We start from the raw sequence: 50,627 nt of genomic DNA, 5'->3' as shown, positions 1-50,627 counted from the left end.
AGTGGCAGATTCGTGGGGACGTCCCCACGATCGTGCCACTCCCCGGCGCTTTTGGGGTCCAGGTGGGAGGCGCGAGGTGGAATAGCCCCTTCGAGAGAGAGGTTGCACCGAACATGACTACGTCGGAAGCTCCAAAGATCTACGCCCTGCACGAGAACCCCGAGTGGTTTCCTCCGTTTGCCCGTGCCTTCGAGCAGGAGGGGCTCCAGTTCGAGGAGTGGCTGCTGACCGACGGCGTGCTGGACCTCGACTCGACGCCCCCGGAAGGTATTTTCTGGTCGCGCATCAGCGCTTCAGCGCATACGCGGAACCATGATTTGTCCAAGGACTATGCGCGGGCAGTGCTGTCCTGGCTCGAAGCTCACGGCCGGCGGACCATCAATGGCAGGCGGGTCCTTGAGCTTGAGATGAGCAAGGTAGACCAGTTGACGGCGTTGAAAGCGGCGGGCATCGACACGCCCCGGACGGTCGCGGCCATTGGACGCGATCGAATCCTGGACGCGGCGGAGGGTTTCCAGGCCCCCTTCATCACCAAACACAATCAGGGCGGGAAGGGCCTGGGAGTCCGCAAATTCGAGAGCCACGCCGAACTGGCCGAGTATGTGGTGTCGGATGAATTCGAGGAGCCGCAGGACGGCATCACGCTGATCCAGGAATTCATCCAGGCAGCCGAACCGATCATCACGCGTGTGGAGATTGTGGGCGGCGAGTTCATCTACGCGATTCAGGCGGATACAGCCCGCGGCGGTTTCCAGCTCTGCCCGGCGGACGCCTGCGCCATTGATCCCGCCACGGGAAAGCCGATCATGCCACCGGGGGCCACCATTGAACCTGTTGCCGGCCAGCAGCTCTTCAGCCTCCGCCGTGACTTCGACCATCCGATCATAGAGAAGTACGTCGAATTTGCCCGACGGAACAACATCGAAGTGTGCGGAATCGAATTCATGGAAACCGCAGACGGGCGCGTACTGACCTATGACGTGAACACCAACACCAACTACAACGCACTGGTGGAGGCCGAAGCGCCGCGCTCAGCGCCAGATGCGCTCGCCAAGTACCTGGCGGAGGTAGCAGCCGGGCCGGCAGGGTCGTTCGTGTAAAAGCGCGCGCTCAGCGGTAGCCTCGAAAGTGCGAGCCCCACCCGCCATGGAAGGAGCGAAAAGCAATGCCGAAGGTAACGAAGTCAGGCAAGGTCAAGACAAACGAGCTGCCCAGCACTCTGCAGCGGTCGGACAAGTTGGCACAGGAAACCTATGCCCGGACGCTCGATTCCGCGGAGGAACAGTACGGTGACGGCGAACGGGCGCACCGCACTGCGTACAGCGCCCTGAAACACACCCATGAGAAGGTTGGCGACCACTGGGAGCAGAAGGACGCCAAGGGACCCTCCGATGAGCAGGCGGAAGGCGGTCGCGGAACGGCGAAGGAAACCGCCGGCGGGGTGAACGCCAATGCCACCAAGGAGCACCTCTACGAGGTTGCGAAAAAGCTTGAGATTCCCAAGCGCTCAACCATGACCAAGAATGAACTGGTCGACGCCATCCAGAAGGCCAATGAGCGGGAGACCCGTAAAGCCCGGAACTAAGGGCCAGGCGCCTATTACGCAACACAAACATTTCGTAATAGCACCAAGCGTAGGCTAGCCTTACTTTCGTAACCATTCCGACGGTCCTTCACGCCGTCTCGAAAGTCAAGGAGCCCTCATGGCCCCCACCCGTGTGCGCGGTCTGATAGCCGCAGCAGCCATCGCGGTACTGTCCCTCTCCGCATGCTCAACCGGTCCGGCAGGCGGCGGCTCGGAAGCAGCCGGAGCCAATGAGGCCGGCTCTGCTGATGCCTTCCCCGTCACCATCGGGCACGCTTTTGGTGAGACCGTTCTCGAGGAAAAGCCTGAACGCGTTGCAACGGTGTCCTGGGTCAATGATGATATTGCGTTGGCGCTCGGCGTGGTGCCCGTTGGAATGCCGGTCAATGAGTACGGCGGAAACGAGCAGGGCTCCGTCCCGTGGAAGGATGCCAAGCTGGAAGAGCTCGGCGCTGCCATCGGTACCGAGAGCGCGCCCGTCCAGTACTCCGAGGCTGATGGAATTGCGTTCGACGAGATCGCTGCCACCAACCCCGATGTCATCCTGGCGGCCTATTCCGGTCTCACCGAAGAGGATTACAACACCCTGAGCGAGATTGCCCCCGTTGTTGCCTACCCCGAGGTTGCCTACGGCACCGCGTGGCAGGATTCCACCGCAATGATCGGTAAGGCGCTTGGCCTGACTGAAGAGGCTGAACAGCTGGTCAGCGAGACCGAAGACAAGATCGCCGAGGCCGCGGCCGAGTACCCAGCCATCGCCGGCAAGACGTTCATCTTCGGCAATCTGGAGCCGGCCAACTCCGAGGGCGTGAATATTTACACGGCCAGCGACAACCGCCCCCGTTTCCTCACCCAGATTGGAATGGAGATGGCCAGCGTCGTTGAAGAGAACGCCACCGGAGAGGAATTCTTCATTCCCTGGTCAGCCGAGCGTGCCGATGAGCTTGAGTCCGACATCTTCGTGACCTGGGTTCCGGACGAGGCCACCAAGGAAGCAATCTTCGCAGACCCGCTGCTGAGCCAGATTCCGGCTGTGGAGTCAGGCGCGCTCGTCGCGGATGCCGACAACACCCTCACCCTGTCCATCTCCGCCGCCAGCCCACTGTCCCTGGTCTGGGCGCTGGACAAGTGGCTTCCGATGATCAACGAAGCAGCAGAAGCCGCCGAAGCAGCCTAACGCTCAAGGCAACACCAGTAGGGCAGGCAACACCAGTACGACGCCGGCACGCGCCGGCGGAAGGGCGTTCCACTTCGGTGGGGCGCCCTTTCCGTAGGTCCAGCGAGAGCTCCATCGTTGCCTTTCTGAGCCTCATGCACTGGAATGGTCAGGGTACTTCTCATCGAAGCTCGGAGGCATCATGGACAACCTGGAACTGGAAGAACTGCAGGCCGCCACGGCATGGGATGCCAGCGGAGAAAAACTCGGGAACGTCACCCAGGTGCATCTCGACGGGCTCTCGAACGAGCCGGCCTGGGTGACTGTTGGTCTCGGTCTTTTGAACACGCGGGAGCACTTCGTGCCGCTCGCAGGCGCCCGGATTGATGGCGAGAACCTTTATGTCGCGGTGTCCAAGGATGCCATCAAGGATTCACCGGATTTCACGGTAGAGGAAGGCCTGACCGCTGACCAGGAGGCTTCCCTGCGGGACTACTACCGGGTCTGAGATTGCAACAGTGAAGCGGCCGTCCCCCATGGGTTTCGGCCGCTTCGCTGTGGAATAGAGCGCCTGACCGAACAGGCCTAGTCAAACAGCCCGACGATATAACCGACAAAGAACAGCAGGCCGAGCAAAACGAAGATACCGATCAGCACCAGCCAGATGCGGGACGCGGCCTTCCCGGGTGCACCTTCCTCGTGACCCTGCGGCCCACCGGTGCTCGCCTCTGCCGGAGGAGTCTCACCCGGCGGAACGCCGCCGCCCGGCTCCAGTCCGGTGACCTTGTCTTTCTCCGGATCCGGATTCTGGCTGCTCATCCGAGCTCCTGCCCGGGCTGTTCCGGCGATGCGGATGATGCCGACGCCCTTGGGGTCCAGGACATCGTGATGTTTGCACCCTCCTCGGTTTCACTGAGGTACAGGTGCAGGTCTTCCCCGTAGAGGTTCTCGTCTTCTACGACATCCCCGGCCTCGTGGGCCAACTCCACCAGACGGCTGATTGCCACGGCCATGGCCCGGCCCCAGTCCTGTGGGTGCTTGCTGTCCGACTCCTCGGTAACTGAAAACTTCTTCTCCGCGCTGCCCATGGCTACTCCTGACTGCCCTCGTGACGATGCTGCGGCTTTCTGCCGGTGCCCGTTGATAAGCAAGCTTTGTAGTGATGCTCGTCCCACAGTAGCAGTCGGGTCACCAGGAGTCTTTCCCTGCTCCCCGCACCGCCTTGCGTGCAGCGTGGCCAATGATTGAGCTGTAGGTAGGGTAGGCGAACTTCACGCGGGCCAGCGTGGCGACATCAGTACCGGCCGCCATTGCGGATGCAACGGCCTGAATGACCTCTACCGCATTCTCGCCCACCGCGTGCGCACCAAGGATCAGCTCGCGGTGCCTGTCGGTGACCAGTTTCAGGAACCCCTGCTCCCGGTCATCAATGATGGGACGCTCCACGGAGCCATAGGGAACAACGACGACGGCGCACTGGGCGTCCCGCTCCCGGGCCATCGCCTCGGTGAGTCCCACCCCCGCGTAATCCGGATCCGTGAAACCTCCCTCAGGGAGCAGATGGTGCGGTGTGGTGCGGTGTGCGCCCAGGACCGCGTTCTCCGCAGCTGTTTCACCCTCGAAGACTGCCGCCTGCACCAGCATGGAGGTTCCGTTAGCGTCACCGGCAACAAAGACGTGCGGCACATTTGACCGAAGGTAGTTGTCCACCGGTATGGCTCCCCGGGCGGTGGCGACGCCCGCAGCCTCCAGCCCGAGACCAGAGATGTTCGCGGGCCAGCCGGCTGCCATGATGACCGCTCCCACGCGTGCTGACTGCGCGCCGCCGGTTCCCTGCCAGCGGATTTCCAGGGCACCGTCGACATGCTTTTTGATGCCGTCCACACCGCCGATGCCGACATCCACGGTGACGCCGCGGGAACGGAAGCCGTCTGTGACGGCGGTGGAGACGTCGTGGTCCTCGGTGGTGAGGATGCGCGGCGCAAGGTCCAGCAGGGTGACCCTTGAGCCGAGGGCATCAAAGATGGTGGCCAATTGCGCGCCGGTATGACCGCCGCCGATGATCGCGACTGAGTCCGGCAGTTCGGGAAGGTCGAGAACGTCGGAGGGAAGCACCGCGTGCTCAGCCCCCGGGATGGGAAGTCGTCGTGCACTTCCGCCCACGCACAGGATGACAGAGGCGGCGCTGACCGGGCGCCCGTCAATCGACACCTCATGCGGTGAGGTGAAGGACGCCTCACCCTTCAGCAGCGTGATGTCCAGCTGCTGCATGGCCTCGCCGTAGCCCTTGGCATCCAGAACGCGGTCCACGGTGGTTCGGACCCGGCGAATCAGTTGCTGCCAGTCCACGGCGGGCTCATGCACCACAATCCCGTAGTCCCGCGCAGTGCGTACTTCCCGGTACAGGCGGGCGGTTTTCGCGAGCACCCGCGTGGGCACGCAGCCCGAGTTCACGCAGGTTCCGCCCAGCCGCGCACGCTCGACGACGGCGGTACGTGCTCCCAGCTCTGCCGCCCGTGTTGCTGCCGCCATGCCCGCGGGGCCGGCCCCGATCACCAGTACATCGAAATCCATAACGACCTCTTCCTGACCGCAACTTTTCGCGCAGACAATCCCTCAGGTGGACGGAACGCCCGGAATGCGGTTTTCCCGGAACGCATCGACGAAGAGCGCGTGATCATCACGGACCGTCCGCGCATAGTCGAGGGAGAACGTCAGGATGTCCTCGATAAACTCCTCACGGCGCCCCTCGATTACCTGCATGATGGCCCGTTCCGTCTGGAAGTCCACCAGGTCCTGGTCGCTGTCCTCGTCCGAGGCGCAGTGCACCTTGGCGGTGGCCCTGCCCAAATCCACGAGCACTGGCTCAATCTCGTCCGGCTCGGTGAGGTTATCCCAACGCAGGTCCGCCTTGTAGGGGGAGAGCTCATCAACCACAAACCCGACGCCGTCCACGGTGGTATAGCCGAGGAACGTGTCGGTGTGGACCTGTAGGGCCCGCTGGCTGATGACAGTGCGGTGGCCGTCATGCTCGAAGTACGAGCGTACCCGATCATCCGTGACGATGCGGCTGGGCGCGGCCTTGTTTCCCTGTTTCATCGAGATGATGATGTCGTTTTCCAAGGCCTCGTTGAAACCCTCGATGAGTACGTTGTACGCAGGCAAACCTGCGCTGCCGATGCCGAAACCCGAGCTGCCGACGATGTCCTTGACGTTGTAGAAGATTTCCCTGTGGGACCGCTTGTCTTCGGGAATGGTGCTGAGGTATTCCTCGAACGCCTTCGCCACCATGGCGTGCTCCGCTTCCTCGAGCCTGCGGGTCTTGCGGTTGTTCTGGAAGTGGCGCTCGTGGTCTTCCACGAAGGTCATCGCGTCGAGCAGATCGGTGCGCCGCGAAGCGCGCGCCGTAAGCAGCACCGAGTGAATGGTGCCCGAGGTGTTGCCGAGGTGAAGCGCGAAATCATCCTGCCCGGCGTCGTCGTAATGTTTCACCTGGTCGAGGTAGGCGGAAAGGTACGTGCGGGCCAGGGAGCGCACGGCCTCCTCCGGAAGCGCCTTCTGCCAGCACATCAGCGCCAGCGAGGTTGTGAACCGGCGCAGGTCCCAGGAGAAGTGGCCGAGGTAGGCCTCGTCGAAGTCGTTGATGTCGAAGGTGAGCTGGCCCGTACTGCTCATGTAGGTGCCGAAGTTCTCCGCGTGAAGGTCCCCGTGAATCCAGATTCGGCTGGTGTTGTCATCAGCCCACTCATCCGTCATCTCGCGCATGTCCGCGTAAAACAGGCAGGCGCTGCCGCGGTAGAACGCGAACGGATCAGCCGCCATCTTGCGGAACTTGGTCCGGAAGCCGTGCGGGTCCGCTTCCATCAACGGTTTGAACGCCTCGACCAGGGTGTCGGCGATGAGCGATTCGCGTTCGCTGTTCTCTACCATTTCGACAGTCTAGGGGTGCGCCCTGACAGCGGGGCAAGGCGTAAGCTCAAACCATGATCACCACGGCGAGCCTTGACGCGCGCCCCCGGGTACTTCCTGTCGTCGCAGCCGCGCTCGTATCCGCATCCGGCTTCCTCATCTTCGCGCTCGAGCAGAGGATTCCCGGCTATCTGATACTTGCTGCAGCGCTGGCAACTGCCTACTTCAGCGGCAAAGCACAGCATGGCAAGAGCCTTTTCAGGGATCTGCTGCTGCTGGCCATCGGTCTCGTCATCATCAGCGCCGTCCCCATCACCACCGACATCAGCTTCAGCCACATGGCCGTCATGGGTACGGCCATGATCCTGGCCGTCGCGGTGCCCTACCTGCTGTCCCGCTTCGTGTTCAGGGACCACGCCATCCGCTTCCCGGTCCTGACGGGCCAAAAATGGAACCGGACGGAACGCTGGTACCTGCTTGCCGTCGTCGTTATCGGGTATGTGCTCCTGCCGGTCTATATGATCCCAACCGGTGTCTACGAGAACTGGCCGGCGGCCTCAGACCCGGGAACCATAGCGCGGTTGTTCCTCGGCACCAACGTCCTGGGGATCTGGGATGAACTGTTCTTCATCTGCACCGCGTTCACGCTGCTGCGCCGTCATCTTCCCGACTGGCAGGCCAACCTCCTGCAGGCGGTCCTGTTCACCTCGTTCCTGTGGGAGTTGGGCTTCCACTCGTGGGGCCCGTTCCTCATCTATCCGTTCGCCCTCATTCAGGCGTGGATCTTCTCGAAGACGAAGTCGCTGAGCTACATCGTGAGCGTGCACCTGCTGTTCGATTTCGTGCTCTTCCTCGTACTGCTGCACGCGCACAACCGGGAGTGGTTTGCGATCTTCCTCTACTAGGTACCGACCAGTCCTCAACAGCCCGTCCGGTCCTCAACAGGTGGAAGCGGGATTGGACTGACCCCCGGGGACATCTGAGACGGTAGGGGAATGGATTTTCTCGAGGTGCTCACCCCATTCCTGGCCGTGGCGGGCGCGGTACTTGCCGCCGTCGTACTGGGGTGGATCCTGCGCCGGGTGGCAACACGTTCCCTTCGGAAAGTGCCGCAGATTCAGGAGGTCAGCCGGAAATCGCGTGCTCCGCTGCAGGCTGTACTCGCGGTTCTCGGCATCCGCATTGCCCTCGGCGCCACCGCCCGGGACACCGCCTGGTACCCGCCCGTGGACTACGCGCTGGTGCTGGCGCTCATCGTGTCCCTCGCGTGGCTGCTGGTCACGGTGCTCTCGATCGTCGAGACGGTGGTGTTGCGCCACTACGAAAACTCCAGCCGCGATAACCGGCGTGCCCGGCGGCTCAAGACGCAGATCATGCTCGCCCGGCGGGTTGCAGTTGCCGTCATCATCACCCTCACGCTCGCCACTGTGCTCCTGACCATCGACGAGGTCCGCGCGCTGGGAGCCGGAATTCTGGCCTCTGCCGGTCTCATCTCGATCGTCGCAGGGCTCGCCGTCCAGAGCTCCCTGAGCAACGTGTTCGCCGGAGTGCAGTTGGCCTTCACGGACGCGATCCGCGTGGAGGATGTGGTTCTTGTGGAAGGCGAGATGGGGACAATCGAGGAGATCACCATGACCTACGTGGTGGTCCAGTCCTGGGATGAACGCCGCCTCATTCTTCCCTCCACCTATTTCACCTCCACACCGTTCGAGAACTGGACGCGCCGGCGCTCCGAGCTGCTGGGAACAGTTGAGCTGGACCTCGACTGGCGCGTGCCGATCGAGAATATGCGTGTCCGGTTGCGCGAGATCCTCGACGCATCCGAGCTGTGGGACAACCGCACCGGCACCCTTCAGATCACCAAGGCCACGGACGGCATGGTCCGCGCCCGGATCCTGGTGAGCGCGGCAGACAGCGGAGCTTTGTGGGACCTGCAGTGCCTGGTCCGTGAGCAGATGGTCGGCTTCCTCCAGAGCCGGTTCCCCGACGCGCTGCCGCGCCAGCGCTGGGAGGCGGTGTCGCCGTCGTCATCGGCTGCGCCAACCAGCAACCGCGCAACCAACGACGACGCCGGCAAGCACCCCAGCGACGGCCGCCTCTTCACCGGCTCCCCGGAGGCAGAGAAGAGACGAGCGGACTTCAGCGGACCGGGCGAGGATGTGCTCGACGAGCGGGAGGCACGCACAGGATCCTGACGCAGCCGTGTGAGGTGGGATACATTTGCCTCCGGAGCACCTGAGCGCGGGAGGGGTTGAACGGAGTGGAGTCTGGCCGCCGTTTCACCCTTGCCCTCGAGAACGGCTGTGTCCGCGTGGAGTGGAACGAGGGCATCACGGTCACCGAGCAGGATGCACTGGATCTGGTTCAGCGGCTGGAGGAAGTGAACCCGGGGCGCTGCGATCCGATGCTAGCGATCCTGAACTCAATGGTTTCGGTGGAGGCCGCAGGGCAGACTGTCTTTGCTGAGCACCTGAACGTGGTTGCGCTGGCACTGGTTGGACCAACAGCGGTAGACCGGCTGATTGCCGCGTTCTTCGACGGCGTTCACCGTCCGCGATACCCCACGCGTTATTTCTCTGACCCGGAAGCCGCGCTTGACTGGCTGCTGACACCGGGACACTACACATCTGAAATGTAAATGCTGGGGGACAGTGAATGCTGGGGGACAACCGAATCATGGCACCGATTTCCAACGACAATCTGCGCGACGCCGGCCTGCGCTTCGAGCTGACGGACGAGGGCGCGTTCCTTCGGCTGTGCTGGAACCCCGGAATAGTCATGGAACTGCGGGACGTGCAGGCGAGCGTGACGGCCGTGGAGGCAGTCTCGCCCTCCTGCAGGCGTCCGCTGCTTGTGCACATTGACCTCGTCGACGGGATAAGCGCGCCGGCCCGGAACCTCCTGCTGGAGGAAACGTGCTCCAGCCGTACGGCGGTCCTCGGAACGGATGAGGTGGCGCGTGTGATGACCGCTTTCAACTATCGCGCTGCCACGCCCAGCCAGTACTTCACCGATGAGGCGGAGGCGATCGAGTGGCTCACCTCCGAGGGTGAGGACGGCTTCGGCGCTGGCGGAGGATAAGGCCCGTCAGCCACCGGGACGCAGGCTGGGGGAGCCGTGCACTCCCACGCCACCTGCCAGACCGTCAATCACCTCGCGCATCGCCGCAACCGAGGACCGCGAAGGCTCCCAGCCGAGCAGCGTGCGCGCCCGGTCAGTGTTCATGACCGGAGCCTGCGAGGCCATGTCGATCCACCCGGGATCAGTCGCCTGGATGTGCAGCGCCCAGGACGCCGCCACCACCGCACGCAGCACGGGGACCGGCAGATCGAACACGCGCTTCGCGCCCAGCAGGCCGCCCAGCAGACGCGGCGTCAGGATAGGATTCGCAGCAATGTTGAAGGGCCCCGAAGCCCGCTGGTCAACAATCCGCCAGTAGGCGTCGGCCATATCCGCCGCGTGCACCGCCTGGAACACAAGCTCCGAGGGAATCGGCAACACCGGCAGGCTCAGCTTGTTGAGTATGGCTTTCGGGATGAGCGGCCCCAGGAAGTACCGCCCGATTTCCTCGCCGGCGTCGGCCTGGAAAATGAGGCCGGGACGCACCCTCGCCACAGGAATCTCCGGAAAGTCCCGTTCGAACGCGTCCAGCAGGGCCTCCTGCTCGGCCTTGTGCCGGCTGTAGTGGGACGTTGCGATACCGCCGGTGGGCCAATCTTCAGTCACCACCTGATCCTTGCGCGCAGGGCTGTACGCCCCCACCGAGGATGCGCAGACGAAGTGCCGTACGCCGGCATCCGCGGCTGCATGCAGCGCGTTTTCCGTGCCGGTCACATTGGTGCGGTGCATCGCCTCCTCATCCCGGTTGGGCTGGATGGCCCAGGCAAGATGTACGACGGCGTCAGTCCCCTTCAGCGCGTCGGTAAGCTTTGCGCGCCCGGCGTCAGTGCCGACGTCGGCCGTGTGCCACTCGACGCCGCCGTAGGGAGCGTGATCCTGCGAAGGCTTCCTCCGGGAGATGCCAACCAGCTCAATGTCCGGGTTTTCCAGCCGGGCCTGTTGAAGGCGGCGGAGGAGCGCCGTCCCTACGTTGCCGGTTGCCCCGATAACAGCGATGCGCATGTGGAACCCTTCAATCGATGTGCGGCCTGAAACCCACACTAAAGGGTCGACCACTTATTGCAATAGTAAGTATCCTTATGGTTCGGTTGGTGTAGGCAATTCTGAACCGGAGGTAGAAACGTGACCACTAAAGATCCCGCGAAAGCGGATTCGGCGGAGGAAGCCACGCAAGCCAAGGCGGCCTCGAGCCCCCACCCTGATGACTCGCGAAAACCGGACGCACCGACTGACCTTGCCAAGCCGGCCTGGGGCTACGTCTTCAAACGGACCGTCAGCGAGTTCGGCAAGGACCAGTGCACGGACCTAGCGGCTGCACTGACGTACTACGCAGTCCTGGCGATCTTCCCGGCGTTGCTGGCGCTGGTTTCCATCCTTGGGTTCTTCGGACAGGCCGGCACCACCACGGACACCGTGCTCAACATTCTCGGGAACGTCTCGTCGCAGGCCGAAACCACGCTTGAACCCGTCATTACGCAGTTGGCCTCGTCGGAGACCGCAGGCCTGACGTTCGTCATCGGCCTTCTCGGCGCCCTGTGGTCGGCTTCGGGATTTGTCAACGCATTCTCGCGGGCAATGAACCGGGTCTACGAGGTTGAGGAAGGGCGCCCGTTCTGGAAGCTGCGTCCGGTCATGCTGCTGATCACCGTCGTCGTACTGCTCCTGGTGGTCCTGATGGCGCTGCTGCTGATCCTCTCCGGGCCGGTGGCCGAAGCAATCGGCGGCGCAATCGGTCTCGGCTCAACAGCCCTGACTATCTGGAACATTGCCAAGTGGCCGGTCATGGTGTTTTTCGCAGTGCTGATGATCGCGGTGCTGTACTACGCGACGCCAAACTTGCAGCAGCCCAAATTCAAATGGGTGAGTATCGGGTCACTCATCGCGCTTCTGGTGCTTGCCCTCACAACGTTCGGATTCTCCTTCTACGTGTCCAGATTCGGCAGCTACCAGGAGACTTACGGCGCCATTGCCGGCGTCATCATCTTCCTGCTGTGGCTGTGGCTCGCGAACCTCTCACTGCTCTTCGGAGCGGAGTTCGATGCCGAGCTGGAACGCGGCCGCGAACTGCAGGCGGGAATTGAGGCGGAAGAGACAGTGCAACTTCCTCCGCGGGACACCAAGGCCGCGGAGAAGAAGCGCGACAAGCAGATCGAACTGGTAGACAAGGGACGCGAACTGCGCCAGAAGTACGGACGCGATCGTGATGCCCGGACAAGGAGTAAGTCATGACCCATATTGCAGACATGATCATCGCCCACCCGCACCCCTCCGGGCATCTGGAGGCCGGAGACCTCGCAATCGCCATTGAGGCATGCCTGGACTGTGTGGCATCCTGCGGCAGCTGTGCAGACGCGTGTCTCGGCGAGGAGGGTATTGCTGACCTTCGGCACTGCATCCGAACGGACCAGGATTGCGCTGACATCTGCCTGGCCACTGCCCGGATGCTCCAGCGCCAGGGTGGCCACCATCCCGCCGTGCTGGCGCCGCTGCTCGAGGCGTGCCTGCAGGCCTGCCGGAACTGCGCCGAGGAATGCGAGCGGCACGCCTCCATGCACGATCACTGCAAGATCTGCGCGGAGGCTTGCCGCCGCTGCGAAGCTGCCTGCTCGACGCTGCTCGAGAAACTGCGCTCCAGCGGCGAATCCAGCCACTAGGGTGGCACCATGAGCGAATCCGAACACAGCACGAAGGGCGCGTACGTGGACTCCGGCAAGGAATTCAAGCGGGATACGGCCTACATCGAAACGCGGATCACACGGGACGGTGCCGACGGTTTTGCGGTGGAACCAGGCCGTTACCGGCTCATCGCCGCCCGCGCCTGCCCCTGGGCCAACCGGGCAATCATCGTGCGCCGGCTCCTCGGGCTCGAGGAAGCTATCTCGCTTGGAACGCCCGGGCCTACGCATGACAAACGCTCCTGGACGTTCGATCTTGATCCGGACGGCAAGGATCCGGTGCTCGGGATCGAGCGGCTCCAGGAGGCGTACTTCAAACGGGACCCGGATTACCCGCGCGGCATTACCGTGCCCGCGATTGTCGATGTCCCTACCGGCGCCGTGGTCACCAATAACTTCCCGCAGATCACCCTGGACTTCTCTACTGAGTGGAAGGAATACCACCGCGAGGGAGCTCCGGAGCTCTACCCGGAGGAGCTGCGTGAAGAGATCGACACCGTCAACAAGCGGGTGTTCACCGAGGTCAACAACGGCGTGTACCGGTGCGGTTTCGCCGGCTCGCAGGAGGCGTATAACGATGCCTATGACCGTCTCTTCGCGGCGCTGGACTGGCTTGAGGAGCGTCTGACCAACCAGCGCTACCTCGTCGGCGATTCAATCACCGAAGCCGATGTGCGGCTCTTCACCACCCTGGTGCGCTTCGACCCGGTCTATCACGGGCACTTCAAGTGCAACCGGAACAAACTGACCGAGATGTCCGCATTGTGGGGATACGCGCGGGACCTCTTCCAGACGCCGGGCTTCGGAGACACCATCGACTTCGAGCAGATCAAGAAGCACTATTACATCGTGCATGAGGACATCAATCCCACGCAGATCGTGCCGAAGGGTCCCTCCCTGGAGAACTGGCACAGCGAGCACCAGCGCGAACGCCTGGGCGGCAGCCCGTTCGGGCGCGGAACCGCGCCGACCGCTGCTCCCTGACAGGAAGTTTTGTGCAGCTCTGGTGAGTCCGGCAGCCGTCGGGCTCACCGGAGCTGCACAAAATTTCCGGGTTATGTTTCCAGAAATAGGGAACATAACCGTTTCCTAATCCAGCCATGCATAGGCTAGCCTTACTTAAGTCCGTTCCGGTGATCGTCCGGCGAATTCAGGTGTTGGCTCAAGGAGGCATGCATGGCACTCGATGCGCCTGCCTCCTCGGCCGTTCTCCGCCCGCAGCGCACATCAGCACGTGGCCCGAAGCTCATCGCTGCCATTGTCCTCCTCGTCGTCGCCAGTGCTGCGTCCCTGGCGATCGGAGCCCGGCCGATCAGCATGGAAACCCTGGTGCAGGCACTCACCGCCTTCGACCCTGCCAACGGAGACCACGCCGTGGTGGCCTCCCGCATCCCGCGGACCATCGTGGGCCTGCTCGCCGGAGCCGCGCTCGGACTGGCCGGTGCAGCCATGCAGGGCGTTGCCCGAAACCCCCTCGCTGATCCCGGTATCCTCGGCGTCAACTCCGGCGCAGCGCTCGCCGTCGTGCTCGGCATTTTCGTCTTCGGCGTCACCAACTTCACCGGCTACATCTGGTTCGCCTTCCTCGGCGCCGCAGTTGCCGCGGTCCTCGTCTACGCGATCGCGAGCCTGGGACGCGACGGCGCCACTCCCGTGAAACTGGCCCTCGCCGGTGCAGCGCTCTCCGCGGGCATGGTCTCTCTGCTCAATGCAGTGCTGGTCTCCAGCCAGCAGACCTTCGATACGTTCCGGTTCTGGCAGGTGGGTTCCGTTGCCGGCCGAGGCTGGGACGTTATCGTTCCGGTGCTGCCGTTCCTCGCGTTTGGATTCATACTCACCCTGCTCACCGGCAAGGTCCTGAACAGCCTGTCCCTCGGCGATGACATTGCCCGCGGACTCGGCCAGAACGTCACCCTAGCCCGCGCTCTCACGGCACTCGGCGTCGTCGTACTCTGTGGAGCCGCTACCGCGGCTGCCGGCCCGATCGGCTTCATCGGGCTGGTCATCCCGCACATGGTGCGCTCGTTCTCGGGTCCTGACTACCGGTGGATCCTGCCCTTCTCAATGATGCTGGCGCCGGTTCTGCTGTTGTCCGCGGATATCCTTGGCCGCGTCATCCTTCCGCCCGGCGAGGTGCAGGTTGGCATCCTCACGGCTGTCATCGGCGCTCCGGTGTTCATCTGGCTGGTGCGGCGCCGGAAGATGGCCGAGCTATGAGCCTCGCCACCCGCCCCACCCCCACCGCTGAACGTACGGGTAACGAGACTTTGGTTCTCCCGAATCGCCGCCACCTGCGCATCCGGCGCATGGTGAAAATCGGTGCACTGGCATTCCTTGTCGTTGCCCTCAGCGCCGTCACGCTCCTGCTGGGCCGCTACACCGTAACCATCCCCGACTTCTTCCGCATCGTGGCAGGCGCCGACATCCCGGGCGCCAGCTTCATCGTGATGGAGAACCGGATCCCGCGTGTTTTGATCGGCATCATGATCGGCGGCGCCTTCGGGGTGGCCGGTGCGGTGTTCCAGACAATGCTGCGCAACCCGCTCGCCAGCCCGGACATCATCGGGATCAGTTACGGAGCCAGCGCGTCAGCTGTCTTCGCAATCGCGTTCCTCGGTGCTTCCGGCCTGGTGCTGTCCGGTTTCGCGATGGCCGGAGCACTCGCTGTTGCCCTGGCCATCTACTTCCTGTCCCGGCGCGGCGCGGTGGCCGGCTATCGGCTCATTCTGGTGGGTATCGGGTTCTCAGCGGTCCTGCAGTCAGTGGTCAGCTTCCTGCTGACGCGCACCGACATCAGGGTTGCATCAGATGCACTCACGTGGCTCAATGGCTCGCTCAACTCGAGCAACTGGGACCGGGTGACCATACTGTTCCTTGCGTTGGCGGTCCTGACGCCCGCCGTCGTCGTACTGTCCCGTTCGCTGCGCGGGCTGGAACTGGGGGATGACACCGCAGCCGGCCTGGGCGTGAACGTGGAGCGCTCACGGCTGGCCCTCATTGTCACCGGCGTACTTCTGGCGGCGGTTGCGACGGCGGCAGCCGGACCGGTTGCCTTCATAGCGTTCCTCTCCGGTCCGATCGCGCGGCGTTTCCTCGGCGGCTACCGCCCGCTGGTGACTGCCGCGCTGGTCGGGGCCGTGCTTGTCCTCGCGGGAGATTTCCTGGGTGCCAACCTGATTCCGGGTGTCTCCCTGCCGGTCGGAGTGATTACGGGCGTCCTCGGCGCCCCGTTCCTCCTCTGGCTGCTCGCTACATCCAACCGCTCAGGCCAGGGAGGCTGACATGAGGTTGCACGCTGAAAATCTGACCCTTGCGTATGACAACCGCCGGGTAGTTGAAGACCTGACGGTGGAACTGCCGGCAGGGAAGGTCACCGTCATCGTCGGGGCGAACGCATGCGGCAAGTCCACGCTCCTGCGCGGCCTGGCGCGGCTGCTCAAGCCGGCGGCCGGCACTGTGCTGCTGGACGGCAAGGACATCCATTCGCTCTCCACCCGTTCAGTGGCGAAGACCCTTGGCCTGCTTCCACAGACGCCGATCGCGCCGGACGGCATCGCCGTAGTGGATCTGGTGGGCCGCGGCCGCTACCCCCACCAGGGCTGGTTCCGCCAATGGAACACGGACGACGACGCCGCGGTCGCCTCCGCGCTGCGCGTCACCGACACTATTGAACTGGCTGACCGCAACGTCGACGAGCTGTCCGGCGGTCAACGCCAGCGTGTCTGGATTGCGATGGCGCTGGCGCAGCAGACCGACATCCTGCTGCTTGACGAGCCCACCACCTTCCTCGACGTGGCGCATCAGGTGGAAGTCCTCGACCTCATCACTGACCTGAACCGCAGTGCCGGCACAACGGTCGCCATTGTGCTGCATGACCTCAACCTCGCTGCACGGTACGCGGATCACCTCATCGCAATGAAGGACGGCCGGATTGTTGCCGAGGGACCGCCGTCAGAGGTTGTTACGGAGGCGACCGTGGCGGACGTCTTCGGTCTGGAATCCCGCGTCATTCCGGATCCCGTCTCGGGTACTCCCATGGTGGTGCCCCTGGGGCGGCACCACTCAGCACCGAAAAACGTAACCACAGAAACCACCCGGGATGGCATCGCGGGTTTTTTAGCGAACCCGCAGGACGGGCTACCCGCACTGACAATGGAGGCAGCATCGTGACAGAAGTCAGTACCCGCCATAACCGCAGCGCGGCGGCACCGTCAAAGACTTCCGCCGGGAATCAGGCGGTCATCCCGGCTGTCCGCGCCTTCAACGTGGTGGTGAACCGCGTGGAGCGCATCAGTTCGAACTTCCGGCGCATCACCTTCGGCGGGGCTTGCCTGTCGGATTTCGGTGTGCAGGGTTCTACCCTGGACCTGCGTATCAAGGTAATGATTCCGCCGGCCAACGGCGCGTGTGCCGATCTGGGGGCCCTGATGGACGGCGAGGGCAGCGGCTGGTACCAGCAGTGGCTGTCCCTTGAGCCGTCAGAACGCGGTGACATGCGCACCTACACGGTCCGTGATTCCCGCTGTGATCAGGAGACTCCCGAGCTGGACGTCGACTTCGTGATGCACTTCGATGCAGCCGGCAACGGCGGACCGGCTTCCCAGTGGGCCGCTGCGGCTGAACCGGGGGACCGGGTGTGGCTGATCGGGCCGAACATCCATGCCGCAAGCTGCTCCACTGCCGGCGCCTACGGAGGTATCGAGTGGCGTCCGGGGCTGGCCCAGAATGTATTGCTTGCAGGCGATGAGACCGCTGTCCCGGCGATCAGCGCCATCCTCGAGTCGCTGCCGAAGGACATCAAGGGTCACGCTTTCCTGGAGGTTCCGCATGGCTCGGACTGCCAGGACATCCAGACCAGGTCCGGGGTAGGCATCAGCTGGCTGGTGCGTGGCGGCCGGCCGCACGGTGAACTGCTCGACGCCGCCGTCCGGCAGGCCGTCAGGGTTCCGGGCTGGGTATCCCTGTCCGCGCCGTTCCGCGTCAGCCTCGGAAGTGACACCCCGTCCGGCCAGGCGCTCGCTGCAGCAGCCGGCAGGGCGGGCGGACCGGAGCGTGCAGCCGGGCCGGAACCGGAGGACATCGACGTCGACAAGACCATCCTGTGGGAGACCCCGCAACTCCTGGACGCAGCTGCCCTTGACGGCTCCCTCAACCCGGACAAGCCCTCCGGCGCATTGCCCTTTTACGCGTGGATCGCGGGCGAAGCAGCGGTGGTGCGCGGCCTGCGCCGTTACCTGGTGCGCGACGTCGGCATCGACCGCAAGCAGGTCGCGTTCATGGGCTACTGGCGCCAGGGCAAAGCCGAGGGCTAAAGCGCCTTACGGCGTCGGGTCGGCGAGGATCGCCGGGTCCTTCTTCCCGTAGGGCATCCGCAGCCTCAGGGAGTTCGGCTCCACCCGGAAAGCCATGTGTGTGCCCTTGCCCAGGGAGTCTCCGTCCAGCTCGATTTCCAGCGGGGTCTCAGACTCCACCTCGGCAGTTTTGCACTGGAAGTACTCGAGTGAGGGGTCCTTGCCCTTTCCACGCGCAAGGAGCTTGCCGAGTACAGCAAACCAGCCCAACTTTCCGCTCGGCGCAATGGTCATGATGTCCAGCAGTCCGTCATTGAGTTTCGCGCCCGGGAAGATTTCCAGCCCGCCCATGATCTTGCCGCAGTTTCCGCCCATGACGCTGCGCAGGCGGCGGGTGACACGCTTGCCGCCGTCAATTGAGATGGAAACCTTGGACGGCTTTCCGGGAAGGTTCCGGATGCCGGCGTCGACGTAGGCCAGCCAGCCCACCTTGTCCTTCAGGTCATCCCGGGTATCCGCCATCACCGCCGCGTCAAAGCCCAGCCCGGCCATGACCAGAAAGACGTGCGCGTCCTGAGCCCTGTCGACGTTCACATGCACCACGTCGATCATCCGCTCCGTACCTCCCAGCGCAGCTTCGACGGCTCCGCGGGGATCATCGACGTCGATATCGAGGTTGCGTGCAAGGAGGTTGCCGGTGCCCAGCGGCAGCAGGCCAAGTGCCGTCGTCGTACCTGCCAGCTCCTCCGCCACGCACCGCACGGTGCCGTCACCGCCTGCTGCAATAACGACGTCGACTCCCGCCTTCAGCGCTTCCTGCGCCTGGCCGTGGCCCGGGTCATCCTCGGTGGTCTCCAGGAACAGGGGTTCCGCCCAGCCCTGTTCGAGGCTCAGCTCGGTGACAATCGCCCGGATATCCTCGTCGGTGGGCTTGACTGGATTGAGAATCAGGGCTGCGCGCCTGGTCCGGGATTCCGGCTTGCCTTCGGCTTCAGGAGTGCGCTGCTGTTCAGACTCGGTATCCGGCAAGGAAGTCATAGGTTTTCTCCTGACGAGGGGTTTGTTCCCGAGCTTAGCGTCTGCGCCTGTCACGTGTACGCGCGGCCGCGCGGGACTATGCTGGGTGGGCAAAACAGAAGGAGGAGCCATGACTCAGGACCAGTCCAGCGCAGGCGAAGCCAGGGAACAGGAGAACGGCGGGCAGGAGGGCAACCCCTTCGGCGGGTCTCCCACCTTCCCTGACCCTTCGAATACACGCCCTACGGGCAGCACCACCGGCTTCAACGGCGCCTATGGGGAGACCGAGCACCACACCCAGCACGAGTACGACGCCGAGCACCAGCAGGAAAGCTCAGAAGCTGATTCCGGAAGCGATGCCAGGAACAGCGGCTCCAGGAAAGAGGACTAAGAGCATTGGGCGAAGAAACCACCTCTTTTACTCACCGTTACGTCGCACTCGGGGATTCGTTCACTGAAGGCGTGGGGGACTGGGACCCACGCAGTCCCAATGGCGTGCGGGGATGGGCTGACCGCGTCGCCGAGCAGCTGATTCTCGCCGACCCGTCCTGGGGCTACGCCAACCTCGCCATCCGCGGCCGCAAGATGCGGCAGATCCTCGGTGAGCAGGTGGATGCGGCGCTTGCGCTCAAGCCCACGCTGGTGACCATCTACGCCGGCGCCAATGACATCCTGCGGCCCTCCATTGATCTCGACGCACTGTTGGCAGAGTACGACGCCGGAATCGCCCGCCTGCGCGCCAGCGGTGCCGCGGTGGTGCTGTTCACGGGGTTCGACTCGTCGAAATCAGCAGTCTTCGCCAAGACCCGGGGCCGGACTGCGATCTACAACGAACTCGTCCGTGAAATCGCTGACCGGCATGATGCCGAGATCGTGGACTACTGGCGGATGCGGGAATTCCAGAACTGGGGGTACTGGGACGTGGACCGAATGCACATGGCCGCAGCCGGCCACACGCTGATGGCAGCCCGGGTTCTGGAAGTCCTGAAAGCCGCACACAGCATCGAGGTTCCCGAGCTTGAAGCGCGGCCTGCAGCAACCCGCCTCGCCCAGCTCCGGACGGACGCGCTCTGGGCCCGCGATTACCTGGGGCCCTGGGTGGGCAGGCGGCTGCGCGGGCAGTCTTCCGGAGACACTGTGACCGTGAAGTATCCCGAGCTGACCCATCCGGTGTGGACAAAGGAAACCACGTCCCCGTGACGGCGGCGCTTCTGAAAGAATGGGAACCATGACAGGCGCGCGCTGGTTGAATCCCGCGGAAAGACAGGCATGGCTTGCCCTCCACGGGGTGGCTACGCTGTTGCCGGGCACGCTGGACGCAGACCTAAACCGCCGTGCCCGGGTGACTCTGTTCGACTATCACGTCCTTGCCATGCTGTCCGAGGCTGAGGAGCGCACACTTCCCATGAGCGAACTCGCGGGCCGTTCCAATGCCTCGCTGTCACGGTTGAGTCATGTGGTCACCAAACTGGAGAACCGCGGTTGGGTGCAGCGGAGCCAAAGCACCCGTGACCTCCGGGTCACCACAGCCACCATCACGGCCGAGGGGCTCACCAACCTGCAGGAACTGGCGCTCGAGCACGTCGAGCACGTCCGCCGGCTGGTCTTCGACGGGCTTGATGAGCGGGATATCGCGGATCTCGAGCGGGTGGGCAAGAAGATCCTCGCGCGGCTCGATGAGACGCATTGGATCCTCAAGCAATCGCAGCCCGTGGGATCGGCATGACGGAGCCGTCTGTCCTGGCCATCATCCTCGCCGGCGGTACCGGCGGGAGGTTGGGTGCGCTGACGGACGGCAAGGCCAAACCCGTGGTTCCGGTGGGCGGAACCTATCGGCTGATCGACATCCCGCTGTCCAACCTCCACCACAGTCACATCTCGGATGTCTGGGTGGTGGAGCAATACCAGCCGAAGTCCATCAACGACCACCTCGCGAACGGCCGCCCCTGGGACCTCGACCGCACCAACGGCGGTCTGCGGGTGTTACCGCCCTTTCAGGGGGACCACGGCGAGGGGTTCGCAGCTGGCAATGCGGACGGCCTCTACCGGCAGGCGGAATTCATCCGCGAATTCAATCCGGATCTGGTGCTTGTACTCAGTGCAGACCACCTCTACCAGCTCGACTACCGCGACGTGGTGAAAACCCATCAGGAGACCGGTGCTGTCCTCACGATGGTCACCACGCAGTTCGACGGCGATGCCTCCCAACATGGTGTAGCGGAGGTGGAGAACGGCAGGGTCACAGGATTCCAGTACAAGCCCGAGGAACCCCGCACCGATGTGGTGGCGGCGGAGATCTTCCTCTATTCCACGGACGTGCTGCTGGACACGCTGGCCGAACTGCACCAGCGCGACGGCGAGCTGAAGGACTACGGTGACCAGCTCATCCCGCATCTGGTGGAGCACTTCACCGTCGCCGAGCATCGCCTCGAGTCCTATTGGCTGGACCTCGGCACACCGAAGAACTACCACCGTGCACACATGGACCTGCTCGCTGGGGACGGTCTGGCATTCGATGATCCCGCGTGGCCGATCCTGAGCGCCAGCCCGCGCCGCCTGCCTGCTTTCATCACTGATACCGCGCAGGTGGGATCAAGCCTCATCTCCCCGGGTGCCACTATCTCCGGGAACGTCCGGCACAGCGTGATCGGGCCGGACGCAGTGGTGGAGGAGGGCGCCGTCGTCGAGCATTCGGTGGTGCTGAATGGTGCCCACATTGCCGCCGGTGCGGTGCTGCGCTGGACCATTGTCGATGCCAACGCCCAGGTTGCTCACGGTCAGGAGCTCGGGGAATCGGAGGCGATCACCGTTGTTGACCGTGACGGAAACGCCACGCGCCCCGATGAGTCGGACGGCAACTGAGGCTCCCGCGATTGGTCTTAATGCCTGCTCGCTCCTAGAATAGAAGGGCATCAGGTGGCGGAGCGTGCGCAATTGCTCCGGCTGGCGGGAGATTTCTTCTTCCGAAGGCCGGTAGTTAGGGGCTCAGGTTGCGCTCTTATCGCGAACATCCGGCGGTCTTTTGACCGTCATGACGGTGACGTCCCTGAACGCATTCCACGGCAGGTAGAACTGTCTGTTCACCTGCTTTATTCAACATTTGGAGGATCGTCATGGCAGCTCACTGCCAAGTGACTGGGGCCGAGCCGGGCTTCGGGCACAGCATCTCGCACTCGCACCGGCGCACCAAGCGCAGGTTCGACCCGAACATTCAGAAGAAGCGCTACTGGGTTCCGTCCCTGCGCCGCAATGTAACGCTGCAGGTTTCAGCCCGTGGCATCAAGACCATCGACGTGCGCGGTATTGACGCCGTCGTCGCCGAGATCCAGGCGCGGGGAGTGAAGCTCTAATGGCAAAGGACAAAGACGTACGTCCGATCATCAAGCTGAAGTCCACGGCCGGTACCGGGTACACCTATGTGACCCGCAAGAACCGCCGTAATGACCCGGACCGCATGGTTCTGATGAAGTATGACCCCAAGATCCGCAAGCACGTCGAATTCCGAGAGGAGCGCTAAACATGGCTAAGAAGTCAAAGATTGCTCGTAACGAGCAGCGCAAGGTCATTGTTGAGCGCTACGCTGCCAAGCGCCTCGAGCTCAAGAAGACCCTTGTTGATGAAAACGCAACGGACGAGGCACGTGAGGCCGCACGCCTCGGCCTGCAGAAGCTGCCCCGCAACGCTTCGCCGGTTCGCCTGCGTAACCGCGACCAGATCGACGGACGCCCCCGCGGCACCCTCCAGAAGTTCGGCATCTCGCGTGTTCGCTTCCGTGACATGGCGCACCGCGGCGAACTGCCCGGTGTAACCAAGTCCAGCTGGTAAGCAGCCAGGGCTGAGACTGCCCCGTTGAAGTACAACTCAGGACGGCGACTCCGGTCGCTGTCCTGAGTGCTTTAAGCGGACCGGTACATCCTCAGAGGCCGTCTCGGTGCGTGGAATTGGCCTGAATAAGGCCAAAAACCGGGCAAAAGTCCCCTAATCTGCGGGACTTTGCGATTGAAGCTGGTAGGTTTTCCTCCAGAAGCTTCGCCAGAACGGTGAGGTTCTGAATAATCCGTACGAGGTCCAGGAGGACATACATTGGCTAAGAAAGAGACCAAGAACCGCAGCGAACTGGTGGCCGAGGTAGCAGCGAAGGCTGACACCAGCCAGACTGCCGTGAACAGCGTGCTGGATGCCCTGTTCGACGTTCTCGCTTCCTCCGCCAAGAACGACGTCAAGGTCACCATCCCGGGCTGGTTGGCAGTCGAGCGCACCGAGCGTGCAGCACGCACCGGCCGCAACCCCCAGACGGGTGAAACCATCGAGATTGCAGCAGGCAGCAGCGTCAAGCTCACCGCCGGCTCCAAGCTCAAGGCTGCCGTCAAGTAGTCAGCTGATTCGAGGGCTGTCACCAACCGGTGGCAGCCCTCGCTTCGTTTAACCCTGAGAACAGGCAGTTTCACCGTCCGTGCGCCAAACCACCTTAGTTGGCCGTTGTTCTACTGCGGGTAGACAATGGGAAGCGTGGCCACAACAACGAACCAGTCGAAGCACGGCAGCGCCGGTGCCACCGGTGAGCGAGGCGTCAAGCCGGGCTGGGTGATCGCCGCAGGAGTAACAGTTCTTGTCGCGGTGGTGCTTGCGCTCGTGTTCTCCGGAGCAGCAGCACCACGCCAGTTGAGCGACCCGGGCGTACTCACACGGTGGGGCCTGCCTGTGTCAAAGGCACTCCACAACGTCTCCGTCGCCGCGGTCATCGGCTCCCTTGTCTTCGCGGTGGTGATCCTGCCGCGGCACGTCCGCCGGGGCAGCGCATCCAGCCGTGCGGGCGACCCCCGCGGAAATGATCCCAGCCCGGACGCTGACGAGACTCCCGCTTTCGCCAGGGTCATGGCGCTCGCGTCCTGGGCAGCTGTCGCCTGGACTCTTTCGGCGCTGGCAGTCCTGGTGCTGACCTACTCGGATGCTGCGGGGCTGCCCCTCAGCAGCGATCCCGCGTACACCCAGGGCCTGGCCTCCTACCTGACGGACTTCGACACCGGGCGGGCCTGGCTGTCCACCACCATGATCGCGGCAGTGGTTGCCACCATGACCTTCGGCGCGCGGTCAAGCCTATGGCTTGCACTCACGCTCGTGCTGTCGATCGGCGGCCTGGTTCCCATGGCCCTGATCGGCCACTCAGCGGGCGGCGATGACCACTATGCCGCGATCAACTCCATCGCGCTGCACCTCGTGGGCGTTTGCCTGTGGGTAGGCGGGATCATTGTCCTTGCCGCGATCGGCGGCAAGCTTGGACCCCAGACGACGACGGTGCTGAAGCGCTTCTCCTCGCTTGCCGGCTTCGCCTTCGCGCTGGTCTTCCTCTCGGGCATCATCAACGCGAGCCTGCGCATCGGCAGCCTCTCCCAGCTCGGCTCCGAATGGGGGCTGCTGGTGACCTTCAAGGCGATCGCCACCATTCTCCTCGGTGGTATCGGACTGATGCACCGGCAGTGGATCATTCCGCAGCTGGATACCAACATGTCAGCCCGCCGCGTGCTGTGGCAGCTCATCGCCGTCGAGCTTGTGATTATGGGTGCCGTTTCCGGTGTTGCCGTTGCGCTGGCGAGGACGGCGCCGCCGCGCTCCGAAGAATTGCAGCCTGACGCCACCCCTGCGCGCATCCTCACCGGCTACGAGCTGCCTCCGGAGCCGACGCCGATGCGCTGGCTCACCGAGTGGCGCCCCGACTGGCTGTGGATCGCCTTCACCGTCACTGTTGCTGTTGCCTACATTCTGGGCGTGATGAAACTGCACCGCCGCGGTGATTCCTGGCCGGTGCTCCGGCTCGTTTCCTGGTTCATCGGGCTGATCGCGCTGACGTACTTCACCTCCGGAGCTCCCGCCGTGTACGGCATGGTGCTCTTCAGCGCTCACATGATCGACCACATGGCGCTCACCATGGTGGTTCCGCTGTTCCTGGTGATCGGCGCACCCGTCACGCTTGCACTGAAGGCGCTCACACCCCGCGGAGACGGCAGCAGGGGCATCCGTGAATGGATCCTCGTGATCGTCCACTCGAAGTTCTCGGCGCTCGTCACCCATCCGCTGTTCGCAGCGGCGAACTTCGCCGGGTCCATCGTGATCTTCTACTATTCGCCGCTGTTCGGCTTTGCCCTGCGCGAGCATGTGGGCCATGAACTCATGAACCTGCACTTCCTGCTCACCGGGTACATCTTCGTGCTGACGATGATCGGCACAGACCCGATCCCACGCCGTGCACCCTACCCGCTGCGGCTGGTACTCCTTTTCGCCACCATGGCCTTCCACGCTTTCTTCGGTGTTGCACTCACCGGCGGCACCTCGCTGCTGCAGGCGTCCTGGTTCGGAAACATGGGCAGGGAATGGGGGCCGTCGGCGCTTGCGGACCAGCAGATCGGCGGTGCAGTGACCTGGGGCATCGGTGAAATCCCGACTCTCCTCCTGGCGATCGGCGTGGCCGTGATGTGGTCCCGGAGTGACGCTAAGGAGTCGCGGCGCACGGACCGGGCCGCTGATCGGAATAACAATGCCGAGCTGTCGGCTTATAACAACATGTTCGCCTCACTGGCAGAGCGGGACCGCACCGGGTCCTCGAGAGCCAGTGGGCCACACGACCCTCCCGCAGGACAGCGCACAACCCCCACAGGAGACCCTGAATGACCGAAACTTCGCTTCGCGTCGACTACCGCGTTCGCGCTTCAGAACTCGTCGGCCGGAACTGGCTAAACACCGGGGGCAAACAGCTCAAGCTTGAGGATCTGCGCGGGAAGATTGTCCTGCTGGATTTCTGGACCTTCTGCTGCATCAACTGCCTCCATGTGCTCGATGAGCTTCGGCCGCTCGAGGAAAAGTACTCGGATGTTTTCGTCACCGTGGGCGTCCACTCGCCCAAGTTCGAGCATGAGGCGGATCCCGTTGCCCTCGCGGCGGCAGTCGAGCGCTACGAGATTCACCACCCGGTCCTCGATGACCCGGAACTGGACACCTGGCAGGCCTACACCGCCCGCGCCTGGCCCACTCTGGTGGTCATCGATCCGGAAGGTTATATCGTTGCCCACCTGTCCGGCGAGGGGCACGCGGCGGGACTGGAGTCCCTCGTTGAGGAACTGGTGGCCGAGCACGAGGCGAAGGGCACGCTGCACCGCGGCGACGGTCCGTACGTGCCCGCTGAACCGACCGCCGGCAATCTCCGCTTCCCGGGCAAGGTACTTGCACTGCCTGCTACCAACACCTTCCTGGTGGGGGACAGCGGCCACCACCGGCTGGTGGAACTTGAGGCTGATCTCGAGACCGTGCGGCGCACCATCGGCTCCGGCACACGCGGTTTTGCAGACGGCGATCCGGGCGATGCCCAGTTCAATGAACCGCAGGGCCTTGCCCTCCTTCCGGCACCGATCGCGCGGAAGGTGGGTTACGACGTCGTAATTGCGGACACCGTGAACCACCGGCTGCGCGCGGTGTCGCTTCAAACCGGTACGGTGACCACTATCGCGGGCAACGGTGTCCAGCGACTGCTCGATGCCGGCAACCAGGTCAAGGCCCGCCCGGCGGAGCTGCAGGAGGTCTCCCATGATCTCGGTGGTGACGCCGCTGACATACCGGAGGACGCCGCGCCGCGGCTGGAGGACACGTTCCTCGGTACGGACGCCCTCGCAGTCTCGTTGTCTTCGCCGTGGGATGTCATCTGGTCCACCACCCTGGAACGGGTTGTCGTGGCCATGGCGGGCACCCACCAGATTTTCACGTTCGATCCGCTCACCCACGCCGTGGACATTCTCGCGGGCACCGGGCTTGAGGGCCTGCTGGACGGTGATTCGTCTGCTGCCTGGTTTGCCCAGTCCTCCGGGCTGGCTGAAGATGCGCACGGAAACATCTGGGTCGCTGATTCGGAAACCTCCGCACTGCGGGTCCTGAGCTTCCTGACGGTCAACGGCAGGAGCCGGACGCAGGTGCAGTCGGCCATCGGTACCGGGTTGTTCGACTTCGGGTTCCGCGACGGTGAGGCCGGGCAGGCCCGCCTCCAGCACCCGCTCGGTGTCACCGCCCTTCCGGACGGGTCGGTTGCTATTGCCGACACCTACAACGGGGCTATCCGCCGGTATGATCCGGCAACCCGTGAGGTTTCCACGCTCATGCGCGGATTGGCCGAGCCCTCTGACGTACTTGTTGACCAGGCGCCGCTGGAATCAGGCGGTGAACCGCTGCTCATTGTTGTCGAGGCGAACAAGCACCAGCTCGTGCGGCTTCCGATTCCCAGGGAGGCTCTTGCGGTGGATGAGGGTGCCTCGCAGACGCAGCGGCCCAAAACGGCCGTGGCTGCAGGGGACTTCGGCGTAACAGTCCGGTTCAGTGCGCCGAAGGGCCAGAAGCTCGACGACCGGTGGGGAGATCCGACGCAGCTCAAGATTTCTTCATCGCCGGAGTCCCTCCTGGTGTCAGGTGCGGGGACCGGAGTGGGCCTGACACGTCGTCTGGTGCTCTCCGGTGATGTTCCCGAGGGCGTCCTGCATATCACCGCGCGTGCTGCGGCCTGTGACGGTGAGCCCGGCGGCGACATACCGGACCATGCCGCGTGCCACCTCTACCAGCAGGACTGGGGAATCCCGGTGACCTTCGATTCCACCGGTGAAACCGAACTGACGCTCGATCTGCGGGGGCTGGACTAGTACTCCACCACGGGGGTCACGGTGATGTCCTCGTCGGTAACGGCGAGGCGCGCGGTGAAGCCGAACTCCTGCGGCACGCTGACGGGTTCAATGATGCCCGTAAAGAGGTCCTGCAGGCTCGTCTCCAGCAGCACAGTGCCGGTGAGCGGAGAAATCACCCAGTCGCCGTTGAAGGGTTCAATGCGTACTTCCGGGTATTCCGTGATGGACCAGGTGATGGGCCCGGCTACCCGGTTCCCGGTTTCAAAACCAAACGGGCAGTTGGCCGGTTGGAACACGGTCTGCTTGGCGCACGTGTCGAGGAACGTCTTCAGCTGGGCGGTCACAGCCTCGGTCAGTGCCGGCGTTGCTGCCGTGGCGAGATTCAGGGTGACCGGCGTCTGCTGACGGCCGGTGACGGCGGCTGTCTGGGCCGGCGCAGCGAAGTGTTCGCTTGTGTAGTGGGCTTCCACTTCGGTGGGGTAGAAGGCCGCAAACCGGTTGCGTCCTTCGGGCATCAGCACCCGCGTGCCGTTGAGTGTGGCCTCGTTCTGGTTGATGACCGACACTTCCAGTGTGGGCAGGGTTGAGGGGACAAACTCCCACCGGTTGAAGAACAGCCACTCAGTGCCGGTCTTCTCAAGGAGGAACGTGGTGGTGTGCGCGGTGTCATTGACGGTGTAGGAGACGCCAATTTCAACGCGGTTTTCGCCCGCCGGTTGCGGCGTACCCACCTCGACATTCTCTACACCCTGCGTAGCTCGCTGCAGGGCAGGCCCGTCAAGGAGCGCCGCATTTGCGTCAGGAGCAGTCGCATTCAACAGCCCCAGTGCCCGTTCTCCCTCGCCCTGGCGGAGCGCCTCGAGGTAGCTTTCCACCTGCTGGTGCGGGCCGAACATGTGGGTGTTGACAAGGGTCACCGTGACGATCGCCGCGGCGACCGCGAGCATGAGCCCGAGCAGCCAGGCAGCCAGGACTCGGATCAGGCGGGACGAATGCACCCTCTTACGTTACCCAATGGCGGTGCCGGACCTACCAACGACGACGGCGGCGCCTCCGTTGCGTAGCAAAAAGCCCGCGAACCAGTTCAACACCGATGGTGCCCGCAGTCTTGAGCGCGAAGTCCATCATTTCGTTCTTTTCCTGCTGCTTTTGCCCGGCGGGCGCAGCAGGAGGATGAGCCCGGCCGTTCTCAGGAGCCGGTTGCTCCCGGCGGCTGGTCGGCGGACGGCTACTGGGCCGGCCGAGGATGTCTTCCTCGATCCGGCGTGCCTCGGCATCAATCTCAGCTTGGGAGGGGCGGCCGCGAGGCGGAGTACCGACCGGAGGGGGAGCCGCCGTCGTCCGCGGTTCTGCAGTTCCCGGTTCTGTTGTTCCCGATTCTGCAGGAATGTTTGTGGACGCCGGTTCGGATGCAGAGAGCTTCTCGAAGGCGGAATGGCTGTCGATGGGAGTGCCGTAGTCCGCCAGGAGCGGCGAGGCTGTCACTATGCCCTCGACTACTCCTGCCGGGGATGGCCCCATGGTGGACTGCGGCGAGAACATCCTCGTCCAAGCTACTGGTGTGGGAGCGCCCTTCTCATTCATGACGGTGACCACAGCCTCGCCGATGCCGGCTGATGTGAGAACTTCTTCGAGGTCGTAAGGGCTGATGGGGAAGGTGGAAACCGTGGATTTGAGGGCCTTCGCGTCATCGGGCGTGAAAGCGCGAAGCGCGTGCTGCACCCGGTTGGCAAGCTGGCCCAGCACCTCCGCGGGCACATCACGCGGTGTCTGGGTGACGAAGAAGATACCGACGCCTTTGGATCGGATCAACCGGACGGTGGTCTGGATGGATTGCAGGAAAGCCTTCGAGGCGCCGTTGAAGAGAAGGTGTGCCTCGTCGAGGAAGAAGACGAGCTTCGGCTTGTCGATGTCCCCAACCTCCGGGAGGTCCGCGAAGAGATCTGCGACCAGCCACATGAGGAAGGTGGAGAACAGTTGCGGTTTCTGCTGCAGCGTGGGCAGTTCCAGGCAACTGATGATTCCGCGCCCTTCGGCATCCGAGCGGAGGAGATCGGCCGTGTCGAATTCCGGCTCACCGAAGAACCGGTCCATGCCCTGGGCTTCAAGGGTGATGAGCTCGCGCAGAATCACTCCCGCGGTCGCTTTCGAGAGACCGCCGAGGTTCTCCAGTGCGTCCTTACCGTCGTCGGAGACGAGGAAGGAGATGACCGCGCGCAGGTCAGCGAGGTTGAACAGCTCGAGGTCTGCCTTGTCGGCGTAATGGAATACGAGCTGCAGACTGGACTCCTGCGTCTCGTTCAGGTCCAGTACCCTGGCCAGGAGCAAGGGGCCGAAGTCGGAGATTGTCGCCCGGATGGGAACACCCACGCCGTCTCCGCCAAGCGAGAAGTACTCTACCGGGAAGCTTTGGGCAGCCCAGGATTGACCAACTGACTGGGTGCGTTTGAGCAGCTTCTCGGCGCCAGTGCCCGGGGTCGATAGCCCGGTGAGATCTCCCTTGATGTCAGCGAGGAAGACCGGAACGCCGTGGGTGCTCAGCTGTTCGGCGATGACCTGCAGTGTGATGGTCTTGCCGGTCCCGGTGGCGCCGGATACCAGCCCGTGGCGATTCATCATGGCCAACGGCAGCCGGACGGCGGCTTCCGCATGCACATCGCTGTCGACGATTGCCGCACCCAGTTGGATGGACGGCTCATCGAACGTGTAGCCGGCCCTAATCTGTTCGAGGTGCTGGGCCGGGGTGTGCTTCGCCTCTTTGCTCGCCATGATGCTCAGCGTACAACCCGCCGCGGGCCAGGGAGGCCGTGCGGCGGGTTGTCTTCAGTCGGTGTCGGTGTCGGTGTCAATCGGTTCCGTGTCGATGCCGGGTTGCGCGTCAGTCCCCGTATCAGCTCGCAGCCGCGTGGCTGCCGCCGCTCCTTCCGGTGACAGCGCTCTGCTCGTGCTGGGCGCTCTCGGCCTGACGGGCATTCTCGATCTCTTCGGCCCGCTCCTCACTCGCTTCCGCGGTCAGCGCTGCTCCCGCCTCGGCATCGCGGGTCAGATTCTCGCCGGTCTCAGCGTCAAACAGATGCAGCTTGCGGGTATCCAACCAGATTTCCGACTCGCGGCCGCCACGGATGCGGCTTGCGGCGTCGAGGGTGACCACAACCTGCGGCCGCAGCTCGTCGGCATCCATCTCGCGTGCGAGGTTATTCAGGAGTTCGCGTACTTCGGGGGCGGGATCGAAATTGATGTAGCCATACTGCTCATTACCGAGCCACTCCGTATGGGTGAGAGTTGCCGTGAACGTGGAACCGTGCGGCTTCTTCGCCTCATCCACGAGCTTGGCGTCCTCAAAGAACTCCGGACGGACGCCAACAAGGACCACCTTGCGGCCTTCTGCCTTCGCTGCGCGGTCCGCAGGAATATCCAACGCACCGAGCGCGGTCTGGAGTTTGCCGCCTTCGATGGTGGCCGGAAGGAAGTTCATCGATGGGGAGCCAATGAACCCTGCAACAAAGAGATTGACGGGCTGTTCGTACAGTTCCCGAGGCGAGGCGATCTGCTGGAGCTCACCCTTCTTCAGGACAGCCACGCGGTCCCCGAGGGTCATGGCTTCGGTCTGGTCATGGGTGACGTAGACCGATGTGGTTCCCAGCCGCCGCTGCATCTGCGAAATCTCGGAGCGCATCTGCCCGCGAAGCTTGGCGTCGAGGTTGGAGAGCGGCTCGTCGAACAGGAACGCATCTGCCTGCCGGACGATGGCCCTGCCCATGGCAACGCGCTGCCGCTGGCCGCCGGAGAGGTTGGCGGGCTTGCGCTGCAGATGATCGGTCAGTTCGAGGGTTTCGGCTGCCCCGGTCACCAGACGGTCCACCTCTTCCTCGCTGTGCTTGCCCTTGGCGAGGCGCAGCGGGAAAGCGATGTTCTCATACACCGTCAGGTGCGGATAGAGCGCGTAGTTCTGGAACACCATGGCCAGGTTCCGGTCACGGGGAGCCTTCGAATTGACCCGTTCGTCATTGATGTAGAGATCGCCGGACGTGATGTCCTCGAGCCCTACGATCATGCGCAGCAGGGTTGACTTGCCGCAGCCCGAAGGGCCAACGAGGATGATGAATTCGCCGTCCTCGATGTCGATACTGATGTCATTGACGGCGGGAAACCCGTCCCCATACTTCTTGACGAGGTTCTTCAGCCTTATCGAAGCCATGTTCTGGTTCCTCTTCTTTCAGTTGCTCAAGATGTGTTTGGTACTCAACCCTTGACTGCGCCCTGGGTCAGGCCTGAGACGATCTGCCGCTGGAACAGCAGGACCAGCAGCACAACCGGAATGGTCACGATGATTGCCGCCGCGGAGATCGCGCCGGTGGGGGACTCGAACTGCGAGGCCCCGGTGAAAAACGCAAGCGCCGCGGGCACGGGGCGCGCTGCTTCCGTCGAGGTCAGCGATATGCCATACACGAAGTCGTTCCACGCGATGAAGAAGGCGATGATCGCCGTCGTAAAGACGCCGGGTGCGGCGAGCGGAACAATTGCCTTGCGGAACGCTTGCCAGGTCGTGGCGCCGTCCACCTGTGCGGCTTGCTCCAGTTCCCAGGGGATCTGGCGGAAGAAGGCCGCCAGCGTCCAGATGGAAATCGGGAGCGTGAGTGACAGGTAGGGGATGATCAGCCCGAGCCAGGTGTCATACAGACCGATGTTCCGCCACAGGTTGAACAGCGGGGTGACGATCGAGATGACCGGGAAGATTGAGACTGCCAGCGCCGTCGTCAGGATGAGCTTCTTGCCGGGGAAGTCAAGACGCGCAATGGCGTAGGCGCACAGTGTGGCCAGCACAACTGCGATGAAGGTTGCAATCAGCGAGATTCCGATCGAATTCCGCAGCGCGGAGAGGAAGAGTCCCTGAGCGTCTCCCACCAGAATCTGTTCGTAATTGTCCAGTGTGGCCAAGCCCGGCGTGGGAAGGAAGTTCCCGTTGGTCAGATCCCCGGGTGCCTTGAACGAGGTAGCGAAGATCGATGCCACGGGAAACAAGGCATAGATGAGAACTGCAATCGAGATAATCGTCCAGATGAGCTTTTCGCGGCCAGTCGACTTCATCGCTTTCCTCCTGTTGATCCGCTCAGGTCCACCTTGAATACCTTGATCGCAATGAAGCTGATCAGCAGGACACAGGCGAACAGGAGTACTGACACAGCTGATCCGAGGCCAATCTCCAACCTACTGATGGAGGTTCTGTAGGCGAGGAGGGAAAGCACCTCGGTTCCGTACTGGCCGTTTGTCATGATGAACACGTTGTCGAATATTCGGAACGCGTCCAGCGCCCGGAAGAGGACCGCAACCATGATGGCCGCCTTCATGTTCGGGATGATGACCTTGCGCATCTGCTCCCACCAGGTGGCGCCGTCAACTTTGGCGGCTTCCGTCAGTTCATCAGGCACCTGCGCCAGTCCGGCCAACAGGAGGAGGGAGATGAACGGTGTGGTCTTCCAGATCTCCGAGGCCATGATGACCGGCAGAGCCGTGCTGGCCTGTGCAAACCAGTTCAGGTCCTGATCGATGCCCGGTACCCAGTCAAACCACGAGTTCACATATCCGGAACTGATGTCGAATGCGTAGAACCACGCGTAGGCCGAGACCACGGTGATGATTCCGTAGGGCACCAGGATGGCGGTACGGAGCCAACCCCGGACGGCTTTCAGCGCCCGGTGCATCACCAGGGCAAGGGCAAAGCCGAGGACAAGTTCGACGGCGACCGTCACAACCGTGATCAGTGAGGTGACTGCCAGATCCCGCCACCACACGGGATCACCCAGGATGGTCACGTAGTTCTGCAGGAAGATGAACTCGCGCTCGTCGGGAGCCGTCAACCGGAAGGCATACAGCGAATCGAAGAACGCCTGGATGATCGGGTAGAGGGTGACCGCCAGCATGATGATGAAGGCAGGACCGGCGAGTAACCACCCCAGGCGTCGCTCAGCCTTTGCCCGGTCGCTGTAATCGTTGTGCGGGCCGTCGTCGGACTTCATGGCCCGCGGGTTCTTGGTGATTGCGCTGGTCACAGCAGCCTCTCCCCTCTCAGCACGGCGGTAATGAATTCCGCCGATTCCTCCGGAGTGGTTTCCGGCTCCACTTCATCCGGCGGTGTCCAGGTCTGCTGGAGGCCGGTGGAAATTTCGTTGTAGAACGGGGTCTGCGGCCGCGGTGCTGCGAGCTCCAGTGACTGGCGGATGGTCTCAGCCATGGGGAACTGTTCCTCGATCCGGGGATCCTCGTAGGATTCCGAGTTGGACGGCGGGTTGCCGTTGGTCAGGAAGTACTCGGTCTGGTTCTCGGGCTGAACGATGCATTCGATCGCCTTGTACGCCAGTTCAGGGTTGTCACTGTCCGCCCCGACGCCGAGGTTGATTCCGCCCAGCGGGGGAGCAGTTTCCTGGTCCTCGTAAACCCGTGGGTATAGCGCCCACCCGATGTCATCGAGCACTGCCTGATCAAGTGAGCCTCCCTCTACTGCGGACTGCGTGGCAGGCCAGACGAAGGGGTAGTTGACCATGAAGGAACCGGACTCGCCCTGGAAGAGGTTCAGTGAAGTGTTCTCGGTGGATGTTGCCAGCCCCGGTCCGCCCAGCTCCTGATCGCCGATTGTCCCGATGATGCGGGCAGCCTCACGCCCTGCCTCACTGACAAGGCCCAACTCAATCTCGTCAGCGGGTGCTTCCGGAGTTTCGAGGATGGTTCCGCCGGCTGACTCGATGAGGGAGTTGATCCATACGGTCATCGATTCGGCCTGTGAGCCCTGGACGCCAAGCTCGACGTCCTGCGTTGCTGCAACCTCCATCAGCTGGTCCCAGGTGACCGGCTGCGACATGTCGAGACCGGCTTCCTCCGCGACGGACTCGCGGTACCAGAGGATCTGCGTATTGGCCCAGAACGGAACCGTTACCAGCTCATCCTTGTACATTGCTCCCTGCAGTGCGCCTTCCAACGTGTTTTCGGTGGTGCGCTCAGCGACCCCTTCGGGTACGGGAGCGAGGAACGTTGCCAGCTCAGGGACGAACGGTGGGTCGATGCTCATGATGTCCAGGGAGTCATCATTCGCCGCCAGCCGGCGTGCCAGTTGCTCGCGCTGGGCAGCCGCATCATTGGGCAGTAGCGAGGTTTCGATCCGGTATTCACCGTTTGCCTGTTCAGTACAGCGCTCCGCAATCGCGGCCTGTCCGCCGGCGTCCGGGTTGATATACCAGGTGAGCGTGGGGACGCCTGATTCCGCTGGTCCGCATCCACTGAGGAGAAGTGAAGCAAGCCCGAGCGTGGTTGCCGCAACGGCACCCGAACGCCTCCGTATCCGCTTTTTCTGCTGCTTGATCCTGCGATTTCCCGGCATGCGTACCTCGCCTCCACCTCGAGTCTGGTCCGCTCCGATCCTGAGAACCTGTGCCGGTCAAAGGAAAGAAAGCAGCCTTGCCTTTCTGACACTAAGCCCTCAGGGACAAATTCGCTAGGATCCGTTGCCAAGCCGATATCGAAGCGTAAAAACAAAGGTGGTCCCGCAGATTCTGCGGGACCACTGGAAGCGCTTTGAGAAAGGAGACCTAGAGCAGCGCGGCGTTATTCAGGGCGAAGGGGGGTCGCTGCAAGCCCTCGGTAAGCCCTTCGGCAGGGTCATTGCCCAGTTCGATAATCCGGTTGGTTGTATCCACGTGCACGATGGTGGGCACATAGGAGTGTGCCTCTTCGGTGGTCATCGCTGCGTAAGTGATGAGAATAACCGTGTCCCCCTCATGCACCAGATGGGCCGCCGGCCCGTTGATACCGAGGACGCCGGAACCGCGTTCTCCGGCAATGGTGTAAGTCTCCAGACGTGCACCGTTGGTGACGTCCACAATGGACACCATCTCACCGGGCAGGATGTCTGCTGCTTCCAGCAGGTCAAGGTCAACAGTGACAGAACCCACGTAGTGAAGATCCGCGTGGGTGACCGTAGCGCGGTGGATCTTGGACTTGAACATTGTGCGATTCATCGCCTCAAGTCTACGCTGGCCCGCGTTTCGCTGCGATGTGGCCTTGAGCACGCTCAGCCGGCCCCGGGGCTGGCCCCGGGGCTGGCCCCGGCACTGGCCATGCGGCCGTGGTCAGGAGTCCGTCGGTTTACGCAGCGCACGGCCGAGGATGGCGGTGCTCAACGTCTCGACAAGCTCCTGGTTTGCCAGCGGGTTACTCAGCAGCGTGAAGTCCACGTCACCCAGCGGAGGCAGATCGAAGCGGTTGGTCACCTGGACGAGGTCATCGGGGATGAGGGACTGAGGAAAAACGGCCAGCCCGATTCCCGCGCGTGCGGCCGCCAGCACGCCGTTGATTTCCCGGGTATTGCACGTGATCCGCCAGGTCCTGCCCGCCTGCTCAAGTGCTTCGATCGCCATTTGCCGGCTGAGGCTGGGCGCCTGGTAGGCAATCAGCGGGACCGGGGCGCCGTCGTCGAGCGTTGTCTTGGCATGACCCGCCCACACAAGGCGGTCACGCTGCACCAGGGTGCCCTCACCCGTACCGGCCATGTACTTGATGAGGATCAGGTCCAGTTGACCGGCACGCAGGCGGCGCAGCAGCGGCGGGCTTTGCGACACCGTCAGTTCAAGGTTGATCTGTGGGTAGAGCTGACGGAAGTGCCGGAGGATCCGGGGAAGCTGGGTGATGGCGAGGTCATCGGCAACCCCAAAGCGCAGCCGTCCGCGCATGGCGGATCCAGAGAAGTAGGTGAGCGCCTGTTCCTGGGCCGCCAGTATGGTTCTCGCGAACCCGGCCATCGCATCGCCGTTGTCGGTGAGACGGACTTCCCGGGTATCCCGCACGATGAGCATCCGGCCGGCGGCCTTTTCAAGCTTCCGGACATGCTGGCTGACAGTCGGCTGGCTCAGCCCGAGCCGGGTTGCGGCTCCCGTGAAACTGCGGGTCTCGGCGACGGCCAGGAAGGATTTGAGTTGGATGGAGTCGTACACGGGCTACCCTTCGTCCAGCCATTACGTTTCTCAATAGTACTTATAAGCTCAATCACCATTCCTAATAGGAGGGTGGCTGGTTAGCGTTGAAGGGGTACTGACCGCTCCAATCCCTATCCCACCAAGTTCAGGAAAGTTCCCTTGGCACCCCCACCGCCCTCCGCACCGGCCGGAGATCCCACACTGACCGCCCCGATTCCCGTCACCTCGCAGCGCCCAGCCTGGCGCGACACGTTCATCTCGCTTCGCATCCCGAACTTCCGCCTGTTCGCACTCTCCCACCTCATCGCCGTCGTAGCTGTCTGGATGCAGCGCATCGCACAGGACTGGATGGTCCTCGAGCTGTCGGGATCCGTGGCAGCCGTTGGCGTGACCGTTGCGCTGCAGTTCGCTCCCATGCTGGTTCTCGGGCCTTGGGGAGGAGTGGTGGCGGACCGCTATTCCAAACGCACCCTCCTCATCATTTCGCAGAGTGTTGCGGCACTCATGGCGGCAGCCATGGCGGTGCTGGCGCTCTCGGGTCTGATCGAGGTGTGGCACGTCTACCTCATTGCCTTTGTCCTCGGCCTGGTGACTGTGGTGGACGCTCCCGCGCGTCAGGTCTTCGTCAATGACCTCGTTGGGCCAATCCACCTGCGAAATGCCATCAGCCTCAACTCGTCGATCTTCCAACTCGGCGCCATGGTGGGTCCGGCAATCAGTGGGTTGCTGATTGTTGCCGTTGGAGGCGGGTGGGCGTTCGCCATCAACGCGATTGCCTGCTGCTACACAGTGCTGACGCTGGCCCGGCTGCGTACTGACGAACTCAACGCGACGGCGCCGGCACCCCGCGCAAAGGGGCAGTTGCGTGCGGGTGCACGGTACCTCCTCGACAAGCCGGCTATTTGCTGGACCACGGTCTGCGCCGCCTTCGTGGCCGTCTTTGCGCTCAGCACACCGGTGCTTCTGGCAGCTTTTGCCGACAGCGTCTTCGAATCGGGCGCGGGCGGCTACGGCCTGCTCAATACCGCCCTGGCCAGCGGCTCGCTGGTCGGTGCTCTCGCGTCCACCCGCCGAACAACGCTGCGGCTGCGCGGGGTGCTTGGCGGAATGACGGCGTTTGGCGGGTTCATGGTGATCGCCGCGTATGTGCCTAGCCAACTCGTATTCACCATGCTGATGTTCTGTGCAGGAATCGGCTGCCTGTGGTTTGTCACGGGAGCCAACCAGCTGGTTCAGACATCCACCAACCTGGCCATCCGCGGACGCGTGATGAGCCTCTACATGATGGTGCTCATCGGCGGGCAGGCACTCGGTGGTCCCATGATCGGGTGGCTTGCGGAGAACATCGGTGCACAGCCCACCATGGTGATTGCCGGAGGTGTTCCCGTTCTGGCGGCGGGAGGCATCGCCGTCGTGCTTGCCCGTCGCGGCCAGTTGACTGTTCGCTTTCGCTGGACATCAGCGCACGATGAACGACGCCGGTTGGTTGCGATTGTGCCGAAGGTTTCGTAGCCGGACGGCTGGCTTGTGCGCGCGCCCAGAACGTGGCTGGGAAATAGCAGCGCAGGGAGACAACGTCGCAGGGACATTGCGGCGCAGCTAGATAGCAGAGCAGTAAATTGCAGCGCAGCGAAATAATGGGGTCATGAGCATCCTTCTCGTCATTGTCCTTTTTGCCGTCGCAGCGGTGGCCGAGATCGGGGGAGCGTGGCTCGTGTGGCAGAGCGTGCGGGAAGGCCAGCCGTGGTGGTGGGCAGGTTTGGGGGTCATGGCCCTCGGTGCTTACGGCTTCGTTGCGACTCTGCAGCCTGATGCTCACTTCGGCCGGATCCTTGCCGCGTATGGCGGCGTCTTCGTTGTGGGATCACTTGCGTGGGGTATGGCCTTTGACGGTTTCCGGCCTGACCTCTGGGATTTGATCGGAAGCGCCGTCTGCCTCGCGGGCGTTGCGGTAATCATGTTTGGGCCGCGCTCTACAAGCTGACCGTTGTACCTCGGAGGCGCGGGTCCAACCTTTGGAGCGGCCGGTTTCACGTGAAGAGCGTACGGTTTTACCTATGGAGCGGGCGACGGGAATCGAACCCGCGTATCGAGCTTGGGAAGCTAGCGCTCTACCATTGAGCTACGCCCGCATGCGGCCGAAACCGCTCCATAAACACTACAACATGTGCGGGATGCATTAGGCGCCCGCGCGGTTACCGGCGTCTTGGCGGACCTCAGCCGGGCGCCTGACCGGATTCCTGACCCGAGTCTTCTCCACGCTGGCTGGACGAGGCGTTTTTGACCCACTCCACGAGTTCCTTCCAGGGGCCTTCCACCGCGCTCTCGGCGACGGTCACTTCCCGGTAACCGATAGCGATGTGGTAGACGTAGCGATCGCGTTCAGCATCCTCGACTCCGCTGTTGTCCGCACCCTCCAGGAGGGGCAGCCAGCGTTCCTCCGCCTCGGTGGAGCTCACCTCCACACTCCACGTGCGGGTCAGCCCGGCGAATCCGCCCGAACGCGATACCTCAATCCGCGTCACAGCACGCCCACTTCCCGCCACGCATAACGGACCGCGTCCGCCTCCGGTGACCCATCCCCGAATCGGGCGATGGCGGCTTCAACGGTTACGGAAGCGAACAGCGAGAAATCGCAGTCCGTGGGAACGCGGCCACCGGTTGCGGCGTCATACCAGATCTGCCCACAGCGCTCCCACGCATTTCCGCCCAGCCGTGCGGCTGCGATGTAGAAGGCATGGTTCGGGATACCGGAATTGATGTGCACGCCGCCGTTGTCCGACGTGGTGTCCACGTAATCCGCCATGGTGGCGGGCTGTGGATCCTTGCCGAGGACGTCGTCGTCGTAAGCGGTTCCCGGCGCCTTCAGCGAGCGCAGCGCGCGCCCCTCCACCTGGTCAGTGAAGAGGCCTTCACCGACCAGCCAGCTCGCTGCATCTGCAGACTGGCCCAGCTGACGCTGCTCGACCAGCACGCCGAAGACATCCGAGATGGATTCGTTGAGCGCGCCCGACTGGCCCTGGTACCGCAGGTTGGAGGAGTACTGCGTGAATCCATGTGCCAGTTCGTGGCCGATCACCGTGAGCGACGCCGTGAAACGACCGAAGACCTCACCGTCACCGTCTCCGAACACCATCCGGGTGCCGTCCCAGAACGCGTTGTCATACTGCTGCCCGTAGTGAACCGTGGCATCCAGCGGCAGGCCCGAGTTGTCAATTGACGCTCTTTTGTACACCTCGCTGAACAGCTCATACGTCGTACCAAGGCCGGCATACGCTTCATCCACCGCTGCATCGCCCATAGGCGGATCGCCTTCCCGGCGGACAATCTGTCCAGGCAGGGATTCGCTGCCGCCTGCGTCCGCTATGGTTCGGCGCAGGGCCAGGACGACGGCGGTACCGGTTCCCCGCGATGGATCCCTGGGAGCTGTGGCGCGGGCATGATGGATCGGGTCCAACTCCACCAGTGCGCGCCGGGCGGCGGCCGCGGCAGACTGATGTTCCGGAGCTTCGAGTCCAGCCAGCCGTGCCAAGAGGTAGGGCGGAACAATGCTGCAGCGAACGTGGGACGGTGTGGGTGGGATCATGGCGCCTCCTCGGGTTCCCCCAACCTAGCGGCCGCCCCTGACAGTCTTCAATGGCAGTCTCCAAAGGCGCGATCGCGGTGGCGCAGTTCACTGGTGCGAAGAACTACGCTGGGAGGCATGAGCGTGGAGCGGAATACCAGAAACCTTGAAGCAGGCATCGAAAAGGATTTCTCGGGGAAGATGAGTTATGGGTCCTACCTCGCTCTGGACTCCATTCTTTCCGCGCAGCATCCGGTCAGTAGGCCGGAACACCATGATGAAATGCTGTTCATTATCCAGCACCAGACCTCCGAACTCTGGCTGAAGCTTGTCCTGCATGAGCTCGGTGCGGTCCGTACGCACCTGCAGGCGGATGATCTACGGGCAGCCATGAAGGGCATAGCGCGCATCAAGCATATTCAGCGCTCGCTGACCGAACAGTGGTCTGTTCTGGCGACGCTCACGCCGTCGGAATATGCGGAGTTCCGCGGTGCGCTCCAGGCAGCCAGCGGGTTCCAGTCCTACCAGTACCGTGCCGTCGAATTCCTGCTCGGCAACAAGAACGCGGGAATGCTGCAGGTGTTCGAAAGTGACGCTGAAGCTTTCGAGCTCCTGTCGCGGCTGCTTCGGGAAACCAGCATCTACGACGAGTTCATTGCCTACCTCTCGCGTCGCGGCTACTCCATCCCCGCGGAACTGCTCGAACGGGACGTGACGCGCGCGCACGAGTTCAACCCCGGGCTGGTCCAGGTTTACAAGGAGGTGTACGAGGACGCTGCCGGTCACTGGGACGTCTACGAGGCGTGTGAAGAGCTCGTGGACCTGGAGGACAACTTCCAGCTGTGGCGGTTCCGGCACCTGAAGACCGTGGAGCGCACCATCGGCCACAAGACCGGAACCGGTGGGTCCAGCGGCGTCGGGTTCCTGCAGAAGGCGCTGGAGCTGACGTTCTTCCCGGAGCTGTTCGCAGTAAGGACCGAGATCGGCCAGGCCTGACCGGTGCGGTATTTTTAGACGGTGCTGATCTCCGACCGCGACATCCGAACCGAAATTGCCGCCGGGCGCATCGCCCTCGACCCCTATGAACCGGAGATGGTGCAGCCGTCGAGCGTCGATGTCCGCATCGACCGGTTTTTTCGGCTTTTCGATAACCACAAGTACGCGCACATCGACCCGGCCGAGAATCAGCCAGACCTGACCCGACTGGTGGAGGTCGCTCCGGATGAGCCGTTCATCCTGCACCCGGGCGAGTTCGTCCTCGGCTCCACGTATGAGAAGGTCACACTTCCTGACGACATCGCGGCGCGCCTCGAGGGCAAGTCCTCGCTTGGGCGTCTGGGTCTGCTCACCCACTCGACGGCAGGCTTCATCGATCCCGGTTTCTCGGGTCACGTCACCCTTGAGCTGTCCAACATGGCAACCCTACCGATCAAATTGTGGCCGGGTTCCAAAATCGGCCAGCTCTGCTTCTTCAAGCTCACCTCGCCCGCGGAGCACTCCTACGGTTCGGGACAGTACGGCAACCGCTATCAGGGCCAGCGGGGGCCGACGGCGTCGCGTAGCCATCTGAACTTCCACCGCACCGAAATCGCCGAAGAAACTGCTTCCCGCTGAGTTCCTGCTGAGCGGGCTTCGCAGCGCCGGACGTGCTTCGCAGCGCGGGACGTGCTGTGAAGCGCGGACGTGCGTCCGCGCTTCAAAACCAGCGGGGCTACGGAGCAGGAACGACGGCGGGAGTCACCTTTGCGGGCGGCTTCACCGGGAGCAGTACCAGCAGGCCGGCCAGCAACACCACCAGAATGCCGAGGATCCCGAACCGCTGTTCCCCGAAGATGCCGATGAAGAGGGAGAACAGTGCCGGAGCCAGGAAGCTCACCGCACGGCCGGTGGTGGCATACAGCCCGAACATCTCGCCCTCCTCACCCCGTGGTGACAGGCGTGCCAGGTAGGCGCGGGAAGAGGCCTGTGCCGGACCCACAAACAGGGTGAGCAGGAGCCCGAAGATCCAGAACGTCGTATCTCCGCTCCAGCTCAACCCGAACATCTGCTGATCTGCCGCTCCAAGGACCATCACGGCGGTGCCCGCGACCAGGAGACCGATCAGCGACACGATGATGACCATCTTGGGACCGACGCGGTCATCGAAGTAGCCGCCGATCACTGCACCGATTGCAGCGATGACATTACCCACGATGGCGAACAGAATAACTTCGCTGAGTTCGAAACCGAATGTTCCGGCAGCGATGATGCCGCCGAAAGTGAACACCGCCGCCAAACCGTCACGGAAGATGGCGCTCGCGAGCAGGAAGAAGATGGTGTGCGGGCTGGTCCGGTAAATCGCCTTGATGCGCCGGAAGAGTAATCCGTAGGAGGCGAGGAAACTCAGGCGGTCGGCCTGTCGCTGGCGGGGGACTTCAGGGACCGCGAACATGACAGGGAGCGCGAAGGCGAGAAACCAAAGGGCGGAGAACACAGCGACCAACCGGATGTTCAGCGCGCCCTCGGTGCTGGACCCGAACCAGTCGAAAACCGGCTGGACAAAAGCGACCAGAACGATCACCAGGGCCACGATCCCGCCCACATATCCCATTGCCCACCCGAACCCGCTGACCCGTCCCACGCTGGACGGGGTGGAGATCTGGGCAAGCATGGCGTTGTAGTTGACGCCGGCGAACTCAAAGAAGATATTCGCGGCCGCGATCAGCGCAACGCCGAGGATCAGCAGTTCAGGCCGCGGAAAGACGAAGAAACACAGGGCGGTCAATGCCGCGACGGCCAGGCTGTTCACGCCCAGCCAGAGTTTGCGGCGACCGCCCACATCTGAGCGTTGACCCGTTACGGGCGCGAGGAGCGCAATGAGCAGGCCGGCAACTGCCAGGCCCCAACCGAGAACCTCCGACGCATAGGTTTCCCCACCGAAGGCGTCGGACGTGAGATAGACGGTGAAGACGAAGGTGGTCATGACTGCGTTGAAAGCCGCTGACCCCCAGTCCCATGAAGCCCACGCAAGCACGGGCTTGGAAAGGAGTCGTCCAGGGGGGTGTTGGGAGTCCGTGCTCATAGGCTGCATGCTATCCGCTGCGGACCAACAACTGGGTGAGGGCCGCTTTTATTCCCTTGCCGGCGACTTGTGCGCTGGGCAGAACCGGGAGGCAGCGTCGAGTATGCCACGGGTAGAATAGACACATGCCCTTGACCGTCAGCTGACCGTCTCACTCTGAGAGATCAGGAGATCATCGTGCTATCCGTGCTCATCGCCCTCTTCGCGGTGGCCGCAATAGCGCCCTTGATCTTCCGCCTGATGGGCCGCTCGGCCTTCTATCTCCTTGCTGCGGTACCTGCAGCGGGATTCGTGTGGCTGCTGGTGACCTTCGCCGATTACATCGACGCGGACCAGCTCAGCGGCAACGGCCAACCCAACGCACCGCCGTCCGTGGTCGTCCCCTGGATTCCCCAGCTTCAACTGGAACTGGCCTTCCGCATGGACGCGCTGGCCGCGGTGCTCAGCATCCTTGTTCTCGGCGTCGGGTCTCTGGTGCTGTTCTACTGTGCGCGCTACTTCAAGCAGGACGACGCCGACATCGGCCCGTTCGGCGCACAGCTGCTTGCCTTCGCGGGGGCCATGTTCGGCCTGGTCATCGCCGATGACCTCATCCTCCTGTTCATCTTCTGGGAACTGACAACAGTTCTGTCCTACTTACTGATCGGATACTCGAGGCATCGCCTCTCCGCGAGGCGTGCTGCGCTGCAGGCGCTCATTGTGACCACGCTCGGCGGGCTGGCCATGCTCGTGGGCCTCATCGTTCTGGGGCAGTCAGCCGGGACCTACCGGCTCTCGGACATCCTTGCGCGTGCAGACTCGCTCACCGGCCCTGCAGTGGAGACGGCGATCGTCCTGATCCTGGTAGGTGCGCTCTCCAAATCCGCATTGGTGCCATTCCATTTCTGGCTTCCCAGCGCCATGGCAGCACCCACGCCGGTCAGTGCCTACCTGCATGCTGCCGCAATGGTGAAAGCCGGCATCTATCTCATTGCCCGGTTTGCGCCTGGGTTTTCCGACACCCTGCTGTGGCCGCCGATCGTCCTCAGCCTCGGTCTCGCAACGATGATCTTCGGCGGGTGGCGCGCCCTGCGCCAGCATGACCTGAAGCTCCTTCTCGCCTACGGCACCGTGAGCCAGCTGGGTTTCCTGACCATCGTTGTTGGCCTGGGTGGCCAGAAAGCTGCGCTTGCCGGACTGGGGCTCCTGCTTGCCCACGGGTTCTTCAAGGCGACGCTCTTTCTCGTGGTCGGCATCATCGATCACCAGTCCGGTACCCGTGACATCCGGAAGTTGTGCGGGATCGGCCGGTCTGCGCCGGTGCTTGCCGTGGTCGCTGTTCTCGCGGCCGCGTCAATGGCCGGAATACCTCCGCTCCTGGGGTTCGTGGCCAAGGAATCCGTCTTCGAGGCATTTGTCCACCGGGCGGAGGAGGGGCCGGCAGGCATGGTGATGCTCGTCGGAATTGTTCTGGGCTCCATGCTGACTTTCGCGTACAGCGCCCGCTTTATCTGGGGTGGTTTCGCCAGGAAGTCAGCGAACCCAACGCCATTCAAACGGGTTGAGCCGTCCTTCCTGTTCGCTCCGGCGCTGCTGGCCGGTGCATCGGTCGTCTTTGGGCTGTGGCCGACGCCGCTCGACTCGGCGATCCAGCCCTACCTCAGCACCTTTCCGGCGGGCGAGGAGACTCCCCACCTGCTGCTCTGGCACGGCGTCACGCCGGCGTTGTTCCTGTCCCTGCTGTCGATCGCGGGCGGCCTGACGCTCTTCCTGCTGCGTGATCGCTTCGAACGGCTTCAGACCAGGGTTGCCCCCGATATCGACGCCGAGCGGAACTACAAGGCCGTTATCGGTGTGCTCGATGACGTGGCGGTCTGGCTCACCGGCCGAACTCAGCGAGGTTCGCTGGCGTTCTACCTGTTTGTCATCCTCACGATGGCGATTGTCACGCCGCTGAGCGCCCTGATCTTCTTTGATGCACCGGTTCCGCAGGACTGGTACCTGGCGGACTCGCCGGCCCAGCTCATTGCCGGCGTCGTTATCATCCTTGGCGCGATTGCTGCGCTTCGGGCGACCAAGCGATTCATGGCCGTGATCATGGTGGGTGTCACCGGTTACGGGATCGCACTGATCTTCGCGCTGCAGGGCGCTCCGGACCTGGCGCTGACCCAACTGCTGGTCGAGACGATCGTTCTGGTTGCATTCGTCCTCGCGTTGCGGTCCCTTCCAGCGCGCCTGTGGCAGCGGGCCCCTGGCCGCAAATACCGGCTCCTCCGCGCGGTCCTGGGCATCTCCTTCGGCTCGGTGATGGTGGCGATCGCGATGTCGGCGATGGCTTCCCGGGTGGCGGAACCCATCTCGCTGAGCTTTCCCTCGCTTGCTTACGACGACGGCGGAGGCGCCAACATCGTCAACGTCACTCTCGTGGACATCCGGGCATGGGACACCTTCGGCGAAATCAGTGTGCTCGCGATCGCTGCGACCGGAGTCGCCAGCCTGATTTTCATTCGTGGCCGTGGCGACGGAAGAGTGCGGGCGGACGGCGTCAAGAGCGGTACGGTCGGGCGGGGCAAGGAACCGATCGACGCGTACGGTAGGGAGGCCGCAGCCTTGGAACTGGCCAAGAAGTTCGCGAGCTCCGCGAACGATGCCTGGCTGGTTGCGGGCCGGACCCTTGCACCGGAACGACGCTCCATCATCTTCGAGGTGATTACCCGTCTGCTCTTCCACTCGGTGATCATTTTCTCGATCTACCTTCTGCTTGCCGGGCACAACCTTCCGGGCGGTGGGTTTGCCGGCGGACTGATGGCAGGGCTGGCCCTGACCATCCGCTACCTCGCCGGCGGCCGCTTTGAACTGGCTGAGGCTACGCCGATCAGTGCCGGCCTGCTCCTTGGCGGAGGTCTTGCAACGGCGGCGCTGACGGCTATCGTGCCGGTGTTCCTGGGCGGTGAGGTGTTTCAGAGCGCGATCATCGAGACAACCTGGCCCGTATTCGGGGACATCAAGTTCGTGACGTCGACCATCTTCGACATCGGGGTCTACCTGGTGGTGGTCGGACTGGTGCTTGACGTGCTGCGCAGCCTGGGCTCCGAGATCGACGAACGCAGCGAAGGCGTCACCGCAACCATCGATGCAGGAACGCCTGAACCGACGAAGACGCCTGAGGCGAAAACCTCGGAGGCAAAGACGTCGCAGACGAAGACCAGGGACCCGGAAGAAGGGGTGGCGCAGTGAGCGTCAACATCACGCTGCTTGTCATCATGGGTGCGCTCTTTGCTGCCGGGATCTATCTGCTGCTCGAGCGGAGCCTGACCCGGGTACTGCTCGGGCTGATCATGCTCACCAATGGAGCGAACATGCTGCTCCTGGCCGGCGGTGGAGCCGCGGGCAAGGCGCCGCTGTACTCGGCTGATATTCCGGCCGAGGAATATAGCGATCCCCTACCACAGGCCTTGATCCTTACCTCCATCGTGATTTCCTTCGCCGTCACCGCCTTCATGCTCGGCATCATCTACCGTTCGTGGGTCCTCGGACGCCAGGACGAAGTGCAGGATGACATTGAAGACCGGCGAGTGGCGTCGCAGAGCAGCTTTGACGCCGAAGACGACGCCGAGGTGCCCATCGAGACCACAGAATTTACGCCGGTTGAGGAAGCCGAAGAAGCACCGGGCGCCCAACGTACGGCAACCGCCAGAAGAGCAAACAAACCACGGACGGAGGGGCGATGAACATAGCAAATCTTGCGCCCCTGGCCGTCGTTCTTCCGTTTCTCGGAGCGGCACTGGCGTTCGTGCTTATCCGGCATTCGCGTTCCCAGCGGGCCGTCAGCATCACAACATTGTGTGTGACCCTCCTGATCGAGATCTTCCTGCTGATCGACACCAGCGGGAAAGGCACCACAGCGGTCTTCATCGGCAATTGGGCGGCGCCGTTCGGCATCACGATGGTTGTGGATCAGTTTTCTGCCCTGATGCTCGTGGTGTCCTCCGCAGTCAGCCTGGCAGTCCTGATCTATGCCACGGGCCAGGGAATGACAGACGGGGACGAAGACGGTCCCATCTCGATCTTCCATCCGACCTACCTGATTCTGGTGGCAGGGGTCTCCAATGCGTTCCTCGCAGGTGACCTGTTCAATCTGTACGTGGGATTCGAGATCCTGCTGACCGCAAGTTACGTGCTCATGACCCTCGGAGGCACCACGCCGCGCATCCGTGCGGGGGTGACCTACGTCGTCGTCAGTGTGGTGTCATCGATGCTGTTCCTCATCAGTATTGGAATGATCTATGCGGCTACCGGCACCATCAATATGGCGGACCTTGCGCTGAAGCTTGCGGACATTGATCACGGAACGCAGATGATCCTGCACCTGATGCTGCTGGTCGCTTTCGGCATCAAGGCTGCGATCTTCCCGTTGTCCTTTTGGCTCCCTGACTCCTATCCGACTGCCCCTGCGCCCGTCACCGCTGTGTTTGCGGGTTTGCTGACGAAGGTTGGCGTGTACGCCATGGTCCGGACCGAAACCCTTCTGTTTCCCGGAGACCGCATCAACACGCTGCTGATGGTGGTTGCGATGCTCACCATGATCGTCGGAATCCTTGGTGCGCTGGCGCAGTCGGATATCAAACGTATGCTCTCTTTCACGCTGGTCAGCCATATCGGTTACATGGTCTTCGGGCTCGCCATTTCGACGGTTATCGGTCTGGGAGCGGCGGTGTACTACGTTGCGCACCACATCATTGTGCAGACCAGCCTGTTCCTCGTGACCGGGCTGATTGAACGTCGGGGTGGGACGGCCAACATGGACCGGCTGGGTGGACTCGCGAAAATCTCCCCGCTACTGGCTCTCTTGTTCTTTGTTCCGGGCATGAACCTGGCCGGCATTCCGCCGTTTTCCGGCTTCCTTGGCAAGCTGGGACTGCTGCAGGCCGGTGTGGAACTGGGAACGCCGTTGGCGTATGTGCTTGTGGGTGCGGGAGTGCTGACGAGCCTGCTGACGCTGCTGGTGATCGCACGGGTGTGGAACCGGGCCTTCTGGCGCCGGCCTGAGGATGCAACCCACCCCGATCCCATCCTGATGGCAACGTCAGCCGACGGCTCAGCCGTTCGAACCTCACGGAGGGTTTCAGGGCATAGCACCGGAAAATTTGCGGGCCGGACTGCCGTGAACCTGTTGCCCCGCAGCATGGTTGGCGCTACTGCCGGGCTGGTGCTGCTGGGCGTCAGCCTGACCCTGTTGGGAGGTCCGCTGTTTGCCCTCAGTGACCAGGCGGCACAGCAGATGCTTGAGCGGACACCCTATATTGACGCTGTCCTGGGCGAAGGCGCTACCGAAGCGGCCACCGAAGCGGCAGGAGCAACCCCATGATGTCCAGACAAAAGATCCCGCTCCGGGTCGAACTGCCGCTGCTGGTCTGGCTCGTCATCGTATGGGGAGCGCTCTGGCAGGACTTCAGCCTGGGAAACATGGTGTTCGGAGCGATCATCGCGTTTGCTGTCGCCAACCTGCTGTATCTCCCGCCAGTTGAGCTCAGTGGGCGGTTCAACGTGCTCTATGCCGTCGGATTCGCCGGACGGTTCCTGCACCAGTTGGTGCTGGCAAGCTTTCAGGTATTCTGGCTGGCACTCACCCGGGGCCCGAAGCTGCAGAACGCAGTTGTGGCTGTGCGCTTGCGCAGTCCGTCCGACCTGCTGGTCACCGCGACCGGGCATGTCCTTTCCCTGATTCCGGGATCCCTGGTGGTGGAGGTGGACCGCTCCACATCCACGCTGTATCTGCACTGCCTGAATGTCACTACCAGGGACGACGCCGAGAAGGTGCGCCAGAACGCCCGGCGTACCGAGGAATGGCTAATCCGGGTCATGGGCACCCGGGAGGACCTGGCGCTGCTCGGCACCGATGCGCCGCACCACCTCGACGGAAGGGGACACCCGTGAACGTGATTCTCGGAATCATCGCTGTAATCCTCGGAGTCTCGGCGTTGTGCGCCATTTACCGGGTGGCGCGTGGTCCTTCGATCCTCGACCGGGTGCTGGCCGTTGACGTTCTGCTCGCGATCGTAGGTGGCGCGCTCGCTGCTGACATGGTCTTCAACGGGCACACCAACAGCCTCGTGATCCTCGTGGCAACGTCCGTCGTCGGATTTATTGCTTCGGTGACGGTCGCCCGGTTCGTCACGGAAAAGAAGTGAGCCGCTGATGGATGCTGCCCTGGATGTCCTGACCGCCGTTTTGCTTCTCGGTGGAGCGCTCATGTCGCTGGCTGCAGCCGTCGGACTGTTGCGGTTTCCTGACCTGCTGAGCCGCATGCACGCGGCAACCAAACCCCAGGTGCTGGGACTGTTGTTGTTCCTGTTGGCCATCGCGGTGCAACAGCGCTCCTGGTCAGTTGTGCCCGTCCTGATCGTCTGCTGGATCTTCCAGTTGCTCACTGCGCCGGTGTCGGCACACATGGTGGGACGCGCCGGGTACCGCACCAAGCACCTGCGGAAGGACCTGCTCAGCATGGACGACCTTGATGATGTCGTGGAACACGCGGCCACCCGGCGCCGTGAGGCCGGGGACCGTGCGTCCGGCGAGTAGGCCCGAGCCAGTAAGTTACTGGCTGCCGCAACACTGCCGCTGATCACGGTGGTGCCGTGTGGGTGCCGGCGCCGGCATCGGTGCCGGCATCGGTGCCGATGTGGGTGCGGGTGCTCCTGGACGCGTTGGAGCTCATGCCGGTGTCAGAGCGCGCGAGGTGGTTGTGGATGGCTTGTTCTACTTGCCAGTAGCGGTTGCGTCTGGGCGTTCGTTGCGGGTCGAGGTATTTGGGTGGTCTGAACCAGGGGATTCCGTTGACTGATTCGACTGTCCAATTTCCCTCATGGATCTGGTGGTGGTGTCGGGTGCAGAGCAGCACGCCGTCGCTGATGTTGGTGGTTCCGCCTGCAGCCCAGGGGATGATGTGGTGGGCTTCGCACCAGGTTGCGGGTGTGGTGCAGTCGGGGAACGCGCAGCCTTTGTCGCGTGCGACCAGTGCCCGTCGCAGATGTGGTGGGAAGAGACGTTGGGTGCGGCCGATGTCCAAGACCTGACCCTTGCCGCCGAGGACGAGCGGGAGGATGTCGGCGTCGCAGGCGAGTTTGCGGATGCTGCGGGCACTGAGTTGTTGGGCGAAGACCGAATGCCCGTCGTGTCCGCTGTGTCCGACGTTTCCGCTGCCTGTCAGGTCTTTGAGGAGGTCGCGGTAGTTGATGGTGACCATTACCTGGGGTCGGTGTCCTCCGGTCGCTGGAAGACCATCACCTGCCAGTGCAATCCGGCATGCTGAGACGAGTCCGTCGAGCAGGTTCTGTTCACGGGTTGACTGGTCCGGACTGGTTAGAGCTTCATTGTCGCGGTCCGTCGTGCCGTCTCCGTCGGTCGTGCGGTCTCCGTTGCCAGTGGTGCTGTGGGTTCTGGGGTTGGTGGCGGTGTTCATGACGGTGATGAGGTGTTCGTATTGCTCATCGGTGGCGCCGATTTCCATGAAGTGCAGGCCGTGGCGCCTACCGCGCAGGAACACACCCTGGCGTGCGCGGAGGGTCTTCTCGGTGGGCTCGGTGCCGTCCTGATCGATAATGTCTTCCCAGCGTTGGGCAAGGACCCGCAGGACGTCTTCGTCGGACTCA

The 50,627-nt window shown here is 63.1% G+C and carries 53 protein-coding genes and 1 tRNA gene; 35 read left to right on the top strand and 19 right to left on the bottom strand.

Translation table 11 applies throughout. The annotated features are described in order from the left end of the window. Positions 1–113 precede the first annotated feature (113 nt). The 4 genes from ABFX19_RS02865 (at position 114) to ABFX19_RS02850 (ending at position 3,249) form a co-directional block, all read left to right on the top strand. Positions 114–1,100, top strand: a complete 987-nt coding sequence (locus ABFX19_RS02865; protein ID WP_346028028.1) for an ATP-grasp domain-containing protein — start codon at positions 114–116, stop codon at positions 1,098–1,100. A 65-nt stretch (positions 1,101–1,165) separates the two neighbouring features. Beyond that, the gene (locus ABFX19_RS02860) at positions 1,166–1,585 is read left to right on the top strand and encodes a ChaB family protein (protein ID WP_346027378.1); all 420 of its coding nucleotides are present in this window, start codon (positions 1,166–1,168) and stop codon (positions 1,583–1,585) included. Between the two features lie 118 nt (positions 1,586–1,703). Continuing rightward, positions 1,704–2,762: an iron-siderophore ABC transporter substrate-binding protein gene (locus tag ABFX19_RS02855; RefSeq protein WP_346027377.1), complete on the top strand. Its 1,059-nt coding sequence runs from the start codon at positions 1,704–1,706 to the stop codon at positions 2,760–2,762. A gap of 181 nt (positions 2,763–2,943) precedes the next feature. Then, entirely contained in the window at positions 2,944–3,249 is a 306-nt protein-coding gene (locus tag ABFX19_RS02850; RefSeq protein ID WP_056544521.1) for a PRC-barrel domain-containing protein, read from the top strand. A 77-nt stretch (positions 3,250–3,326) separates the two neighbouring features. Here the strand turns inward: ABFX19_RS02850 and ABFX19_RS02845 are convergent, their stop codons facing one another. The 4 genes from ABFX19_RS02845 to ABFX19_RS02830 form a co-directional block, all read right to left on the bottom strand. Next, positions 3,327–3,560, bottom strand: coding sequence for a DUF6480 family protein (locus ABFX19_RS02845; RefSeq protein ID WP_277357411.1), 234 nt, complete (start codon positions 3,558–3,560; stop codon positions 3,327–3,329). Then, positions 3,557–3,829, bottom strand: coding sequence for a hypothetical protein (locus ABFX19_RS02840; protein WP_277357410.1), 273 nt, complete (start codon positions 3,827–3,829; stop codon positions 3,557–3,559). The genes ABFX19_RS02845 and ABFX19_RS02840 overlap by 4 nt, the downstream gene beginning before the upstream one ends. Before the next feature lie 100 nt (positions 3,830–3,929). Next, complete coding sequence (locus tag ABFX19_RS02835) at positions 3,930–5,315, bottom strand: dihydrolipoyl dehydrogenase family protein (protein WP_346027376.1); 1,386 nt, start codon at positions 5,313–5,315, stop codon at positions 3,930–3,932. A gap of 42 nt (positions 5,316–5,357) precedes the next feature. Further along, positions 5,358–6,671, bottom strand: a complete 1,314-nt coding sequence (locus ABFX19_RS02830) for a DUF2252 domain-containing protein (RefSeq protein ID WP_277357408.1) — start codon at positions 6,669–6,671, stop codon at positions 5,358–5,360. Between the two features lie 53 nt (positions 6,672–6,724). Here ABFX19_RS02830 and ABFX19_RS02825 point away from each other — a divergent pair, with 53 nt between their 5' ends. The 4 genes from ABFX19_RS02825 (at position 6,725) to ABFX19_RS02810 (ending at position 9,731) form a co-directional block, all read left to right on the top strand. Beyond that, positions 6,725–7,555 carry a CPBP family glutamic-type intramembrane protease gene (locus tag ABFX19_RS02825; RefSeq protein WP_346027375.1) on the top strand — a complete coding sequence of 277 codons (831 nt, stop codon included), beginning with the start codon at positions 6,725–6,727 and terminating at the stop codon, positions 7,553–7,555. Positions 7,556–7,645: 90 nt separating this feature from the next. Next, positions 7,646–8,845, top strand: coding sequence for a mechanosensitive ion channel family protein (locus ABFX19_RS02820; protein WP_346027374.1), 1,200 nt, complete (start codon positions 7,646–7,648; stop codon positions 8,843–8,845). 65 nt (positions 8,846–8,910) lie between these two features. Beyond that, entirely contained in the window at positions 8,911–9,288 is a 378-nt protein-coding gene (locus tag ABFX19_RS02815; protein WP_346027373.1) for a DUF7793 family protein, read from the top strand. A gap of 38 nt (positions 9,289–9,326) precedes the next feature. Beyond that, the gene (locus ABFX19_RS02810; protein ID WP_346027372.1) at positions 9,327–9,731 is read left to right on the top strand and encodes a DUF7793 family protein; all 405 of its coding nucleotides are present in this window, start codon (positions 9,327–9,329) and stop codon (positions 9,729–9,731) included. A gap of 6 nt (positions 9,732–9,737) precedes the next feature. Here ABFX19_RS02810 and ABFX19_RS02805 read toward each other — a convergent pair whose 3' ends face one another. Next, positions 9,738–10,772 (bottom strand): NAD-dependent epimerase/dehydratase family protein, encoded by a 1,035-nt coding sequence (locus ABFX19_RS02805; RefSeq protein WP_346027371.1) that lies wholly within the window; start codon positions 10,770–10,772, stop codon positions 9,738–9,740. 120 nt (positions 10,773–10,892) lie between these two features. Between ABFX19_RS02805 and ABFX19_RS02800 the strand changes: the two genes are divergently transcribed. The 7 genes from ABFX19_RS02800 (at position 10,893) to ABFX19_RS02770 (ending at position 17,757) form a co-directional block, all read left to right on the top strand. Beyond that, entirely contained in the window at positions 10,893–11,999 is a 1,107-nt protein-coding gene (locus ABFX19_RS02800) for a YihY/virulence factor BrkB family protein (RefSeq protein WP_056544491.1), read from the top strand. After that, on the top strand, positions 11,996–12,424 hold the full coding sequence (locus ABFX19_RS02795) for a four-helix bundle copper-binding protein (RefSeq protein ID WP_056544487.1): 429 nt from the start codon (positions 11,996–11,998) through the stop codon (positions 12,422–12,424). Before ABFX19_RS02800 ends, ABFX19_RS02795 begins: the two co-directional genes overlap by 4 nt. Positions 12,425–12,433: 9 nt before the next feature. Further along, complete coding sequence (locus ABFX19_RS02790) at positions 12,434–13,429, top strand: glutathione S-transferase family protein (protein ID WP_056544484.1); 996 nt, start codon at positions 12,434–12,436, stop codon at positions 13,427–13,429. 192 nt (positions 13,430–13,621) lie between these two features. After that, positions 13,622–14,662, top strand: a complete 1,041-nt coding sequence (locus tag ABFX19_RS02785) for a FecCD family ABC transporter permease (RefSeq protein ID WP_346027370.1) — start codon at positions 13,622–13,624, stop codon at positions 14,660–14,662. Continuing rightward, positions 14,659–15,726 carry a FecCD family ABC transporter permease gene (locus tag ABFX19_RS02780; protein WP_428831002.1) on the top strand — a complete coding sequence of 356 codons (1,068 nt, stop codon included), beginning with the start codon at positions 14,659–14,661 and terminating at the stop codon, positions 15,724–15,726. Before ABFX19_RS02785 ends, ABFX19_RS02780 begins: the two co-directional genes overlap by 4 nt. A 1-nt stretch (position 15,727) precedes the next feature. Then, positions 15,728–16,615, top strand: coding sequence for an ABC transporter ATP-binding protein (locus ABFX19_RS02775; protein WP_277357400.1), 888 nt, complete (start codon positions 15,728–15,730; stop codon positions 16,613–16,615). Beyond that, positions 16,612–17,757: a siderophore-interacting protein gene (locus ABFX19_RS02770; RefSeq protein WP_428831001.1), complete on the top strand. Its 1,146-nt coding sequence runs from the start codon at positions 16,612–16,614 to the stop codon at positions 17,755–17,757. Before ABFX19_RS02775 ends, ABFX19_RS02770 begins: the two co-directional genes overlap by 4 nt. 6 nt (positions 17,758–17,763) lie before the next feature. On the opposite strand, the gene ABFX19_RS02765 is transcribed toward ABFX19_RS02770, so the two are convergent. Further along, positions 17,764–18,774: a diacylglycerol/lipid kinase family protein gene (locus tag ABFX19_RS02765; protein ID WP_346027369.1), complete on the bottom strand. Its 1,011-nt coding sequence runs from the start codon at positions 18,772–18,774 to the stop codon at positions 17,764–17,766. 109 nt (positions 18,775–18,883) lie between these two features. On the opposite strand from ABFX19_RS02765, the gene ABFX19_RS02760 reads away from it, so the two are divergent. From ABFX19_RS02760 to ABFX19_RS02715, 10 genes are all read left to right on the top strand, one after another. After that, entirely contained in the window at positions 18,884–19,144 is a 261-nt protein-coding gene (locus ABFX19_RS02760) for a hypothetical protein (RefSeq protein ID WP_346027368.1), read from the top strand. Between the two features lie 5 nt (positions 19,145–19,149). Further along, a complete protein-coding gene (locus tag ABFX19_RS02755) occupies positions 19,150–19,953 on the top strand; it encodes an SGNH/GDSL hydrolase family protein (protein ID WP_277357397.1) in 804 nt (267 codons plus the stop codon). A gap of 28 nt (positions 19,954–19,981) precedes the next feature. Further along, entirely contained in the window at positions 19,982–20,479 is a 498-nt protein-coding gene (locus tag ABFX19_RS02750) for a MarR family winged helix-turn-helix transcriptional regulator (protein ID WP_346027367.1), read from the top strand. Beyond that, a complete protein-coding gene (locus tag ABFX19_RS02745; RefSeq protein ID WP_346027366.1) occupies positions 20,476–21,615 on the top strand; it encodes a glucose-1-phosphate adenylyltransferase family protein in 1,140 nt (379 codons plus the stop codon). The genes ABFX19_RS02750 and ABFX19_RS02745 overlap by 4 nt, the downstream gene beginning before the upstream one ends. A gap of 251 nt (positions 21,616–21,866) precedes the next feature. After that, on the top strand, positions 21,867–22,103 hold the full coding sequence (gene rpmB, locus ABFX19_RS02740; protein ID WP_026545364.1) for a 50S ribosomal protein L28: 237 nt from the start codon (positions 21,867–21,869) through the stop codon (positions 22,101–22,103). Next, entirely contained in the window at positions 22,103–22,270 is a 168-nt protein-coding gene (gene rpmG, locus ABFX19_RS02735; RefSeq protein WP_019481734.1) for a 50S ribosomal protein L33, read from the top strand. Before rpmB ends, rpmG begins: the two co-directional genes overlap by 1 nt. Before the next feature lie 2 nt (positions 22,271–22,272). Next, entirely contained in the window at positions 22,273–22,578 is a 306-nt protein-coding gene (rpsN, locus tag ABFX19_RS02730) for a 30S ribosomal protein S14 (RefSeq protein WP_026545363.1), read from the top strand. Positions 22,579–22,836: 258 nt separating this feature from the next. Next, on the top strand, positions 22,837–23,127 hold the full coding sequence (locus tag ABFX19_RS02725; protein ID WP_056544463.1) for an HU family DNA-binding protein: 291 nt from the start codon (positions 22,837–22,839) through the stop codon (positions 23,125–23,127). Positions 23,128–23,253: 126 nt separating this feature from the next. Further along, positions 23,254–25,419: a bifunctional copper resistance protein CopD/cytochrome c oxidase assembly protein gene (locus ABFX19_RS02720; protein ID WP_428831000.1), complete on the top strand. Its 2,166-nt coding sequence runs from the start codon at positions 23,254–23,256 to the stop codon at positions 25,417–25,419. Next, positions 25,416–27,425, top strand: a complete 2,010-nt coding sequence (locus tag ABFX19_RS02715) for an NHL domain-containing thioredoxin family protein (RefSeq protein WP_346027365.1) — start codon at positions 25,416–25,418, stop codon at positions 27,423–27,425. The genes ABFX19_RS02720 and ABFX19_RS02715 overlap by 4 nt, the downstream gene beginning before the upstream one ends. Here ABFX19_RS02715 and ABFX19_RS02710 read toward each other — a convergent pair. The 8 genes from ABFX19_RS02710 to ABFX19_RS02675 all read right to left on the bottom strand — a co-directional run bounded on the left by ABFX19_RS02710 (position 27,422) and on the right by ABFX19_RS02675 (position 36,388). Continuing rightward, positions 27,422–28,405 carry a hypothetical protein gene (locus ABFX19_RS02710; protein WP_277357394.1) on the bottom strand — a complete coding sequence of 328 codons (984 nt, stop codon included), beginning with the start codon at positions 28,403–28,405 and terminating at the stop codon, positions 27,422–27,424. The genes ABFX19_RS02715 and ABFX19_RS02710 overlap by 4 nt on opposite strands. 31 nt (positions 28,406–28,436) lie before the next feature. Further along, positions 28,437–30,176, bottom strand: a complete 1,740-nt coding sequence (locus ABFX19_RS02705) for a helicase HerA-like domain-containing protein (RefSeq protein WP_346027364.1) — start codon at positions 30,174–30,176, stop codon at positions 28,437–28,439. Between the two features lie 121 nt (positions 30,177–30,297). Beyond that, positions 30,298–31,605 carry an ABC transporter ATP-binding protein gene (locus ABFX19_RS02700; RefSeq protein ID WP_056544454.1) on the bottom strand — a complete coding sequence of 436 codons (1,308 nt, stop codon included), beginning with the start codon at positions 31,603–31,605 and terminating at the stop codon, positions 30,298–30,300. A gap of 44 nt (positions 31,606–31,649) precedes the next feature. Beyond that, the gene (locus ABFX19_RS02695; protein ID WP_056544451.1) at positions 31,650–32,495 is read right to left on the bottom strand and encodes a carbohydrate ABC transporter permease; all 846 of its coding nucleotides are present in this window, start codon (positions 32,493–32,495) and stop codon (positions 31,650–31,652) included. Beyond that, positions 32,492–33,424: a carbohydrate ABC transporter permease gene (locus tag ABFX19_RS02690; protein ID WP_056546506.1), complete on the bottom strand. Its 933-nt coding sequence runs from the start codon at positions 33,422–33,424 to the stop codon at positions 32,492–32,494. The genes ABFX19_RS02695 and ABFX19_RS02690 overlap by 4 nt, the downstream gene beginning before the upstream one ends. A gap of 29 nt (positions 33,425–33,453) precedes the next feature. Beyond that, positions 33,454–34,779 (bottom strand): extracellular solute-binding protein, encoded by a 1,326-nt coding sequence (locus ABFX19_RS02685; protein WP_346027363.1) that lies wholly within the window; start codon positions 34,777–34,779, stop codon positions 33,454–33,456. 208 nt (positions 34,780–34,987) lie between these two features. Then, on the bottom strand, positions 34,988–35,416 hold the full coding sequence (gene panD, locus ABFX19_RS02680) for an aspartate 1-decarboxylase (protein WP_277357391.1): 429 nt from the start codon (positions 35,414–35,416) through the stop codon (positions 34,988–34,990). Between the two features lie 111 nt (positions 35,417–35,527). Further along, positions 35,528–36,388 (bottom strand): LysR substrate-binding domain-containing protein, encoded by an 861-nt coding sequence (locus tag ABFX19_RS02675; protein WP_346027362.1) that lies wholly within the window; start codon positions 36,386–36,388, stop codon positions 35,528–35,530. Between the two features lie 141 nt (positions 36,389–36,529). Between ABFX19_RS02675 and ABFX19_RS02670 the strand changes: the two genes are divergently transcribed. Both ABFX19_RS02670 and ABFX19_RS02665 read left to right on the top strand, forming a co-directional pair. Then, on the top strand, positions 36,530–37,882 hold the full coding sequence (locus ABFX19_RS02670; RefSeq protein WP_346027361.1) for an MFS transporter: 1,353 nt from the start codon (positions 36,530–36,532) through the stop codon (positions 37,880–37,882). A 133-nt stretch (positions 37,883–38,015) separates the two neighbouring features. Then, positions 38,016–38,354: a YnfA family protein gene (locus ABFX19_RS02665; protein ID WP_277357388.1), complete on the top strand. Its 339-nt coding sequence runs from the start codon at positions 38,016–38,018 to the stop codon at positions 38,352–38,354. A 74-nt stretch (positions 38,355–38,428) separates the two neighbouring features. Here ABFX19_RS02665 and ABFX19_RS02660 read toward each other — a convergent pair. The 3 genes from ABFX19_RS02660 to ABFX19_RS02650 all read right to left on the bottom strand — a co-directional run bounded on the left by ABFX19_RS02660 (position 38,429) and on the right by ABFX19_RS02650 (position 39,956). Further along, positions 38,429–38,502, bottom strand: a tRNA-Gly gene (locus ABFX19_RS02660). 84 nt (positions 38,503–38,586) lie between these two features. Beyond that, a complete protein-coding gene (locus ABFX19_RS02655) occupies positions 38,587–38,895 on the bottom strand; it encodes a protealysin inhibitor emfourin (protein ID WP_318532997.1) in 309 nt (102 codons plus the stop codon). Beyond that, positions 38,892–39,956: a M4 family metallopeptidase gene (locus ABFX19_RS02650; RefSeq protein ID WP_346027360.1), complete on the bottom strand. Its 1,065-nt coding sequence runs from the start codon at positions 39,954–39,956 to the stop codon at positions 38,892–38,894. The genes ABFX19_RS02655 and ABFX19_RS02650 overlap by 4 nt, the downstream gene beginning before the upstream one ends. A 117-nt stretch (positions 39,957–40,073) precedes the next feature. On the opposite strand from ABFX19_RS02650, the gene kynA reads away from it, so the two are divergent. After that, on the top strand, positions 40,074–40,931 hold the full coding sequence (kynA, locus tag ABFX19_RS02645) for a tryptophan 2,3-dioxygenase (protein WP_346027359.1): 858 nt from the start codon (positions 40,074–40,076) through the stop codon (positions 40,929–40,931). A 21-nt stretch (positions 40,932–40,952) separates the two neighbouring features. Next, positions 40,953–41,549 (top strand): dCTP deaminase, encoded by a 597-nt coding sequence (dcd, locus tag ABFX19_RS02640; protein WP_277357384.1) that lies wholly within the window; start codon positions 40,953–40,955, stop codon positions 41,547–41,549. A 97-nt stretch (positions 41,550–41,646) separates the two neighbouring features. Here the strand turns inward: dcd and ABFX19_RS02635 are convergent, their stop codons facing one another. Beyond that, on the bottom strand, positions 41,647–42,996 hold the full coding sequence (locus ABFX19_RS02635) for an MFS transporter (protein WP_277357383.1): 1,350 nt from the start codon (positions 42,994–42,996) through the stop codon (positions 41,647–41,649). A gap of 177 nt (positions 42,997–43,173) precedes the next feature. Here ABFX19_RS02635 and ABFX19_RS02630 point away from each other — a divergent pair, with 177 nt between their 5' ends. The 6 genes from ABFX19_RS02630 to mnhG are packed head-to-tail and all read left to right on the top strand — an operon-like array spanning position 43,174 to position 49,557. Beyond that, a complete protein-coding gene (locus ABFX19_RS02630) occupies positions 43,174–46,212 on the top strand; it encodes a Na+/H+ antiporter subunit A (protein ID WP_346027358.1) in 3,039 nt (1,012 codons plus the stop codon). Beyond that, positions 46,209–46,706 (top strand): Na(+)/H(+) antiporter subunit C, encoded by a 498-nt coding sequence (locus ABFX19_RS02625; RefSeq protein ID WP_277357381.1) that lies wholly within the window; start codon positions 46,209–46,211, stop codon positions 46,704–46,706. The genes ABFX19_RS02630 and ABFX19_RS02625 overlap by 4 nt, the downstream gene beginning before the upstream one ends. Beyond that, complete coding sequence (locus tag ABFX19_RS02620) at positions 46,703–48,343, top strand: Na+/H+ antiporter subunit D (protein WP_277357380.1); 1,641 nt, start codon at positions 46,703–46,705, stop codon at positions 48,341–48,343. The genes ABFX19_RS02625 and ABFX19_RS02620 overlap by 4 nt, the downstream gene beginning before the upstream one ends. After that, positions 48,343–48,912, top strand: coding sequence for a Na+/H+ antiporter subunit E (locus ABFX19_RS02615; protein ID WP_277357464.1), 570 nt, complete (start codon positions 48,343–48,345; stop codon positions 48,910–48,912). The genes ABFX19_RS02620 and ABFX19_RS02615 overlap by 1 nt, the downstream gene beginning before the upstream one ends. Then, positions 48,909–49,166: an MrpF/PhaF family protein gene (locus tag ABFX19_RS02610; protein ID WP_056544404.1), complete on the top strand. Its 258-nt coding sequence runs from the start codon at positions 48,909–48,911 to the stop codon at positions 49,164–49,166. The genes ABFX19_RS02615 and ABFX19_RS02610 overlap by 4 nt, the downstream gene beginning before the upstream one ends. A gap of 7 nt (positions 49,167–49,173) precedes the next feature. Continuing rightward, complete coding sequence (gene mnhG / locus ABFX19_RS02605) at positions 49,174–49,557, top strand: monovalent cation/H(+) antiporter subunit G (RefSeq protein WP_346027357.1); 384 nt, start codon at positions 49,174–49,176, stop codon at positions 49,555–49,557. A 43-nt stretch (positions 49,558–49,600) separates the two neighbouring features. On the opposite strand, the gene ABFX19_RS02600 is transcribed toward mnhG, so the two are convergent. Next, on the bottom strand, positions 49,601–50,627 hold a 1,027-nt coding region (locus tag ABFX19_RS02600), incomplete at its 5' end, for an HNH endonuclease signature motif containing protein (protein ID WP_346027356.1).

This window comes from Arthrobacter parietis (assembly GCF_039530425.1).
Lineage (GTDB): Bacteria > Actinomycetota > Actinomycetes > Actinomycetales > Micrococcaceae > Arthrobacter_D > Arthrobacter_D parietis.
This window is presented reverse-complemented; position numbering and strand designations above follow the sequence as displayed.

Coding starts and splice junctions, on each gene's coding strand:
- ABFX19_RS02700 (WP_056544454.1), bottom strand. CDS start 31,605: ATGGCTTCGATAAGGCTGAAGAACCTCGTCAAGAAGTATGGGGACGGG.
- ABFX19_RS02765 (WP_346027369.1), bottom strand. CDS start 18,774: ATGACTTCCTTGCCGGATACCGAGTCTGAACAGCAGCGCACTCCTGAA.
- ABFX19_RS02855 (WP_346027377.1), top strand. CDS start 1,704: ATGGCCCCCACCCGTGTGCGCGGTCTGATAGCCGCAGCAGCCATCGCG.
- rpmB (WP_026545364.1), top strand. CDS start 21,867: ATGGCAGCTCACTGCCAAGTGACTGGGGCCGAGCCGGGCTTCGGGCAC.
- ABFX19_RS02705 (WP_346027364.1), bottom strand. CDS start 30,176: ATGGCGAGCAAAGAGGCGAAGCACACCCCGGCCCAGCACCTCGAACAG.
- kynA (WP_346027359.1), top strand. CDS start 40,074: ATGAGCGTGGAGCGGAATACCAGAAACCTTGAAGCAGGCATCGAAAAG.
- ABFX19_RS02780 (WP_428831002.1), top strand. CDS start 14,659: ATGAGCCTCGCCACCCGCCCCACCCCCACCGCTGAACGTACGGGTAAC.
- ABFX19_RS02835 (WP_346027376.1), bottom strand. CDS start 5,315: ATGGATTTCGATGTACTGGTGATCGGGGCCGGCCCCGCGGGCATGGCG.
- ABFX19_RS02845 (WP_277357411.1), bottom strand. CDS start 3,560: ATGAGCAGCCAGAATCCGGATCCGGAGAAAGACAAGGTCACCGGACTG.
- ABFX19_RS02860 (WP_346027378.1), top strand. CDS start 1,166: ATGCCGAAGGTAACGAAGTCAGGCAAGGTCAAGACAAACGAGCTGCCC.
- mnhG (WP_346027357.1), top strand. CDS start 49,174: ATGGATGCTGCCCTGGATGTCCTGACCGCCGTTTTGCTTCTCGGTGGA.
- ABFX19_RS02695 (WP_056544451.1), bottom strand. CDS start 32,495: ATGAAGTCGACTGGCCGCGAAAAGCTCATCTGGACGATTATCTCGATT.
- ABFX19_RS02665 (WP_277357388.1), top strand. CDS start 38,016: ATGAGCATCCTTCTCGTCATTGTCCTTTTTGCCGTCGCAGCGGTGGCC.
- ABFX19_RS02790 (WP_056544484.1), top strand. CDS start 12,434: ATGAGCGAATCCGAACACAGCACGAAGGGCGCGTACGTGGACTCCGGC.
- ABFX19_RS02685 (WP_346027363.1), bottom strand. CDS start 34,779: ATGCCGGGAAATCGCAGGATCAAGCAGCAGAAAAAGCGGATACGGAGG.
- ABFX19_RS02720 (WP_428831000.1), top strand. CDS start 23,254: ATGGGAAGCGTGGCCACAACAACGAACCAGTCGAAGCACGGCAGCGCC.
- ABFX19_RS02615 (WP_277357464.1), top strand. CDS start 48,343: ATGTCCAGACAAAAGATCCCGCTCCGGGTCGAACTGCCGCTGCTGGTC.
- ABFX19_RS02650 (WP_346027360.1), bottom strand. CDS start 39,956: ATGATCCCACCCACACCGTCCCACGTTCGCTGCAGCATTGTTCCGCCC.
- ABFX19_RS02690 (WP_056546506.1), bottom strand. CDS start 33,424: ATGAAGTCCGACGACGGCCCGCACAACGATTACAGCGACCGGGCAAAG.
- ABFX19_RS02620 (WP_277357380.1), top strand. CDS start 46,703: ATGAACATAGCAAATCTTGCGCCCCTGGCCGTCGTTCTTCCGTTTCTC.
- ABFX19_RS02865 (WP_346028028.1), top strand. CDS start 114: ATGACTACGTCGGAAGCTCCAAAGATCTACGCCCTGCACGAGAACCCC.
- ABFX19_RS02820 (WP_346027374.1), top strand. CDS start 7,646: ATGGATTTTCTCGAGGTGCTCACCCCATTCCTGGCCGTGGCGGGCGCG.
- panD (WP_277357391.1), bottom strand. CDS start 35,416: ATGAATCGCACAATGTTCAAGTCCAAGATCCACCGCGCTACGGTCACC.
- ABFX19_RS02830 (WP_277357408.1), bottom strand. CDS start 6,671: ATGGTAGAGAACAGCGAACGCGAATCGCTCATCGCCGACACCCTGGTC.
- ABFX19_RS02750 (WP_346027367.1), top strand. CDS start 19,982: ATGACAGGCGCGCGCTGGTTGAATCCCGCGGAAAGACAGGCATGGCTT.
- ABFX19_RS02810 (WP_346027372.1), top strand. CDS start 9,327: ATGGCACCGATTTCCAACGACAATCTGCGCGACGCCGGCCTGCGCTTC.
- ABFX19_RS02775 (WP_277357400.1), top strand. CDS start 15,728: ATGAGGTTGCACGCTGAAAATCTGACCCTTGCGTATGACAACCGCCGG.
- ABFX19_RS02825 (WP_346027375.1), top strand. CDS start 6,725: ATGATCACCACGGCGAGCCTTGACGCGCGCCCCCGGGTACTTCCTGTC.
- ABFX19_RS02795 (WP_056544487.1), top strand. CDS start 11,996: ATGACCCATATTGCAGACATGATCATCGCCCACCCGCACCCCTCCGGG.
- rpsN (WP_026545363.1), top strand. CDS start 22,273: ATGGCTAAGAAGTCAAAGATTGCTCGTAACGAGCAGCGCAAGGTCATT.
- ABFX19_RS02745 (WP_346027366.1), top strand. CDS start 20,476: ATGACGGAGCCGTCTGTCCTGGCCATCATCCTCGCCGGCGGTACCGGC.
- rpmG (WP_019481734.1), top strand. CDS start 22,103: ATGGCAAAGGACAAAGACGTACGTCCGATCATCAAGCTGAAGTCCACG.
- ABFX19_RS02635 (WP_277357383.1), bottom strand. CDS start 42,996: ATGAGCACGGACTCCCAACACCCCCCTGGACGACTCCTTTCCAAGCCC.
- ABFX19_RS02850 (WP_056544521.1), top strand. CDS start 2,944: ATGGACAACCTGGAACTGGAAGAACTGCAGGCCGCCACGGCATGGGAT.
- ABFX19_RS02840 (WP_277357410.1), bottom strand. CDS start 3,829: ATGGGCAGCGCGGAGAAGAAGTTTTCAGTTACCGAGGAGTCGGACAGC.
- ABFX19_RS02715 (WP_346027365.1), top strand. CDS start 25,416: ATGACCGAAACTTCGCTTCGCGTCGACTACCGCGTTCGCGCTTCAGAA.
- ABFX19_RS02785 (WP_346027370.1), top strand. CDS start 13,622: ATGGCACTCGATGCGCCTGCCTCCTCGGCCGTTCTCCGCCCGCAGCGC.
- ABFX19_RS02760 (WP_346027368.1), top strand. CDS start 18,884: ATGACTCAGGACCAGTCCAGCGCAGGCGAAGCCAGGGAACAGGAGAAC.
- ABFX19_RS02805 (WP_346027371.1), bottom strand. CDS start 10,772: ATGCGCATCGCTGTTATCGGGGCAACCGGCAACGTAGGGACGGCGCTC.